Raw genomic sequence first — 57671 nt, 5'->3', positions numbered from 1 at the left:
GCTCGGCACCGGCAGCCTGATCGCTGTTCACCACCCCCTGGAGGGCCGCGATTCGATCGGTCATGTTATCGGCCTGCCGGTACTGGCTGATCCCCAGCTCCAGGTGCTCAGAGCCGCTCTCCGCCCCTGGGTCGACACTCAGCAGGTAGCCCAGGCAACTGTTCCTCAGCGACCTGCGGCCGGTCTCCTCGGGCGAGTAGCGGTAGCCGCCCTTGCCGGCCAGACTCAGGTAGCGTTCTTCCAGGGGTGCGGCCAGCTGGCGGGCGATCAGGGAGCGCAAGCCTTGCCTGACCGTGAAAACGGCCACCGGATCGATCTGTTCCAGTTGCTGGCCGATCCAGTGCTCGGAGGGCAGATTCATGGCCATGGCGAGCAGGGCCGGATCACCGCTGCTGTCTTCCAGCAGGGCACGAATGCCCTGGCTCAGGATGGGGTTGAGCTGAATGGTCTCTCCCAGCAGGTAACGCTCAAGCTGGGCCAGGATACAGCCAAGACCCAGCTCCTGACCGGCATCCCAACGATTAAAGGGGTCAGGATCGGCAGCCATCAACAGGGCCTGCTCCTCGGGGCTGCGCTCCAGCTTGACCCGTACCGGTGCGGAAAAGCCGCGTAGAAAAGAAACCACCGGCTCCTCCTCCAGACCGCTGAAGAGGAACTCCTGTTCCTGCTCCTTCAGTTGCAGCACCACCGTGCCGTTCTCATCCGCGACCTCGCCGCTCTCCGGCCGCGGGCTGAGCACCCGGCCGCCGGGCTCCAGCAGCCCTACCTTCAGGGGCATTATAAAGGGTTCCTTGTCCCCGGCTTCAGGGGTAGGCGGACAGGACTGGCTGACCCGGAGGGTGTAGCGCCCCTGATCCGGCTCATAGCAGGGAACCACCTCAAGGACAGGGGTCCCGGCCTGACTGTACCAGCGTTTGAACTGGTGGAAGTCAACCTCATTGGCATCGGCCATGGCCTGGACAAAATCATCGCAGGTTACGGCCTGACCGTCGTGACGCTCAAAGTAGAGGTCCATCCCCCGACGAAACCCCTCCCTGCCCAGGAGGGTATGCAGCATCCGGATCACCTCTGCACCCTTATTATAGACGGTCAGGGTATAAAAGTTGTTGATCTCCACAAAGGAGGCAGGTCGAACCGGATGGGCCATGGGCCCGCCATCCTCACGAAACTGGAGAGAGCGGATGATGTTGGCATCCTGGATCCGCTTTACTGCCCTGGAGCTCATGTCCGCACTGAACTCCTGGTCCCTGAATACGGTCAACCCCTCCTTGAGGCTGAGCTGAAACCAGTCCCGACAGGTGATCCGGTTGCCGGTCCAGTTGTGGAAATACTCGTGGGCAATGACCCCCTCGATACCGTCGAAGTCGGCATCGGTGGCGGTTTCCGGGGTGGCCAGCACATACTTGGAGTTAAAGACGTTGAGCCCCTTATTTTCCATGGCCCCCATGTTAAAGTCATCCACTGCCACGATCATGTAGGTGTCCAGGTCATACTCCCGCCCAAAGACCTCCTCATCCCAGGCCATGGCCTTCTTCAGGGAGGCCATGGCATGGTCACACTTCTCCTGGTTGCGGGGCTCCACATAGATTCGCAGCTCGATCTTCCTGCCCGAGATGGTGGTGAAGCTATCCTCCAGACAGACCAGATCGCCGGCTACCAGGGCAAAGAGGTAGGAGGGCTTCTTAAAGGGGTCGTGCCAGGTGGCAAAATGACGGCCGTCTGCAAGCTCGCCGGAGTCCACCAGGTTACCGTTGGAGAGCAGCACCGGACAACGGCCGGGGTCAGCGATCACGGTGGTGGTAAAGACGGCCATCACATCGGGCCGGTCCGGAAAACAGGTGATCCTGCGGAAGCCCTCGGCCTCACACTGGGTGCAGTAGTTGCCGGAAGAGAGATAGAGTCCCTCCAGGGCGGTGTTGGCGGCCGGATCGATCAGGGTTTCCACCTCCAGGGTAAAGGCCCCTGCTGGCACCCCGGGGATCGTCAAGAGGCCGTCTCCAAAGGTATATGCCGCTGACTCCAGAACTTCCCCATCCAGGGTCACTGCCATGAGTTCAAGTTCCTCACCGTTGAGCTCCAGGGGCAAGCCCTGGCTGTTGTTGGCATTACAGTTGAGCCGGGAATGGACCCGGGTCTGATGTTCTTCCAGCTCAAACCGCAGCTCCACGCTCTCGATCAGATAGGGGGGAGATGTGTAATCCTTTAAAAATATTTCTTTTTTGGTCACAGTCATAGCAGTATCCTCTAAGGTAAAGAGAGGGTGTCCCCAGGGGTGCACTCAGTCTCGGGTCATGGGTAAAAAGACATCCTCAAGGCCAAGCAGGGACAGGCAAAGAGCCCGTTCTCAAGGCTCTGCCTGAGCTGAGGTTTCAGCAGGGACGAAGATGCAGGCTAAATAGTGCTCATTTTTTAAAAAAAAGGCAATGCTTAGTATGGAACTATCTGTTATCAGTAGGCCAAGAACAGCAGCCTGGCCCGGCGAAAGCAGCCGGGCTAGAGCAGGCAAGTCTCCTGCATGGAACGCAGCGGGGCGGCCAAAGGCACCTTTTTCGCCAGGATAATCGAGTAGTTAATCAACCTCGCCGGCGACCATGGAGATCGTTTAGAGGGATTATGGTGGGTTCAGTGGACAGAGAGACCGACATCCTGATCATTGGCGGTGGCCCGGGCGGACTTGCCTGTGCCCAGGAGCTTGCCCGCGCAGGCAGGGAGGTGCTCCTGCTTGAACGCAAGGCCGAAATCGGCCCCAAGGTCTGCGCCGGAGGCATCACCTGGAGCGGCCTGCTCCAGCATGTACCTGAACAGCTGATCCAGCAGGCCTTTCCCTGCCAGCATATCCGCACCCCGGAGCAACATGCCCAGGTACGTGCTGATCAGCCCATCATCGCCACGGTCGACCGTCGGGAATTGGGCCAATGGATGGCGGCCGAGGCAGAGGCTGCAGGCGCCCGACTCCTTGCCGGGACCAGGGTACGCTCCATTGCAGCCGACCACCTGCTTGCCCGTACCGGAGAGCAGGAGACCTGCACCATCGGCTTTCGCCAACTGATCGGCGCTGACGGGGCCAACTCCCTGGTCCGACGCTCCCTCGGTCTGAGCAGCCGTTTAATGGGAGTGGGCTTGAACGCGAACCTGCCCCTGGTACGGGAGCAGATGGAGTGGCACCTTAATCCCGCCCTGTTCCGCCACGGCTATGCCTGGATCTTCCCCCATGGCCGAACCCTCTCCATCGGGGCCTATGTGGACCGGGCAGCCATGCCGCTGGCCCGGCTCAAGGCCAACCTGATCAGCTGGGCCCGGCAACAGCAGATCACCATCCCCCCCGAGCAGCTCCGCGCCGGGCTGGTCAACTACGACTACCAGGGCCACCACTTTGCTAACCGCTGGCTGGTGGGAGAGGCCGCAGGCCTGGCTTCGGGCCTCACCGGCGAGGGGATCTATCCCGCCATCGTCTCTGGCAGGGCCGTGGCCCGCTTAATTCTGGATAAAACCTATCCGGCAGACGAGCTGACCCGGATGATCCGCAAACAGCACCGCCACCACAGGGTCATTGCCTGGGCCGGCAGAACCCCGCGGCTGTGCGGCCTGCTGATGAACCTCCTGGTCCTGCTCCTGCGCATAAAAGTGCTTGATTTTCGAATGCTGGAAATGGCAGATTAGGGGATCAGCTGTCCCACTCTTTCCCGAAAGCTCAGCCAGTGAGCCGGTGACTATGCAAAAAAAAAACCTGACCCTGATCTATAACCTGCTCTTCCTGGCGGTTTGCGGCGGCATCTTCCTCTTTCTCTACCTGGCCCCGCCTGAAACCACCGCCCCCCTGCCCCATGACGATGACCATCGAGCCTTCCTGACCATGAAAAAGAAGGTGGCGGAACGACAGTGCGAGCAGTGCCACGCCCAGGACGGTGAGATGCCCCTGCCTGCAGATCATCCGCCCAAGTACCGCTGCCTGTTCTGTCATAAACAAAAGTAAGCCCGCGTGCACCGCCGGCCACCCACTGGATGACGCGATTCCGGAGCTGCCATGGAAACTAAAAACGTCTACTATATTTCCGGTTCAACAGCCATCCTGGCCGAAGATATGGGGCGAGCCCTGCTGGCTCAGTTCCGGGATATCCGTTTCCGAGAGGAAAAGATCCCCTTTATCCACACCCCGGATGAGGCCCGGGCTGCCCTGGAGCGTATCCTCGCCAACTCAAGGGAGAGTCGCCCCCTGGTCTTCTGCACCATCATGGACCAGCCGACCAGAGATATCTTTGACTGTCCCCAGGTGATCTATTTCGACATCTTTCTCCAGACCCTGGAAAAGCTGGAAGACGTACTCCAGTCACGGGCCAGACGGGAACCAGGCTACTCCCGTCACTTCACCATCTCCAGGATGAACAAAAGGGTGGACGCCATCCACTTTTCCCTGGATCATGACGACGGCACCAAGACCAAGGAGTATGACAAGGCCGAGATCATCCTGGTCGGTGTCTCCCGCACCGGCAAGACCCCGGTGAGTATCTATCTCGCCACCCACATGGAGCTCAAGGCCGCCAACTTTCCCCTCACTGCCGATCATCTCGAACAGCACCAGCTCCCCGCGGATATCGTCCGAAACCGCAGACAGGTGGTAGGGCTGACCGCCTCTCCCCGCTACCTGCACCAGATCAGGGAGAAACGATACCCAGGCTCCAGCTATGCCAGCCTGGAGAACTGCACCAGGGAGCTGCAACAGGCCCGGCAGATGTTCCTCCGCCACAACATCAAGATGATTAATGTGGAGGGACGCTCCATCGAGGAGCTCGCCGTCCAGGCCGTTCAGGCCGTAGGCATGAAAAGGAAACATCAGCGAGGCTCCCGGCTGCGGCCCCAGGCCAACACCAAGAGCAGGATATGAGCCGCTGGCTCACCAGGCTGCCCTGGCCCCTGCTGATCGGCGTTGCCCTGTTTCTGGGTCTGGCCCCCTTCAGCCCGGAACCGCATCTGCTGGAAAAAGGACGCCTTCTTGTCCAGGGCCGACTCAGCCGCAGCCTGGACATCTTTGACCTCTGCTACCACGCTCTGCCCCTGATGCTCATCGCCGCCAAGCTGGTTGCCATTTTGGTTGCAAAGAAAAAGAGATAAGAGCATGAGCTCAGGTTGCAGCTCAACCTTTTAAGCGGGAATGCCCCTATACGAATCCTCCCCATTCAGCCACACCTCTTTCGCTAACTCATAACATAAGGAATGCCCATGTTTCCCTGGATCAGCAGCCCGGAGGCCTGGATCGCCCTGGCCACCCTTACCCTCCTTGAAGTTGTCCTGGGTATCGACAATATCATCTTCATAACCATCCTGGTCAACAAACTGCCCGAGGCCCAGCGGAACATTGCCCGCCAGGTCGGCCTCGGCCTGGCCATGCTCACCAGGCTGGCCCTGCTCTTTTCCATTGCCTGGGTCATGGGCCTGACCGCACCCTGGTTTACGGTCCTGGATCAGGCCATCTCCGGTCGCGACCTGATCCTGGTTGGCGGCGGCCTCTTCCTCCTCTTCAAGGCCACCCATGAGATCCATAGCAGTCTTGAGGGCGCAACGGAAGATGCCGTCGGTCCGGTCAAGGCCACCCTGGGTGCCATGCTGGTCCAGATTGCCCTCCTGGATGTGGTCTTTTCCCTGGATTCGGTGATCACTGCCGTGGGCCTGGCCAGCCATGTCTCGATCATGGCCATCGCCATTGTCATTGCCGTGGGGGTGATGCTGCTGGCTGCCAAGAGTATCGGCGCCTTTGTCGACTCCCACCCCACCATCAAGATCCTGGCCCTCTCCTTCCTCCTGCTGGTGGGGGTGACCCTGATCGTCGAAGGCTTCGATGTCCATGTACCCAAGGGCTACATCTACTTTGCCATGGCCTTTTCCGTGGGCGTGGAGATGCTCAATATCCGGATGCGCAAGAGACAGGTCCGGCCGGTCAAGCTGCACAAGCAGATCAAACAATAAAGGACGCCACTCCCCCTTTGGTCTGCCGCTTGAATTGACCAAAGGGAACGAATCAATTATGATGCCCCAGTTTACCGGTAGCCATGCAGCCTGAACCGCGCCATTCTGTCGTCTGGAGCAGCGCTATCCTGGTCTGCGCCCTCATCAGCTGCAGCCTCCTGCCGGGATGCCAACAAGAGAATAACAACCTGGAGAATACCGTGTCTGACACAGCAAGCCTCATGGACGCCCCTGAATTCACTCAACTGCTCTTCTTCCCACGCACCGTTGCCCGCAATACCCCGCCGGAACAGGCCGTGGATGTAGATGTTACCCTGGAACCGGAACTGAAGATCGGTTGCCGGATCTTTACGGTCTCCAAGAGCGCGCCCACCATCATCTTCTTTCATGGCAACGGAGAAATTGTCAGCGATTACGATGAAATCGGACCAATGTACCAGCAACAGGGGATCAACTTTGCCGTTGCCGACTACCGCGGCTACGGCTGGAGCGACGGTGTACCGCTGGTCAGCACCCTGCTCAGCGACTGCAACCAGACCTTTGAGCAGCTCCGCAGCTGGTTGAGCAGCGAGGGCTACTCCGGTGAAATCTTTGTCATGGGCCGCTCCCTGGGCAGCGCCTGCGCCATCGAGGTGGGGGTCAACCACAGCGAGGAACTTGCCGGTATGATCATTGAATCCGGCTTTGCCCATACCCTGCCCCTGGCCCAGACCCTGGGGATGGACCTGGCCCGGCTCGATATCAGCGAAGAGCAGACCTTCAATAACGGCGGCAAGATCGAGCAGTTTGAGAAGCCCATCTTCATGCTCCATGGTCAGCTCGATCAGCTCATTCCGGTCTGGCAGGCCGAGAAACTCCACTCCCTGGCCGGAGCCAAGGCCAAGGAGCTGCAGATGGTCCCCGGAGCAGACCACAACTCCCTGATCGCCATAGGCGGGCTGCTCTACTTCCAGACCATTAGGAAGTTCATCGATAAGACCATCGGCGCGGTGCCGGACTGGCGCGAGCGACGGAAACAGTACAGAGAGCAGCAGAACCGGGCCGGCCGCTAAGATGAGCCAAAAACGAAGCGGCTACCTCTCCTGGGACGAGTACTTCATGGCCGTGGCCCTGCTCTCGGGCCTGCGCTCCAAGGACCCCTCCACCCAGGTGGGTGCCTGTGTGGCCAACCCCCAGAACAAGATCGTGGGGGTAGGCTATAACGGTTTCCCCTGGGGCTGTTCCGATGACGAGCTGCCCTGGGCCAGGGAAGGCAACTATCTGGATACCAAGTATCCCTACGTCTGCCACGCCGAACTCAATGCCGTGCTCAACTCCATTACCCGCGACCTGCGCGACTGTCGGCTCTACGTGGCCCTGTTTCCCTGTAACGAGTGTACCAAGGTGATCATCCAGTCCGGCATCCGGGAGATCATCTACATGTCCGACAAGTACAGTGCCACCGAGTCGGTCCAGGCCTCCAAACTGATGTTGGAAAAGTCAAACACCCACTATCGACGCTTTATCCCGGAACGGGATTCCATTCTGCTCGATTTTAACCGGCAATAAACGCGAGAGGCATCACGAGGTCCCATGGAAGATAGCAAGCAACAGCCGGTGGAGCAGACCACCATCTCCACCCCCTATATTGAACTCTTTAAACTGCTCAAACGGGAGAACCTGGCGGCCAGCGGCGGAGAGGCCAAATTTATCATCGGTGAAGGACTGGTGGAGGTCAACGGCGAGGTGGAAACCAGGAAACGAAAAAAGATCGTTGCCGGCGATCGGGTGAGCTGCAACGGCGAGACCCTGGAGGTAATCCAGGAGTAAGCCTGTTCGGTCCTGCCCCGGAGCAGAACGAACATCGACCGCTGACCGGGACCGGATAGGGTAGGGTAAAGGCTGCCGGAGAGCCGGCCGGCCTGCGGCTGCAGTTCGATCGGCCCTCCGGGCATGGCAGGCGGGAGAGGCGAGGCTCAGCTGGTCAGCTTGCGCTGGGCCTCCAGATAACGCTCAGCGGTTTTCTCCAGAATCTCGCTGGGCAGTGTTGGTGCGGGCGGCTGCTTATCCCAGTCCAGGGAGGAGAGATAATCCCGCAGGAACTGCTTGTCAAAGCTGGGCTGACCCTTGCCCGGGGTATACTCGTCCTGGGGCCAGAACCGGGAAGAATCCGGGGTCAGGACCTCATCGATCAGGATCAGCTCATCCCCCTGGATCCCCAGCTCAAACTTGGTGTCGGCGATGATGATCCCCCTGCCCCTGGCATACTCAGCCGCCTTCTCGTAGAGCCGCACACTGATCTCCGCCATCTTCTCGGCAAGTTCCGGCCCCACGATGGACTTCATCTGCTCCAGCGAGATATTCTCGTCGTGGAGCCCCTGCTCCGCCTTGGTGGAGGGGGTGAAGAGGGTCTGGGGAAAGGGGCCTGACTCCTGCATTCCCTGGGGCAGGACAAAGCCGCAGACCGTGGTGTCCTGCTGGTAGGCCTTCCAGAAGGAACCGGAGATATAGCCCCGGACGATGCACTCGATGGGCACCACCTCGGTTCGCTTGACCAGCATGGAGCGCCCCTCGAGTTGATCACGGTACTGGTGACATATCTCGGGAAACTGATCCACATCGGCGCTCAAGAGATGATTGGGGACAATGTCCGCCAGGTAGTCGAACCAGAACAGGGAGATCTGGGTCAGGACCTTGCCCTTTTCCGGAATAGCCTCGGCCATGACCACATCATAGGCCGAAATCCGGTCAGTGGCGACCATCAACAACTTATCCGGATGCCCGGGTATCTCGTACATATCCCGTACCTTACCACGGTGCAGCAGGTTCAACTCCGGGCAGTCGGTGGTCACGATAGAACGACTCATTTACAAACTCCTTTCTATAGATATGGGTCATAGGGTGAATAGAACAGGCTGGTCAGAGGCTGGGTCCGGCTCTCGCTCCCGGCTCACTCCTCAACCGGACAGCGGCGCATCTTTGCCTGGCACAGGCCCTGACCCGTTCCTTGACAAGAGAACATAGCAACTTATTTTACCCATTAAAAGAAAAACCGATCACGGATCAAGGAGGCATAGATGCCATTAATCAGGTTCACGGAACGCCCCCCCTGTCGTAACCCCTGGGCTGAATTTGAACGCATTCGCCGGGGAATGGATGAACTCACCAAATCCTGCACCGAAAAAGGCCGGTTCCAGCAGCGCGCCAACGTCTTTCCAGCCCTGAATATCTACGAACAGAGCGATCAACTGGTCATCACTGCGGAGCTTCCCGGGATCTCCAGTGAAGAACTGGACCTCTCTGTAGAGGGAGACACCCTCACCATCCAGGGCGCACGGGCAGCCGTTAAACAGGAGGGGCCCTGCGCCTATCATCGGCGGGAAATCGAATCCGGCAGCTTCAGCCGGGCCATCAACCTGCCGGCCAAGATCGATCCGCACCACCTCTCTGCCCGGCTGGTCGACGGTATTCTGACCATTATCCTGCGTAAGGCCGCCCCGGCTACCCCGAAAAAGATCCAGATCCTCTCTGCATAAGGAGCATTGCCATGACCAGTCAGGAGATAAAGGCATCCCCCAAGACCCAGGCAGTGGCCGAGCAGGAATCCACCAAGAACGAAACCTACTACTCCCCCATGGTGGATATCTTTGAAACCCCCAAGGCGGTCACCGTGATTGCGGATATCCCCGGAGTACGCCAGGAACAGGTGGAGCTCTCTTTAGACGACAATGTCCTGACCATCCACGCCACCATGAGCGCTGAACGTCCTGCGGGCAGGATCTTGCTGGAGGAGTATGAGCATGGTCACTATGTCCGTCGTTTCAGCGTGGCCGAGAGCATTGATCAGGACAAGATCGAGGCCTCCCTCACCAACGGGGTCCTCCAGGTGATTCTGCCCAAGCTGATTCCGGCGCAGCCCAAGAAGATAACCGTCAAGGTTGGTTGATCACTCCTGCCCCAACAGCTATCGCTCGGAACCTTCCACCGGTTCCGAGCCTTGCTGGTAGGCGGGTAGGTCGCAGGCAGGGTTCTCGTAGTCGACCAGCAGCGCGGTCAGGCGACCGACCACAATCTTGGAATCGATCTCCACCGGTATCCGGCAGCGGTCGGCGCTGAGCCAGTAGGTGGTGTCCCCATCCTTGTCATAGAGCCCCTTGAACTTCAGGGATGGTTGAATCTTGAGGGTTTCCACCTCCCCGAAGATGGATTTGCGGGGCTCCCGCGAAAGCATCCGTACCTGGACCTGATGGCGCTGCTTATCGACAAAGGCCGGGACCAGGGTTGGGTTCTGGTGATAATCGAGCACCCGACTGATGAAGAAGGCGGCAAACTCGTTATAGACCTTCCCTGCCAGCTGAAAAGATTGTTCGGGCTCCTCGTTCTTGCGATAGCTCACCAGCCGCCCCTGCTGGTCGTAGCGACTGAGCCTTCTGGTCTCGCTCCCCCAGCCCTCTTTCTGGTGGACCTGGTAGCGCAAGGGTAGTTTCAGCGGCCCCTGCACCAGGGTGGTGAAGGTGTCGTCCACCGGATAGAAGAGCGCAAACAGCCCATAGTCGGTGATCCTGGCCTCAATGGAATAGCCCCCCTGCTCCTCGGCACGCACCTCCAGATACATGTCCCCGATCTTGACCCCCCCGCTCCAGGTTATGGCGAAATGGAGCCGCTCCAGACCGGAAAAAACCGTGTCCATGGCCGCCTGACTGAGGTCCGCGGCCTGAAGTTCGCCTGGTGCCCGGCCAGCCTCCTGGACAAGGGCTGGGGAGGCAGGTGTTGTGTTCAGACCGCCGAGGGGACCGGGGATTGGTTGGGATCTCGGTTGGCTGACCAAGTCGGCTCGTGGTTTGCCGAACTGCGCGCCGAGCCATGCAGCGGCTGGACATGGGATCGGCTCAACGGCCGGTGAGGCGGCCGGAAGCAGACAGAAAACGAAGGGCAGGCAAGCGAGAAGCTGCCGGCAGAGCTGCCTTATCCTGAGGTTGCAAGTGATAGCCATGTGGCAATAAACAGGGTAAGGGCGATCAAGCCGTTCATCGAAAAGAAGGACATCTGAATCCGGGAAAGATCCCTGGGGCTGACGATGAGATGTTGATAAAAGAGGGCGACCCCTGTGAGCAGCAGCCCGAGATAGTAAAAAAGGTTAAGCCCGGCCTGGATGCCGGTCAAGGTGAAAAAGACAAAGGCCAGCAGGTGAAAGCCGACCGCGATCCGAAAGCTGGTGATCCGGCCAAACACCGCCGGCATGGAATGGAGCCCGGCTGAACGGTCAAAGTCGGCATCGAGACAGGCATAGATACAGTCAAAACCTGCCACCCAGAAGATCACCCCCAGGGAAAGCACCCAGGGGTAGCCCTCCAGACTCCCGGCCACCGCCACCCAGCCTCCCAGGGGAGAAAAGGCCAGGGCCACCCCGAGGATAAGATGACAGAGCCAGGTGAAGCGCTTGGTCAGGGAGTAGAACAGGGTCAGCCCCAGGGCCAGGGGAGCGATCAGCAGGGCCAGGGGATTGAGCATGTAGCAGGCCACAAAGAAGAGCAGGGCCGAGGCCAGGACCATGCCCCAGGTCTCTGCCAGCGAGACCAGACCTGCAGGCAGTGCCCGCCCCACGGTGCGGGGGTTGGCCGCATCAAAGCGGCGGTCGGCGATCCGATTATAGCCCATGGCAGCGGTCCGTGCGCCCACCATGGCCAGCACCACCCAGACAAAGGTCCAGGGGCCTGGAATACCGCGATCGGCGAGAAATGCACCGATCAGGGCAAAGGGCATGGCAAAGAGCGTATGCTTGAACTTGATCATCTCCAGCAGGTGTCTGACTTTCGCAAGCATCACTCTACCCCCTGCCAGCGGCTGCCCTGGTGGTCGCTGAGACCGAGCAGGTCACAGATCCGACCGGCATAGTTGATGGCCATGGCCTTAAAATCCTTTGGTTGATTGTAAAAACCCGGCATGGGCGGACAGACGGTTGCCCCGGCATCGTGCACCCGGAGCATATTCTTGAGATGGGTTCGGTTCAACGGAGTTTCCCGCACGGCCAGGATCAGGGGGCGTCGCTCCTTGAGGGTAACATCGGCTGCCCGGTGGATCAGGTTGCCGCAGAAGCCGCCGGCAATAGCGGCAAGGCTGCCCATGGTACAGGGCAGGACCACCATGGCATCGTAGCGGGCCGAGCCAGAGGCCGGTGCTGCGGCAATGTTATCCTCCTTGAACCACTTGCCAACCCCGTTCAGCTCATCAGGGCTCAACCCCAACTCGTAGTGGAGCACCTGCCGGCCTGCCGTGGAGATGATTCCGTGGGTTTCGACCTGCTGACTGGCCAGCAGCTGAAGCAGGCTCGGCACATAGAGCATGCCCGTTGCCCCGGTGATTCCGAGAATGATCCGTTTCGTTGGCGCCATCTCAGCTCTTTATCCCCATATAGATGGAAACGATCCCAAAGGTGAGCGGTTTCCGCTCCACCTGGTCAAAGCCTGCCTCACGCATCATGGAGAGCAGCTCCGCAGGTTCGTAAAAGGCGGCAATGGAGGACGCCAGGTACTCGTAGGCCTCCTTGTCGCCGGAGACCAAGCCGGCCACCGCGGGCAGGATCTTGTTGAGGTAGAGGGAGTAGACCGGCTTGACCAGGGGATTGGTGGGCCGGGAAAACTCCAGGATCAGCAACTTGCCGCCGGGTTTGATCACCCGGTGCATCTCCTGCAGGCCCTTGAGGGTCTGCGCCAGGTTACGCACCCCAAAGGCCACGGTACAGCCCCAGACCGAGTTGCTTGGAGCGGGAATCTCTTCGCCGTCCCCGCAGACCGGGAAGATGCGCTGCCGCCGCTGATCACGGGGTAGACTCTCTTTACCGGCCCGGAGCATGTCTTCGCAGAAATCGATGGAGAGCACCCGACGCTGCGGGGCCTGGCGGGCCAACTCCAGGGAGAGGGGCAGGGTTCCGGCACAGAGGTCGAGTACAGCACCCTGGGGGAACTCGCTGAGCAGCCTGGTGGTCTTCCAGCGCCAGTAGCGGTCGATCTGAAAGGACAACAGCGAGTTGAGCAGATCATAACGGTTACTGATGGAGGAAAACTTCTCCCGGACAAACTTTTTCTTCACAGCAGGGGTGCTCATGTTTTCCATGAAGGTATCACTCTATCTAGTTGAAGTTTGCTGTTATTTTATTCAAATATCTTAAGCGGCAGGGCAGCAGGAGAGGCCTCCTTACGGTTGATCAGCAGCTCAAAGAAGAGCTCCAGGCCCCGGCGTTTGCCGTCCCCCAGGTCGTGCTCGATACCGTTGAGGTACTCCGAGCACATGGTGCAGTCCATGGGGATGCGCCGGGCCACCCGATCACAGATTTCAGCCATCCTCCGGCCCCCCTGGATACGGCAGTCGATGAAGCGCTCCCGGATGGCACGCGCCACCCCGGGGGAGGCATCGATAAAATCCTGACGAATGGCGCAGACCGAAAAGACAAAGGGCAAACCGGTCCGCTGATGCCAGAGGTCGGAGAGATCCAGTTGAAAGGGATAGCGGTCTTCAATCCTCAGCCTGAGGGCGTCGTCACCGATGGCCAGCACGGCAGCTGCCGGGGCCTCCTGGTCACCGGCCCCATAGGCATCTCCCACCCGGTAGCGGGGCTTGACCCGATAAAACTCTTCCAGGATGATCCGTACCAGGCAGACCGAGGTGTCGGACTGGCCGGTGAGGAGGATCTCCTCCTTATCGAGCTCTTCTGGGGGGAGACTGGAGAAGAGCAGCACACTGCCCACCGGCCCGGTGGCACTGATGGAGAGGTCTCCCAGGATCTGGTAGCGCTCGGGCCGGGCTGCGTACTCGTAGGAAGAGACAAAGCCCATATCAATCTGATCAGCGGCGAGCATCTTGTTGAGCACCCGGGGATGCCCCTCAACGATATTCCAATCGGCCGGACAGTCGAGTTCTTTCCAGATCTCATAGATTGGAGCGGTGTTAATGTAGTTGACCATACCTATACGGGCCATGGAAGGTACTCCTTTAATTGTATATACGCACAGGACAGATGCTGCTGCCGCCACTCACCAGATAACGGGCCACCTCTGCCGGAGTGCCCGCAGCCTTGCCGCCGGCCAGGGCTGCGGGCAGGGGAACGGCCAGGATATCCGCCTCACATCCGGGCGCCAGGGTGCCCAGTCGATCCTCCAGTCCCAGGGCCTGGGCACCGCCCAGGGTGGCCATGGCAAAGATATCCAGGGGATCGAGCGCAGGGTGATCCTGATGGAGCAGCTGCATCTCCCGCCAGAGGGAGAGCTCAGGGTTACTGGCAACACTGTCGGTACCAAGGGCCGGCAGCAGGCCTGCCTCAAGGTAGGCGCCCACCGGGGCCTGACCGACCTGGAGAAAACGGTTGCTGCCCGGGCAGAGGCAGACCTTGGCGCCGCTCTCGACGAGCAGCTTGATCTCCTCGGCCTCGACATGGACCGCGTGGACACAGAGGGTCTCGCTATCCAGCAGGCCGAGGCCATGGAGATAGGCGATCGTCCCCTGGGCCGGATCCGGCTGCTGCTGGGGAAAGACCGGTTCCCAGAAGCCGCGCCGGCTCAGAAATTCCACCATCTCTCCCCTGCCCCGGCGAATCATCTCGATCTCGGCCAACGGTTCAGCCACATGGATCGGGAGGATCTCACCCTTGTGAGCGGCCCTGGTCTTCAGGGCCTTGAGCAGATCTGCATGGGTGGAGTAGACGGCATGGGCAGAACAGGAGACCTGGGCCGGCTCCTGCTCGAGCCTGGCCAGATTATGGTCCAGGCCACGGCTGCTGAAGCCCAGGTACTCCTTAAAGGGATAGAGCCTGCCGTTAAAGGCAGGGACCGTTGCCTGACCGACACCGGTGTTGCCGATATCAGCCAGCACACTGACGCCCGAGGCATACTGCTGCAGGACGGTGGCAGCAGCGGCCTCTTCCACCGCAGCTCCGGTGGCTCCCACCCGATCACGCAGGCGGATCAGGGAGCTGACCCAGGCGGTAAAGGAGGACGGCAACACCTCACCTGCAGAGAGTTCCCCCAGGTGGGAGAGCTCCAGGTGAATATGGGCATTGACCAGGGCCGGGGTCAAGACGGACTGGGGATGGGCCACCAGAGCCGCTGCCGGGTAGGCTGCCCTGAGGGACTCCTCGGCTCCAAGCGCAAGGATCTTCCCGTCCCGGATGGCAAGCCCTGCCTGCTCAAGGGGAGGGCTGCCCACGGGGAAGACCCAGGGGGCCTGATGGATGGTAACCGGCGACATCACAGGCTCGCAGAACTATTCGACCAGGGAGTAATCCATCAGCCGCTGCCTGGGGGCAAAACCGGCATCGCTGACCAGACGCCTGATCTCCCCCTCGGAGAGCCGGAAACGCACCCCGGCCGCTGCCACCACGTTTTCCTCGATCATGGTGGAGCCGAAGTCATTGGCTCCGAAAAAGAGGGACAACTGAGCCACCTTGGGCCCCTGGGTGACCCAGGAGGCCTGGATGTTGGCAAAGTTATCCAGGTAGATCCGGGAAAGGGCCAGGTTGCGGAGGTACTGGAAGGAGGAGACCTTATCGATCTTCCGGGCTGCAGCCAGGGGGGTGTTGTCCGGTTGAAAGGACCAGGGGATGAAGGCGGTGAAGCCGCTGGTGCGATCCTGGAGATCGCGCAGGCGGCGCAGGTGTTCCAAGCGCTCCTCCACGGTCTCGATATGGCCGAACATCATGGTGGCCGTGGTCCGCAGCCCCAGGCCATGGGCGCACTCCATGACCTCGAGCCACTGATCAGCCGTGCACTTCTTGGGCGCCAGCTCAGTACGGACCCGATCCGAGAGGATCTCGGCCCCGCCTCCTGGAATGGAATCAAGCCCGGCCGCCATCAGCCGCCGGATCACCTTGGAAATGGGCAGATCCGAGAGCTGGGCAAAGTGAAAGATCTCCGGAGGCGAGAAGCCGTGGACATGGATGCCGGTGGCCTTCATGGTTCGGAGCATCTCCTCGTAGTACTCCAGGGGCTTGTCCGGGTGGAGTCCGCCCTGGAGCAGGACCTGGGTCCCGCCCAGTTCCTGGGTCTCCCTGATCTTATCCCTGAGTTCTGCAAAGGAGAGCAGCTGGCCGCCCTCCTCTTCGGGCCCCTTGAAAAAGGCACAGAACTTACAGGCCGAGACACAGATGTCGGTGTAGTTGATATTGCGATCCACCACATAGGTGACCATGGGCTCGGGATGCAGCCGCCGACGGATGGTGTTGGCCAGGACGCCGAGCTGGTGCAGGTCGGCCTCCCGCTCCAGGAGCAGATACTCCTGGTCGCTAAGCCGCTCCCCTGCCTGGACGCGTTTGATCGTAGAGGCTAACATGGTTAAAAGGTTTCCAGAACGTTGTAGAGGGTGTCCCGCTCGATGGGGACCCGGCCGGCCTCCTGGATCAGGCGGATCAGGGTCTTATGCCCCAGGGCCTGGGAGGTCTCGGCACCGGCCATGTGGGTGATCACCTCCTCCTTGACCGTACCGTCCATGTCATCGGCACCAAAGGAGAGGGCGATCTGGGCCAGCTTAGGTCCGATCATCACCCAGTAGGCCTTGATATGGGGGAAGTTGTCCAGCATCAGGCGACTGACCGCTATATTCTTCAGGTCATTGATGCCGGTGGTATTGCTGTGTTCCGACATGGCCGTGTTCTTGGGATGAAAGGCCAGGGGAATAAAGGCGAGAAATCCGCCGCTCTCGTCCTGGGTACGGCGGAGGGCATCCAGGTGCTCCAGCCGTTCGTCTATGGTCTCGATATGACCGTAGAGCATGGTGGCATTGGTGCGGAGGCCATGCTCGTGGGCAGTACGGGCCACCTCCAGCCAGCCTTCGCCGGACAACTTGCGTTCACAGGTCAATTCGCGGATCCGGGGATTAAAGACCTCGGCCCCGCCCCCGGGCAGGGAACCGAGTCCCGCATCCTTGAGGACCTCCAGGGTCTCGCCCACGGACATACCGGCCAGGCCGGCCAGGTGATGAATCTCCACACAGGTAAAGGCCTGGACATGCACCCCAGGGCGCTCCTCCTTGATGGCCCGGACGATATCCACATAGTAGGAGAAGGGCAAGTCAGGATGAATCCCCCCCACCATGTGGATCTCGGTGATGGGTTCATCCAATCTTTCCCTTACCTTCTGGCGGACGTCATCGACGCTCATCTCATAGGCGAGATCGTCCCCCTTTTCCCGACCAAAGGCGCAGAATTTACAGAGGTTGGTACAGATGTTGGAGTAGTTGATGTGCTGGTTGTAGATGAAGTAGGCATCGTTGGCGTTCTTGCGCTCGCGCACGATGTTGGCGAGGTAGCCCAGGGCGAGAACATCCGGGCAGTTGTAGAGTTTCCTGCCGTCTTCCAGGCTTAATCGTTCTTGATCACGAACTTTTTCAAGAATGCTCCCTAATCCAGCGTTTTTAATATAGCCTTCCATGTGATATCCTTGATGGGGCAGCCATCATACATAAGTCAAGGTTCAAAAAAAAGAAGCCCCTTGATCACAAGGGGCTTGCTATTGTATCTCATGTGGTCCGGCTTAGTCGAGAAAGTAGCGTAATTTTTCCCTTCGGCTGGAGTGTCGAAGTCTGTTCAACGCCTTCTTTTCAATCTGTCGGATTCGTTCCCTGGAGACGTTGAACCGTTTACCGATCTCCTCCAGGGTATACTCGGCCTTCTCTCCGATACCGAAGCGAAGCCTGATGATCTTCTCTTCACGCTCTGTCAGGGTGGAGAGCACCTCGGTGACCCGGTGGGCCAGTTCTCTGTTCTGGACCGCGTCATAGGGGGACTCGGACTCCTGATTCTCCAGGAAATCTCCCAGGGTGGAGTCATCATCACCCACCGGGGTCTCCAGGGAAATGGGCTCTCGTGAAGCCTCCAGGATCGCCAGGATCTTATCCATGGGCAGATCCGTCATCTTGGAGATCTCAACCGGAGTCGGCTCGCGTCCCAACTCCTTGAGCAGGGAGTAGAAGGCCTTGAAAAACTGACTCCGCAACTCCAGAAAATGCACCGGCAGCCGGATGGTACGGGTCTTGTCCAGTATGGCCCGGGTTATGGCCTGACGGATCCACCAGGAGGCATAGGTGGAAAACTTGTTGCCCTTCTTATAGTCAAACCGAAACACCGCCCGCATCAGGCCCAGATTTCCCTCCTGGATCAGATCCGCCAGGGTGAGCCCCTGGTGCATGTAGCGTTTGGCAATGGAGACCACCAAGCGCAGGTTGGCGCGGATCATGTGATCCTTGGCCACCTCAATGGAGCGGTTGTAGGCCTCAATCTTGGTATTGAGCGCAAAGAGATCGCGCTTTTCCGGGTAATTGCGGCTGGCGATATTGACACAGCGGCGCATATAGTTGAGCTGCTGTTTTTTTGGCTTCAAGGTGGGGTCGCGTCGTTGCCAGAGATCGATCCGTTCAACCAGCATCTGGATCTCTTTGGTGTCAGACTCATCGATGCGGACAGCGGCGATGATGGCGTCAAAGCCTTCGCGGATGGTTTTGGAATACTTGGCTTCCTCTTCCGGGGTCAGTAAATCGAACTGCCCCATCTCCCGCAGATAGGTGGTGGTGGTTTCTTCAGACTCATGCTCCTCGCTGTCGGGCAGGGAGTCTGTTGCGGCCTCATCTTCGCTGTCCTTTTTCCCGGTCCACTCTTCACCGGACAGTGTTTTTTTCTTGCCCGACTCTTCCTGGGTAACAATCTCAATATTGTTGGCCCCTAAAAAATCGAACAGTTCCTCTATCGCCCCCGGGTCTTTAATCTGTTCAGGAAGTAATTCATTGAGATGCTGAAAGGTGATACACCCCTCATCCTTACCAGCTTCAAGAAGGTCATTTTTGATCCCTGCAAGCACCTGCGTCTTCCCTCCACGGCGGTCTGTTCAAAATAGTTTACGTAAAAAGCACAAAGAACATTTCAAATTAATATACTCTTTGACAAAAGTCAAGGTCCCTTATGCTGGAAACGCATTTTTACACATTTAGATGAACCCTGGTCAATTTCAGGGTATGATCGAAACAGGCCATCAGCTCAATTACGGTTCACCCTTTCCGGATACAGTCCATGCGTACAACAGCACCAATAATTACCCCACAGCAAAAATCAAGTGGTATTCTGCTTCCCGTCTTCAGTCTGCCCAGCCCCCACGGCATCGGCGACATCGGCCAAACCGCCTGTGACTTTATCGATTTCCTCCACCGCAGCGGTCAGCAGAACTGGCAGATTCTTCCCCTGGGCCCAACGGAACCGGCCTTTGCCAACTCTCCCTACATGAGCCCTTCCGCCTTTGCCGGCAACCCGCTGCTGATCAGCATCGACGGCCTGCTCAAGCAGGGCCTGCTCAGCGAGGGCGAGCTCCAATACCAGGATTTTTCACCCTACCAGGTAGACTACCAGCGGGCTGCCGAATATAAGACCGAACTGCTCAGCATTGCCTGGCAGAAGTTCACCGCCAACAACCCCAACGGCACCCTGGAAAATTTCTCCCGAAAACAGCCCTGGGTCGCTGACTATGCCCTGTTCCAGGCCCTGAAGGAACGATACAACCACGCACCCTGGACCAGCTGGCCGGAAGAGATCTGTCAATTCAGAAAGACGGCCCTTGCCCGCGCCCGCCTGGAACTGGCCAACGAGATCGCCTACTTCACCTTTGAACAGTTTCTTTTTTACAGCCAGTGGGAGAAGCTCCACCGCTATGCCCGTAAGAAAAAAATCCATATCATCGGCGACCTGCCCATCTATGTTGCCGGGGACAGCGCCGATGTCTGGGCCAACCAGGAGCTTTTCCAGCTTGATCCTGAAACCTGCCTCCCCACCAGGGTGGCTGGAGTACCGCCCGACTATTTCAGCGCCACCGGCCAGCTCTGGGGCAACCCCATCTATCGCTGGAAGGACACAGAGAACGGCGTCGAAGAGGCACTCCTCAACTGGTGGGAGGCGCGGCTGCGCCACAACCTTGCCCTGACCGACGCGGTTCGAATCGATCATTTCCGCGGCTTTGAATCCTACTGGTCCGTACCAGCCGAGGAGTCCACGGCCATCAACGGCAGGTGGGTCAAAGGTCCGGGCCTGCCCTTCTTCACCGAGATGACACGACGGCTGGGCCCCATGAACATCATCGCCGAGGACCTGGGCATCATCACCCCGGAGGTCAACGAACTCAGGGAGGCCCTGGGCTACCCGGGAATGAAGATCCTCCTCTTTGCCTTTGACGGTTCCCCGCAGAACACCTACCTGCCCCATAACCTGGAGAGTAACTGCGTGATCTACACCGGCACCCACGACAACGACACCTCTGTGGGCTGGCTGCTCAGCCCGAAGGTAACGGCAGCGGACAAGGAGCGGGCCAAGCGCTACGCCAACCACCCGGACAGTCACGCCGGCACCTTTCATCGGGACATGATCCACCTGGCCTACTCTTCGGTGGCCAACCTGGCGATCATCCCCATGCAGGATATCCTGGGTTTTGGCAACGACTGCCGCACCAACACCCCTGGGACCGTGGCCGGCAACTGGCAGTGGCGCTGTGCCGCACGCTTCATCACCCCTGCCCTCGCCGACTGGCTGCAGGAGCTGACCGCCTTCTTTGCCCGCACCCCGGGGAAATTCCAGGAGCTGGAACAGCCATGAAGGTCCTTATCCTCAACGGCAGCCCCAGAAAGGGCGGCAACACCGAGCTCCTCCTGGAAGAGCTCGGCAGGGGCCTCAGGGAGGCGGGCTGTGACTTTCGACTCATCGATCTGCCCAGCCTCCAGATCCATCCCTGCATCAACTGCGGTCACTGCGAGCAGCACGGCCAATGCATCTTCAAGGACGACATGGAGGAACTCTATCACCTCATTCCCCAATGCCGGCGGATAATTATCGGCTCACCGGTCTACTTCTACGGGGTCACGGCCCAGGCCAAGGCCTTTATCGACCGCTGTCAGGTCCTGTGGAGCCGCAAATACCTGCTGGGCACCCCCAAGGGCACCGAGGAGCACAGGGGGTACCTGGTCAGTGTAGCCGGGACCAGCGGCAAAAAGGTTTTTGACGGGGTTCGCCTGACAGCCCGCTACGCCCTGGATGCCATGGGCTGCAGCTACTGCGACGAACTGCTGGTGCGCGACGTGGACCAACTTGGCGCTATCCTCAAGCACCCCGAGGAACTTGAGCGGGCCAGGGAGCTGGGCCGAACCATCTGTCAGCCCGCTCCCAACTCCTAAAAACATAAAAAAGCCTGCGACCCCTTAAAATCAGCTTGACAAAGCCAGCCCGATCATTTACCTTCACGCCACTTTCCTGATGGCCCCATCGTCTAGTGGCCTAGGACTCCGGCCTCTCACGCCGGCAACAGGGGTTCGAGTCCCCTTGGGGTCACCATCAGCATATTCAAGGCACCTAACGATTCTTCGTCAGGTGCCTTTTTTTTTGCCCGCAAGCCCGCCTTCCCCCCAGGTCCTGAACCTCCCTATCAACAGTCGCTCCTGCCGACAGTATTGCCTCTGCACCTCCAAAACAGAAACAAGATCAGGGAACCATCGTTCCGCCCTGTTCAGGAAACCACTCCAAAGATCATTCTCCCCCTAACCTATTATTCCTCGAATAGGGGAAACTCTTATTGCCATAGCTAATCCTAGATGGTAAAAGTACCCCCAGTCAAAATTATCTACTTGATTTAAAAGAAAAAAATCGCAGCGCGGCACAGGGTGATACCGGACAACCCAGAAAAAAAGTGATGGCCCCACAAGGGCCTGGAGCGATCCCTGCACTCTTCTGAGCACTGGTTATGCCTTCATCAACAAGTTACGAGCAGGGTAGCGGACTGAGGCAAGGGCATGAGCTAAACCGAGCTTAATCCCCATCCCCTTGCGCTGCTCACCAGCGAGCAGCTTCTGACCCAAAAAAAACACCGTTTAGCGTCCCAACACTACAGTTCAGCACAACTTAACCGTTTATTATCAATTTATTAACTTTGGCCAACCAGACCAGGCCAAAAAGGAGATATTAGAACCAGGGATATTATTGCCCACCTCAGCAGCTAACGATGTCTTTCACCTGGCGGACATCTTGTCCGCCAGGTGGAAGTATTTATTCCAACACACTATAATCAGGAGGAAAAATTGACCAAATCGAGATCACTGTTACTGGCCTTTTTCATGCTCACACTTTTGGCAGTCAACACCCACAACTGCCTTGCAGCGACCATCACCTTACACCCAAATGATGGCTCAGGTGACCCGGATGATCTACATGACTTAGCCCACGCCAACTACTACACCTGGGGAGTCGACTGGAACATACCTGAAGGGGAAGTAATCACCGGAGCCTCTGTATTTTTTGACAATATCCGAAATTGGAAAACTGAGATCAACAGTCTCTATCTGGTGCTCTTAGACAGCGCCAGCTCCGGGGTATACCAAGGAAGGGATAGCCATAATTCATCAAATTATTTTGCATCCCTATCGATGGACCGGCAAACACTCAATCGTTGGCAAAATCTTCCTGCCACTTCACAAGATATCAGCTACTCCTTCTCTGCAACTGAAGTTGCTCTCCTTAACAGCTATCTGGCAGACGGTAATGTCGGTTTGGGCTTTGACCCTGATTGTCATTTTTATAATAATGGTGTCAGTTTCACCATCAAAACAGCACCGGTCCCTGAACCAACCACCACGCTTCTATTTGGCCTGGGCACGGTCGGCCTTGCCGCTCTAAGTCGCAGACGGAGGCGTTAATCCCGCACTTTCAGGTATCGACAAGACCGCCATGATCGAGGCGGTCTTGTCGATTTCTACCACATCCAGAGAGAGGTGGGGGCTTGAGTTAAAACATGGCAAAACCGGAGGCGAGAGCATCGGCAAGGGTATGCTGTACTTTGCCGGAACGATGATCCCCGAAGTTGCTGAACCCACCATGCATGGTGAAAAAAGAGCATCCGCATTCAGCTGTTTGCGCAACCTGATTTCTTCATTTCGGACGAGTTATTTCTTGTGGTCCTTCAGAATCTAACCAATTTGCCTTGGCATGCTTTTCTCATCCAAGCTTCTGTCTTACCATTCCAAAAGAACAAGTTTGCGAGGGCTGCTGCTTGGTATTACGCTATTCCATCAGCCACCTCGATTGATGGCGACTTCAAATTTCTCCAACTGCACCGAGCTCTGTTGGCCTTCACCCACCAGGTGAAAGGAGAAGGCCTTTCGGGCTTCCGGGTTAACAAAGGCAAAGCGAAGCTGATAGGCCTCACCATCCTGGAGCAGGGGAAACGGAGGATAGGCAATGGTGGTCACCTCTTTTTCAAACTGGCGCAGAACCAGTTGCAGGCGGACCCCGCCATCACCGGCGCTCAGTGCTTTCAAACGAATATCAACCTCTACCCTGGAATCTTTGGGAAAATCGAGATACTGCGCCCCTACCAGGTTATCCGACCATTCATTTCTGATCTTCTCGGGAAGCGGTCGAACCTCTCCATGGGCAAACTGGAGGACCCGGTTGCCGGTGCCAGAGGTGAGCTTGTGGTCCAATATCGCGGCCAGTGCAAAGAGGCGTGAGGCCTGATCAGTGCTATCCTGGCTGGCCCCTTCCCTGCCTGGCCGGAGAATGGTGGCAGCCTGGCTCAGCTGGCAGTTCCCGTTGAGACTGCACTCGTAGAGCTGATTATCCGCCGTCTGCCAACGCAGCTTGCCGGCGGTATAGGCCACCATCTCCCTGGATGGGCCATATTCGCGAAAAAAACTCCTGCCGATGATGGAGGAGGGCATTGGCAGCCCCATATAGTCGAGGATTGAGGCCTCTGTATCCATCAGGCCGAAGGTTCCCTGCTGCAGACGGGGCAGGCTTCCCTGACCGGGAGCCAGTACGGCTGCATATCCCCAGCTGCTGAACCGGTCCGCCCCCTCAGCACCGTGGGATTCATCGGAGGTGATGATCACCAGGGTCTCCTCCAGGACACCGTCCTCCCGCAGCTCATTGATGAAACGGGACACCGCCTGATCCAGCAGGGCGACAGCGGCAATTTTCCGCGACCCGTACCGCTCCACCAAGGCCTCGGTGGCATCAAAGGGCTGATGGGTGGCAACGGTCAGCAGGGAGAGCAACCACGGCTTTTGCCCTTGCTGCAGCATGCCGATATAGCGGCGCGCTCCCCGAAAAAAATCATCGTCACTTGTCCCCCAGATAAAATCGCGGCCCGGCCGTTCACTGAACCACTCCAGGCCATGAACCTCGCTAAAACCCATGGCCGGCATGACCTTATCCTTGTTCATAAACTGGAGGGGTGCGCCCTGCAGATAATGGGTATCCCAGCCGTTTTGGGCCAGCTGGGCAGGCAGACACGCGCCGGCCCTTGCCGGGTTGAGTTGCAGCTCCAGGGCCTTGGGCGTTTCAAAGGAGAGCTTACTGATATCACCGCAATGGATCGCATAGAGCCCGCGAATCGTCTGGTGGCTGTGGCTGACAAAATCAGGGATCAGCATGGCCTCCCTGGTCGCCTCAGCGAGCTGCTCCATCTGGAAGACACTGGCTTCCACGCCAAGTTGGCTGCGGATCTCCGGATGGTAGATGCCGGAGATCCCCTCCAGGGTGATGATGAGCACATTCCTGGCCCTGGGTCCAGCCAACAGGCTCTTTCCCTCCAGGTCCAAGCTCCCCAGTCCCGGCGGCAGGTCGGTGAAGTGAAGGCCTGGAGCCGATGGCGGGCGCTGCCCGTGGAGAACATCGGCCACGAACCAGTGGAGCGGATTATAGAGGGCCGCAACGCTCTGCCGGGCCTGGAAGGAACTGAAACGGACCTGGAAGACGAGCAGCAACACGCCCACCAGCAGGGTGGCTGCCGCACCCTTCCAGCCCGACCGCGGCAAGGGCAGGAGTAGAGCCACCCCGGCAGCAACCAGGAAGGCCATGACCAGGACCGGTTCTGCCAGGTGCAGCCCAGCTCCGCTGTTTTCGAGAAAAACCGGGTCAAGCAGGTAGTGGAGATCCTGCCAGGAGGGCAGCCGTCCTACTGCGGCGAGCAGCTCCCGGGAGATCACCTGAAAGAGGGCCCATGCCACCAGCAGCAGGCCACGCAGCCATCTCGGTGCCTGCCGGGCCAGGGCAAAGATGATCAGCCCCAGAGCCAGATCAGAGCACAACCCCAGGGGCTCGTTCAGGGCGCAGCTGGCCAAGCGCCACCCTGCCGGCAGAAAACAGGGGATGGCAAGCAGAACGGTCAGCCAACGTCGATCCAAGTAATTCCTCACGACCTCAGCTCGCAATATCGGGAACCAGGTAACGGTTTTCCGGATGCCTCACGCCGCCGGAACCGTTGCATCGTCCGAACTCTCATCCCGGGGGCCGGTGATGGGTTCAACCAGCTGTCCCTGGTCCCGGAACTGGCCACAGGCACTGATGGAGGAGATGGCCATTGCCGCCAGATAGGGGGTGGACTGGACCAGCAGGACAATAATCCAGACCAGCTGATCAGAGCTAGCCATCCCCTGCTGCCGGAACAGACCGTAGGCTGCGAGCAGGAGGGCGACGGCGATCAGCCCCTCTTCTCTGGCCGCCTGAAGGGCATAACGATATTTACCGGTGCCAACCCGCTTGGGCGTTCTAAAAAAGGGCAGATCTCTGGAAAAAAGGCCCAAAAGCATAGCCTTGGCAATGGTGTGGGTCAAGGCGAGCCCGGTCAGCGCAGAGGCAATGGTCTGGACAGTGGAGGCCTTTACCCTTTGATGATAGAGGTAGAGCATCTTTGCCAGCTTGAAGACAAAAAAACTCAAGGGAACCATGGAGAGGATCATCATCGGGGCATCGATGCTGCGGGGAAAAGAAATCATGGCCAGAGACCAGACCAAGGCGGTCGCGGTGAAGAGCAGGTTGATACTGTCGGCAATCCAGGGAAGCCAGCCGGCGATGAAATGATAGCGCTGGCCATAGGTCAGCTGACTCTTCTTCTTGCTCAGCAGGGCTCCCAGATGGTGTCGCATGATCTGCATCGAGCCATAGGCCCAGCGAAAACGCTGTTTCTTGAAATCGATAAAGGTGTCAGGCATCAGGCCCCGGCCATAACTTTTGGCAATATAGAGCGCTTCATATCCTTTTTTAAAGATTCTCAGACCAAGCTCGGCGTCTTCGGTGATACACCATTCCGACCAGGCCCCGACCTCCTCAAGTACGCTCCGGCGTACCATGGTCATGGTTCCATGCTGAATAATTGCGTTCCGTTCATTGCGGACGACCATGCCGATGTTGAAAAAGCCGCGATACTCAGCATAGCACATGGCCTTGAACAGGCTTTCGCGGTCATCCCGGTAATCCTGGGGTGCCTGGACGATGGCCACCTCCGGCTTGAGAAACTGGGGGGCAAGATCGTGCAACCAGTCTGCTTCCACCACATAGTCACTATCGATGACCGCGATGACCGAGGCATCTGCTGCAGTACGGGCAAGGGCATAATTCAAGGCACCGGACTTGAATCCTGCTAACTCATCCTCATGAAAGAACCTGAAGCGGGAACCAAGGGCCCTGCAGTGGGCCTCCACCGGCTGCCAGACGGCCGGATCCTTGGTGTTATTATCCATGACAATGACCTCAAAACAGGGATAATCCAACCCTGCCAAGCCATTGAGGGTCTCAATCATCATCCCAGGCGGCTCGTTATAGGCGGGAACATGGATCGAGACCTTGGGGAGGAGATCGCCAGGTACCTGCTCCTGGGAACAGGGCCGCCGTCCCATGGAGCCCCAGATCGCCTCGGCCCACTCATGGGCCTCGGCCAGGAGAACGACAACCACCCCGATAAGCCCGGTAATCATCAGGATGCCGACCAGGACCGTGGCCAGGGTCAGGTATTGCCTGGAATAGCTATAGACTATCCAGACCGTGCCCGTGGCCGAAAGAAAGGCGATGGCGGCCAGAAAACCACGACCGCGAATGGACAACTTCCTGCTGTCAATCACCATGAGCATAAAGCAGATTGCCGCGATAATGACCGAAACCGTTGCCAAGGTCTGCCACTCAGGAATAGAGACAATGGCCGAGGTCAGCGGGAATTTGGCCTGACGCTCCACATCATACACGCCCCAATAGGCGCCCACCGCCCCTTCGGTGTTTTTTTGTTTCCAGGGCTGGTCAAAGGCCTCCATCACATAATAGACATAATCCAAGGCCTCTGCCTGGGCCAGAAAACGACGGAGAAAGGTCGCCTGATTAGAGACCGAGGCAACGGCTTCCTTGCGGGTACGGCCGTTACTGGGCCAGCCTACCTCTCCGATCACCACCAGCTTATCCGGAAATTTCCGGGTGAGATCGGTGTAGCGGGCCAAGACATAATCCACGGCACGATCAAGATGGATGCCTTCCCAGTAGGGAAGCATGTGGGTGGCAATGAAATCAACCTGGTTGGCAAGTTCCGGATGCTGAATCCAGACGTGCCAGGGTTCAGCCGTACTGACCGGTATGTCCAAACCCTTCCGGGCCCGCTCGAGATAGCGGTTCAGTTCCTTGACCGTGAGATCGCCCCGCAAGATAACCTCATTGCCGATGATGACCCGAACAACATTTCTGTAATTCTCCCTGGCCAGTCGGATGACACGCTTGAGTTGCTGTTCGTTCTCTTCGTGATCAGGACCGATCCAGGCCCCAAGGGTGACATTAAGGTCGTATTTCCGCGCCAGCTCGGGGATCTTTGCATGGACCCCGGCAACGGAGTAGGTTCGAACCGCATTGGTTTTCCCGGCCAGCAGTTTCAGATCCGCTTCGACTTCAGTGGCTGTCGGCAGGTTATTCCTGACCGGATCATTCCCCGCCCGCATGGGTGAGAACGAAACCCCCTGGATACGGCTGGGCCAGGGCGGTTCCATTTCCGGCTGGTTCAAGAGTGCCCAGAAGCTGACAAAGATAACTGCTACGGCAATGCAGACCAGGATATTTACTCTTGCCATGGTTAGCGAAGGGGCCGAAAACGGCTGGAGCTATTCTTCGGCTCGCGACAAGAGGTTAGGCTGGAGATATTCACAAATAGGGGTCAAATAGGGGAAAAGTTTTCGTATTCAGCTGTATCTTCGAGTGGATGGCGCTTAGGCCAAAAGTCATCCCAGTCAGGAAGAGAGAGGGGATGAGCACCAGGGTGATGACTATGCAAAAACGATGCCTTAGCCAAGGGAGAGGGCCACGGGAATCATGATTGGAGCCTGGCTGGAGGTCTCAAAGACCACGGAAGTCCCCCAAAGGTGGCCCAGGGATGGGACGAAACCGCCCCATCCCTGCCGGATGAAGGGCAGCATACGGTGCCTCCCCCTTACCATCTGCTTATTGGCATAATCGATGAACAGCTGTGAATCGTTTACCAATAACCCCGTAACAGGCAACAATCCCCAGAGAGCCGGGCTTTTTGAGGGAGCACTGGCAGGAGCATCAGGCATGGTTGTCGTATTCAAGTGTCGCCATTATACGACTTTTGCCTCCACTGGGATCGATATCAGCGCCTATGGTAAGGTCTGTCTGCCATCCCTGCGGTTAATCCTGGTACAGGCTCGGCCCGTTGCATATTTGCGACATGACCTCATGGCACAGACTCGCCGCCAGGCGTTCTGATCAACAACGATTCAACGGTATATCCACTAAGCCGTTGAACTTCCGTTCAGCTGAACCGGACCGCAACTTCAACGCGCCCCCAATGTTGCTTTATGGCGACAGCGCCCTGAAAACAGGTTCAAACCTGGCTGGCGATCTCTGTTGCGGTCAAGCCCAGGCTCTCTCCCCCAGGGCTAATCTTGAAATCAGGTTGTTCCTTGCCTGAAAACCAGCGTTACTATCCTCCATCTGGGTATCCTTCAGTTGGGGAAAGGCTGCCGACTTCTCCGCCAAGGCCAACACCTGCCTGGTCCAGGTTATCAATATTACGAAGGGACAGTTCAAGGGAAAGTGCATCAAAAGACAGGTGGATTTTAAGTGCCTTTCACTGGGATGATAACATAAGAGAATTGTTTAACAATTAAGCAAACGACCACGGGTTCCGATCTTTTTTGCCAGCTTAACAGAGGAACCATATCTATATGTGAAACGGACCCTAATTACGGGGAAAAATAAACAGATTCTCCCTGAACGCCTTTTTCCTTTTTCATTTTCCGCAGAGCCAAGGCCCAACCTTGACCTTGACGGGAGAGAACCATGTTCTTGACCTCACCCGAGTGTTATCTGCTTAGCCCCTCTTTACCCTGAACAGGAATCAGCATCCAATCATCCTTGGGGATGACGGTTGCCAGGGAGGTACACAAGGCCTGCCGGTCCTTATCAGGGGACTGCTCCAGCAAGCTGACGATCTGTTCAAGCTGAAGGGTTTGATCCCGGGAAAAAGAGAACGAGGCCTTGAGGATCTTCTTCCCCCTTGCGAGCAGCGAGGCTGCATCCGGTTCCAGGGGAAATGGTTCCTGACAAAAAGAGCTAACGAGTTGGAGATAGGAGCGATGCACAGAGGTCTCCACAGACAAGCCCCCTCCCCCTTTTGCTGCAATGCTCCCTGCTGCCCGGTTTTCTCTCTTCGGCCCTTGTGCAGCCGCTTCTCGAGGCTCCTGTTGAAGCTCCATCTCGCCTTCAGCTCCCATAACCGCAGCATCCTCTGCCGGAACAGGCGAAACAGCAGGGACAACAGCCCGTCGCTTCTGCAGACGGGTCTTACCATCTAGCTGCTCTTTTTCCTCCAGTCCAGTTTGCGCCCCAAACGTAGTTAACTCCTCCCTGACGATCCCCGAATCCATCCTCTGCTCCGTGGAGATGGAGAGAAAAACCACAATGCTTGCGGCAGCGGCAAGACCCGAGCCAAGAGCTGTCAGGTAAGCTGGCTTTGCCAGAAGATGGAACACCCCACCCTTCCTTTCTTCATGAGCCATTATCTCTTGGCAGAGGTTCTGCCATTCTCTATAACAGCTTTCACAGTGGGCAAGGTGAGCGATAAGGTCGGTATACTCATCCCCGGGGAGATTTCCTGGTTCCAGGAAACGGGCGAGCTCTTCGCTGCTTGGGCAGCTTCCTCCAGCTTTCCGCTCTGCGGCATGCAGGGCCAACAGGCCGAGCCTGCGATGATCCTGCCGCCTCTTTCCCAGCTGATCCTTGGCCTTCTTTGCTGCTGTTTCCCTTTTTCCCATGGTCATCAAGACGGATACCGCCTTCCTGTTGTGTTTAGCCCACCTTGAAAAGTTGCTTTTTCTTCCAATCTCCCGGAGTCTACGCTTACCTCGTTATGGTGTAAATTTTATCATCGGAATATCATTTAATATACCTGCGATACAATTTCTCCCATGCATTGATCTTGATCGAAAAATCTAATTTTTCAAGGTATCCTTAAGGCTAGCTAAGGAGGATCCGGATCTCCTCTTCGCATCCTGCATCGATAAAATGGCGGCGGATTCTGGCCAGCAGTCGCCTCATCCTGCCATGGGCCTGAAAGCGATTGAGCCCCAGCATCCTCCCGGCTTTGCTCACAGCAAGCCCCTCACGGTAACAGAGGGTGAGCAGGAGTTTTTCTTCATCCTCCAAGACAATGGTCTTCCCCAAAAGCCTTGCCAGAGCGTGCTCCTGCTCACCCTGGACAGTCTCTCCGAAGAGCTCTTTTCCAATGGCAGAAAACAAAAGCTGCCGCTCCCGCGCTTCCAGCTGACCGTATCCCGCCCGGACCTGGTCCTCACTGCCGGCCTCCTCTTCCCTCAACTCCACATCCTGCTGGCTCTTGCCGCAGTGGAGAATTTCAGCCAGTATGGTCTCAGCAGCCTGCTCAAGCTGTTCTAGCCGGACTCCGGGCAGACGGTCTCTTGCAATATGGACAGCCTCCAGAAAGGAGAATCGCTCCAGACAGAGCAGACGAAAGAGGAGCAGCCAGAAACAACCAGCCGCCCTTAGCCATTTGGGGGGAACGATACGACCGAATTTCTTCCGGGAGAAGTCTTCCAACAGCCGGTAGGTGACCGAGGAAAAAAAGGTGGAAAAACTGGACCTCCCCCTGAACTGCCCCAGACGCGCCCAGTTCTCCGCTGCCAGGGTGTTCAAGACATAGAGCGCCGCCTCCTCGGCAAGCGATTCATTGCTGAATCGCCTCTGCGCCAGCCGGTTGATCATCCCCCAATGGTCCATTGCCTTTGCCTGCAACAGGATGGGATCATGTTCTGGATAGCAAGCCATCACAGGTCACCCTACCTTCACGCGGTTACCAATGATGGTATAGAGGGGCTATAGCGATCATTCATAACTGCGCAAAACTGGAGCCCCTTTGATGGCTTACAGTTTGGAGGTAGGTGATAATGCATAATTAGAACCCTGTGATTGGTTACCCTGGATGTGCTGAGCTCATACCCTTGAATGGTTGCTGATGATTCCAGATAGCTGTTGTTACCACTTCCACCCGATCCTCCTTGCAGATGGTAGCCAGAAGACCATCTGGAGCACAAAGTCACATTTTCCACGACACAATAGCCAGGGGGGTACCGTCAAACGAGTCAACCACTACAGGCTACCTTGAGATCTCAGTTATCTGCTACCCTGTCAGAGTACCCTATATAACCCAAGAGAGGACGACCATGAACAAAAAATCGACCATAGCAGCCATCATCCTATTCACCTCGCTCTCCGCCTGTACAGAGACCCCGCAGACAGATGGTGAACAACCAGTCCAGGAGGAACAGGCCAAGAGTATCCGGCAAACTCCACTCCCCCCTGCCGAACCACTGCCAGCGCACCCGGAGAAGAGGAAGAGCAAAGATGGAAAGCAGGAGGAGCTGATATCTGGAGCCATCCTGGAAATGTCAGCGATCCCGTCCGTGGTGGCGCGGAATGCAGGCCAGATGATGAGCCAGGACAGGGTTCACCTCTCTGCTCCCGGACAATGGAACCGGGAGTCATACAATGCCACGGACGAGAAGGGATATTCAAGCTGCCTCCATGCCCCCCTCTCCACCTTTTCCATTGATGTGGACACGGCCTCCTATGCCAACCTGCGCAGGTTCGTGACCCAGGGTACCCTCCCGCCGATCGGTGCTGTCCGCATCGAGGAAATGATCAATTACTTCAGCTATGACTATGTGCAGCCCCAGGGCAAACAGGCAGTTGCCATTGCAACGGAAGTCGGGCCGAGTCCCTATCATCGGGATTACAGCCTGGTGCAGATCAAGGTCAAAGCCAAGGATATGGAGCCGACAGGTCTGCCGCCTTCAAATCTGGTCTTTTTGGTGGATGTCTCCGGCTCGATGAACCAGCCGAACAAACTGGGGCTGCTCAAACAGTCAATGAAACTGCTCATAGAGAACCTCGACCAGGACGACCGGGTTGCCATCGTAGCCTATGCCGGTTCCGACCGGGTGGTATTGAAGCCAACCAGCGGAGAGAGAAAGGAAACGATCATTGCCGCTGTCAACAGCCTCCAATCGGGAGGTTCCACCCACGGCTCCCAAGGCATCCTCACAGCCTACCAACTGGCCCGACAGGTGTTCATGCCCAGCGGCAACAACCGGGTTATCCTTGCCTCGGACGGTGATTTTAATGTGGGAGTGACCAGCAGGGGAGAACTCAAGAAGTTGATAGCAACCCAACGCGATACCGCTATTTACCTCACTGTTCTCGGCTTCGGCATGGGCAACTATCACGACGACACCATGGAACTCCTGGCTGATAGCGGAAACGGCAACTATGCCTACATCGACTCCCTGCTGGAGGCAAAGAAGGTATTGGTCAAGGAGATGGGCGGCACCCTCTTCACGGTTGCCAAGGATGCGAAGATCCAGGTGGAGTTTAATCCCGCACTGGTCGGGGCTTATCGTCTGATCGGTTATGAAAACCGGGCCTTAGCTGATGAAGATTTCAAAAACGATACCAAGGATGCCGGTGAAATCGGAGTTGGTCATACAGTGACGGCCCTCTACGAGATCATTCCGGCCGGCCACAAGGCAGTTCCCCGGATCGATACACTCAAATACCAGCAGCTACAGCTGCTTTCTCCTGAAAAAAGTAAAGATCTGCTTACGGTCAAGCTGCGCTACAAAGAACAGGGCAGCACCGTCTCCACAGAGATCAGCCAGAGCCTGACCATGAACAGCAAGCCACTAGCCGAGATGTCCGACGATTTCCGCTTTGCCGCTGCCGTGGCAGGATTCGGCATGCTGCTGCAAGACTCCGAACACCTTGGTACCTTTTCCTGGGATCAATGTATGGAGTTGATCCGCGATGCACGGGGTGCTGATCGTGAGGGGTACAGGGCGGAATTGTTGAGGCTGGTCGAAATGAGCAAGCTCCTCAAGGATAACGGCTAGGAGCGCCTGGCTAACAACCAGCCAGCAACCATACCGTGCCTGACCTTACAGGCACGATGGTGGGCTGACCGGTGGGAGATCAGGGTGTTGCCAGGGCACCTTGAACAGGGAGATGTTTCGTTCACAATCTGTCGATGGGGAAATTTGGACCGACCCTGATCTTCCAAGGCAGCCGCAGCGGGAACCCCTCCCCACTCAGTCGTTCCATTTTCCGCTGTGGCTGCCGCTCTTCTGCTGTGCTTACCGTACTTCTACTGTCGCCCTGCGCATTGCCGTCATTCGCGAGCTTCTCCTGTCATTCCCGCGCAGGCGGGAATCCAGTTTTGGCGGAACCATGAACCACGCTTTATGTTGATGACAGAACCGGGTGGATAAGGTCCCCATTAGTCCCGGGGAATTCCCCGCCTGCCCGAAAAGGAGGCCGCGCGGTCCAGGCCGGCCAGTTTTAGACCTTAATCTGCCATACCTGCTCGTCCAGCTGATCCAGCTTGATTTCTTTTTCCAGAAATTGCCTGATCACTCTGATATTGGTCAGGGTATGGCCCGTCGGCCTGCAGGTCAGCAGCTGCCCCGCACCTGCCAGGGCCAGGGGGATCAGGAGTTGGTCTGCCAGGTGTGGACCAACCGCGACCCCGGCATCCAGATATTGCTGAACCTCTGCCACGACCCCTGCTGCCACGGTCTCGGCCCGGACTCTTTTCTCGCCAAAGCCGGTAAAGATCTCGGTGAGTTGGTCGGATTGGGCATAGACAGCGACCACATTGCCGGGACCATACCTTGGGTAGTGGAGCAGTTCGCTGTCCTGCTCGCTCACAGGCAGCTGCTCCTGAATGACCTTCAGCTCCCTCCGGCCTATCTGGCCGGGCAGTCCTGCGCAGATGGCCCTTGCCCTGAGGCGCAGGTTTGAACAGCGTCCTAGCTGGAGGGGCGCCAGCCGGACCGACGGCTCGATGGTGATCCGGATCCTGCCGCCACCGGCAGGGTAGAATCCAGGCCGCTCAAGCTCTGCCGCCGCCTTTAGGCCCAGCTTCTCCAGCAGGGGCAGGAAGGCACCCTTCAGGTAGTCGAAGGTGGGGGCAAAGGGATTATGGGTCCCGCCTTCCAGGATAATCGTTGAAGCGCCACTTGCCCTGATCAGGGCCGGCATGACGGCCTGGAACACCAGGGTGCAACTCCCTGCAGTGCCGATGGAAAAATGGTAATTTCCGCCACGAACCGACTTAGGCCTGAAACTCAGGCTGCCGGATCGCAGCGCAGCCCCACTCACCTCTGCCTGGCCGATCTCCTGGGCAGCAAGAACCGCTGTAAGATGCTGCCCCAGCAGGCCCGGTTTCCTTCGCTGACCGCGGATACGGGTAATCTGAAAGGCACGGCCTGTAACCAGGGAGAGCCCGAGGGCTGTCCGCAGGACCTGGCCGCCACCCTCCCCTGCCGATCCATCGATCCTGATCATTGTTGATCCTCCATATCTGGGTGGAGTGGAATAAGCAGCTGGCTGCAGCCACCTGGGCTACCTACTGAAGGCAAGTGTCTACAAAGACATCATGATCTGCTTGCCGACAGGCCGGCCTAGTCTTGTAGCCCGGACGTTGCCTGCAAAGAACAGCAACCCGGTTTTATGTATAAAACGAGTAAACCGGTCTTGATTGATGTCAACTCCTCCCCTTACGTTCACTGTCCCAAACAGACTACATCAAACAAGCTGTTCAGGGAATAATCTGCTACTGTGACCCCAGGCGAGAGCTGAAGGAGCTGAAAGAAAACCTGTTTTATCCAGACTGCATCCAAGGAACCCTGAGATGAAGAGTACCTGCAGCTCGACAAGGCTCCCTGCAACGCAACTTCTTAACCTTTGATCCATCCCGAGGTACCCACTGTCATGAAGAGCCGGAAAAAAAAACAAGCACCAGGGATAACGACAAGCAATTTGCTTCGCAAGGCCAGAGCAAAGTTCAAATCGAAAAAATATCAACAGGCCAAACAGATGGCCCTAAAGGCCCACCAAGGGGCGCAGAACAAGGCTGAGATCGCCCTTCTCATCGCTAGCTGTGATGAACAGATGGGCAGTATTGGCTCTGCCATCAAGTGGTGTCAACAGGCGATCGCGAACGAACCTGATCACCTCGAATCCTTATACAGGTTGGCTGAACTTCTTTTTAACAACAGGGACTATGACGAGGCGGAAAAAATGTATGCCCGGCTGAACCGCATCAAGGCCGAAGACCTGACGCCGATTTCACGCTTGGCATACATCTATTACCAGCAAGGAGACCTGGCCAAGGAATACGCGTTTCTCTTGCAGCTGAAGCACGCAGGCGTCCTGGAAAGCAGAAATCGGCCCCGTATTGTCCACTGTTTTTCATCGCTCCCCGGCAAGGTTGACTACCCTGGGGTGGAGAAGGATATATCTGATTTTCTCGATTACGACAACGTCGACCATACAAAATTATCCTGGAAGATAAGTTACCTCCTTGCAGCAAGATACACCATGAGCGAGGAGGAGAGGGAGTTGGAACTCACCGACCTGATTCAAGATCAGCTCTTGGTGAAGGCCCTGCCCAGGGTCTTCTTCATATCGCCTGAAATCGAGACTCTTCTCACCACGGTTCGCTCCTCCCTGCTCCTTGATATCGCCTACTCCCAAAACCTGCCGAACCTCCTTGTTCCCTTTGTTGAATCTCTGGCCCTCCAGAATCAGTTGAATGAGTATGTCTATTATGTCTCTGATAAAGAAAAAGAGATCTTAAAACTCTTCTCGCAACTCTTGCAAAGCCATACTGACCAGGATGACTGGAGCCCCAGGGAAAGCGAGTTGATTTTACTCATGCTGGCGATGTATGGCCAGCTCTATGATTTGCTGCCAAGAGAGCGTTTGCTCAGTGTTCCGCTGGAGAGCTGGCCGGAATCCCTCCAGGCTATTGCCTGGGCCACCCTCTTTGAGGTGAAACAGGAGCTGGAATCCGCCAGGCTCATCCCGACCCTTACCGAGGTCGACGACGAGACTTCACAGGCGGTACAGGCTCAGTATGAGAGCAACCCCTACCCCCGGTGGGATAATCTGGACAGATGGCCCGGTGAGACCTTTGGCCAATCCATGGCTGCGGTGTTGCCAGGCTACACCCCACCAGCCTGCCTGCTTGAAGAAAAGATCAATATCCTTGTTGCAGGCTGTGGAACCGGCAGACAACCCCTCGCCCTGGCATTGCAGCTGCCGCACTCCTCCATAACCGCAGTAGATATCAGCCGCCGAAGCCTCGCCTATGCAGCAGAAAAGGCGGCGCATTATCAGGTCAACAATGTACAATTCTTTCAGGCCGATATCTTGAAGCTGGGAGAATTGGAGCAACATTTTCACTTGATTGTCTCAACCGGTGTACTCCACCATCTGGCGGCCCCCCTGGTCGGCTGGCAGATCCTGCGCAACCTCTTGCTCCCTGAGGGCATTTTACAGATCGACCTCTATAGTCGGGTTGCCAGAGTGGAAATCACAAGACATCGAGAGATTCTGGCACAGCTGGAGATGACGCCGACACCGGAAAATATCCGACGCTATCGGCAGGCGCTTGCAAAGCAAGAACCAGACTCGTTCATCCTTCAGATCATGGATTTTTACAACTTGAGCATGTGCAGAGACCTGCTGTTCCATGTCCAGGAGCATCAATTTACCTGGCCGCAAATTCAGAAGTGTTGCGATCAACTGGAGATGGAGTTTGTGGGCGTACACGCAAGACCCCAGTTATACCAGCAGTACAGGGCATTATTCCCAGACGATCCCCAATGCCGGGACCTCCAGAATTGGCACCGTTTGGAACTGGAATTCCCCCAATCATTTTGGGGCATGTACAGTTTTTGGTGCAAACAGCGAGAGCTTTCCCCTGCCTGAAGGGGGCAGAAATGATCTCAGTAAACCAGGCAGTTGCATAAAAGCAAACATATCCCGAAAACCAAAATCGTAACATTTCAACCTTTTACACTGAAGGATAAAATTCGTAACGATTTTAACAGTAGCTATTCAGGACCACTTCATTGTAGACTCAGAGTTGCATCTAAAACCAAATTGTTATTTATTAAAATATTATATATTTTCATACCGAGCCGAGACAAAGGATCTTAGGAACCATATTGAGCCTTTCCCCTTTGCCCACCCAGATGAAGCAGGAAGTGATTTCCTGTCATCAAGGGATTGAAGGGAGAGATTACATAGGTATGAGCCTAAGCTTCAAGAAAACCTGAAGAAACGTGGATAACTGATCAACAGGGAGGAAGAGATGAAGAGAAAGATTATCGGAACCGTGGTGGCACTATCCTTCTGGCTGATGATGCCGCTCTCTGCCTCAGCCCTGACCTGGGTGGAGGATAACCGGGAACTCATAGGGGCAGATGGCGTGGAGGTAAACGGCTTCCTCTACGACGTGAGGTTCGTTGGCGGCAGCTGTATCGAGGTCTTCAACAGCTGCCGGGATTTCACCTTTCACACACCTTTTGAGGCCCAGCTGGCCTCCCAGGCCCTCTTGGACCAGGTGCTCATCAACGATCAGGGAGCACGTCAACCCTATGACGTTCTTCCCGGGCTGACCCATACAGGTCAACCATTTAATGATCTATTCATGCCGCTCCGGATCCTGACGCCATGGATGCCTGTCTTCGACCCTTACGCGGTCGGCGTTGCCCTGAACAGCTCATTCGAAAGAGAGGACAGGGTGAGCGATGGCAGGGATCTACCACATTTAAATCCCTTCACGGACCCATGGACCTGGCAAAGGCCGACCGTATGGGCGGTCTGGTCGCCTGCGCAACCGGTGCCGGAACCGACCACCTCACTCCTCTTTGCCATTGGTATCGTCGGCCTGATGGGGGCAAGATCCAGACGACAGAAGAGGTAACCATCTCAAGATACTACGCCTAAGAGGCAGGGGCCACCCGCCCCTGCCTCTTCAGGCTCCAGTGCCAACTCCAGCTCAAGCTCCAGCGCCAGCGCCAGCGCCAGCGACAGCGACAGGGGCGGCCAAGCAGGGTGGCAAAGCAGAGCGGCAAAGGGATGCCGGTCTTATAAGTATATCACAGGGAGGGCTTCAGCCCCTCCCCTGGCACCGCTTCCACGCCGCTTCCTCGCCCCTGTTCCAGGATAATCCCTTTACTTCCAGCAGCCCCTTTGGGTAAAATTAAGAACAACCAGGCTTAGCCTTGAGTTATTGCTCATAGTTACTGGCTAGAGTTATTGGCTAGAGTTATTGCCTGTTGTTATCGCCTGTAGTTATGCCTATACGGCCGAGTCCGATGAAAGGATCTTTCAGGGACAGCGTGGAGATCGCTGATGGGCGCCTCCCTGCCCCTGGTCTTCAGCTCTTATCGAGGCCCTGTGAAAAAAAGCTACCTTCTCGTCATCTTGTTCATCGCTGTCAGCCTCTTTGCCGGCTACCGTTACCTGGGCAGGGAGACACCCATCAGGGTGATGGTGCAGCGCCTGGATACGGGCACGGTGGAGGCCACGGTGGCCAATACCAGAGCCGGTTCGGTCAAGGCCAGACATCGGGCCAAGCTTGCCCCTGCCATCGGCGGTCAGATCGCCACCCTCCATGTCCGCAAGGCCGACACCGTCAAGGCCGGCCAGGTCCTGCTGACCCTCTGGAACCGGGACCTGCAGGCAGAGTTGGAGCTGGCTGAAAGCGAGGCCCTGGTCGCAGAGGCCACCCTCCGTGAGCGTTGCCTCCTGGCTGAACTGGCCGGACGCCAGGCCCAGCGTCAGACCGACCTCATCAAGCGTCGGGCCACCTCGGCCTCCAGACATGACGAGGCCGTGGCCGGCGCCCAGGCCAAGAAGGCGGCCTGTGAGGCGGCCAGAGCCCGGCAGGCGGTCAGCCGGGCCAGGGTGGAGGCTGCCCGCGCCATGGTGGAGCGGACCATCCTGGTTGCCCCCTTTGACGGCATCGTGGCCGAGGTCAACGGCGAGGTCGGTGAGTACATCACCCCCTCGCCTCCCGGTATCGCCACCTTGCCGGCCGTGGACCTGGTCAACATGGGATCGCTCTATGTGGCGGCACCCATTGACGAGATCGACGCGGCCCGGATCCAGCCGGGCATGGCCGCCAGGATCACCCTGGATGCCTTTCCCAAACAGCGTTTCCCGGCCCAGGTCCGCTCCATCGCCCCCTACGTACTTGAACAGGCCAAACAGGCGCGCACCGTCGAGATCGAGGCCGAGTTTCTGGCCCACGCCGCCCCTGACAACCTTCTGGCCGGCTACAGCGCCGATGTGGAGATTATCCTCGAGTCCCGCCCCGCGGTACTACGGCTGCCCAGCGAGGCGCTGCTCGGGGACAGTTCGGTCTATCTCCTTGACCCGGAAGAGAGCAGGATACGGCGGCGGCCGATCCAGACAGGGCTGAGCAACTGGAAGTATACCGAGGTGCGCTCCGGCCTGAGCCGGGGGGACCAGGTGGTGACCTCCATCGATCGCCAGGGTCTGGCAGAAGGGGTCCTGGTTCGGGTGGAGAAGACGGGAGAGGAGAGCGGAAGACCATGATTGAACTGCGCGAGGTCAGCCGCATCTTCTCTGTGGGCGGCCAGGAGGTGCGGGCCATGGATCGGATCTCCTTGGCCATAGAACCGGGTGAATATCTCTCGATCATGGGCCCTTCGGGCTCCGGCAAATCCACCCTGCTCAACATCCTCGGCCTGCTCGACACCCCCAACAGCGGCAGCTATCTGCTGGAGGGGCAGGATGTCACCAGCCTCAGCGACAGACAGCTGGCCGCCACCCGCAGCCGCAAGATCGGCTTTATCTTCCAGTTCTTCCATCTCATCCCCCGGCTGACTGCCCGGCAGAACATAGAGCTGCCCCTGCTGCTGGCCGGTGTGCCCCGCAGGCAACGGCTCGAGCGCAGCAGCCGCCTGATCGAGGCCTTTGGCCTTGCTGATCGCCCCCATCACCGGCCCGACGAGCTCTCCGGAGGCCAGCGCCAACGGGTGGCCATTGCCCGGGCCGTGATCAACGAACCGGCAGTGCTGCTGGCCGATGAGCCCACCGGCAACCTGGACCGCAGCTCAGGGGCCGGGATCGTCGAGTTGATGGAGGACTTGAACCACAGGGGCCTGACCCTGGTGGTGGTCACCCATGACCCTGAGATCGGTGAACGTGCTGGAAGACAGATCCGGGTGGTGGACGGCAGAATCGTCCACGACTCCCCTGGGGGATGAGCCATGCGTCCCCTCGATGTGATAGCCTTTTCCCTGACAAGCCTGGGCTCCAACCGGGTCCGCACCCTGCTGATGCTGCTGGCCATGTCCATCGGGGTCGCCGCAGTGGTGCTGCTCACCGGCATCGGCAACGGTGCCCGGCTCTACATCGTCGACCAGTTCGCCTCCCTGGGCACCAACCTGGTGATCGTCATTCCCGGCCGGGCCGAGACCGCCGCCAACACCCCGGCGACCCTGGTGGGCGAGACCCCGCGCGACCTTACCCTGGACGACGCCCAGGCCCTTTCCCGGGGAGAACCGGTTCGGAGGATGGCCCCGATCAATATCGGTGAATTAAGCATCAGCTGGCGCGGCAGGGAGCGGCAGGTCCCCCTGCTCGGCTCCACGGCCTCCCTGCTTGAGATCCACCATCTCCGCCTTGAACGGGGCAGCTTCCTGCCAGAGGAAGATATGGAGATCGCCCGGCCGGTCTGCGTGCTCGGCGCCAAGGTCTATCGGGAGCTCTTTGGGCGGGAGAATGCCCTGGGCGAGCTGGTACGGCTTGGCGGCTTCCGCTGCCGGGTGATCGGGGTGCTCGGCTCCGAAGGCCGCTCCCTTGGGATGGATACCGAGGAGCTGGTGGTCGTACCGGTGGCCTTTGCCCAGATGCTGCTCAACACCGAAGGGCTGTTCCGCATCCTGGTCGAGGCCAGGGATCCGGCGGCCATCGCACGGCTGAAGACCCACATCGGCGTCACCATCTCCAAACGCCACCACGGCGAGGAGGATGTGACCATCATCACCCAGGATTCCGTGCTGGCCACCTTTGACAAGATCTTCAAGGTGTTGACCCTGACCGTTGCCGGGATCGCGGCCATCAGTCTGGTGGTGGCCGGCATCCTGATCATGAACGTGATGCTGATGGCCGTGGCCCAGCGCACCGGAGAGATTGGCCTGTGCAAGGCCCTGGGGGCCAGTCAGCTGCAGATCATGGTGCTCTTGGTGAGCGAGGCCCTGCTGCTCTCTGCCATCGGAGGACTGCTCGGGCTGGGGCTCGGCTTTGGCGGCGCCTGGGCCGCGGTTCAGTTCTACCCTGATCTCCAGGCTGCCCCGCCGCCCTGGGCCATTGCAGCGGCCTTCTCCACGGCCCTGACCACCGGCTTTGTCTTCTCCCTGCTGCCTGCCCGCCGGGCAGCGCGGCTCGATCCTATCCAGGCCCTGGCCCGTCACTGAGGTGCGTCATGGACTTTATCGACCAGGCGCGCTTCGTCCTCCTCTCGGTCCGGGCCAAACCGCTCCACTCGGTGCTCACCGGTCTGGGAATCGCGGTGGGCATAGCTGCGGTGATCCTGCTCACCTCCATGGGGGAAGGCTTACAGCGCTTTGTCCTGGCTGAATTCACCCAGTTCGGCACCAACCTGATCGCCATCAATCCGGGCAAGGTGACCACCTTCGGCTCCTCCCTGGGGGTGATCGGCTCCGAACGACTGCTCACCCTGGAGGACAACGATGCCCTGGCGCAGCTGCCCAGGGTGGAGGCTGCGGTGCCGCTGGTCCAGGGCAATGCCGAGGTAAAGGCCAACGGCCGTACCCGGAGGATCACCATCTACGGGGTAGGCCCGGAGATGGATCGCGCCTTCCGGATGCAGGTACAGTCCGGTCGCTTCCTGCCCCCGGACGATGCCCGCACGGCCAGGCCCTTTGTGGTTCTCGGTCATAAGGTGCGGGAGGAACTGTTCCCGGGCCGCAATCCCCTGGGAGAGCGTATCCTGGTGGGCAACCAACCAGGTCGGGTGATCGGGGTAATGGAGTCCAAGGGACAGATCCTTGGCTTTGACATGGACGACACCATCTATATCCCGGCCGTCAGGGCCCTGGACCTGTTCAACCGTGAGGGCTTGATGGAAATCGATATCCTCTACCGGGAGGGGGCGAATGCCGACGAGATGGTGGCAGCCATCAGAAGGATGCTCCTCCAGCGGCACGGCCAGGAGGACTTCACCATCACCACCCAGCAGCAGATGCTCGATGTCCTGGGCTCGGTGCTGGGCATGCTGACCACCGCGGTCGGCGCCCTGGGCGGGATCTCCCTGCTGGTCGGCAGTGTGGGGATCTTTACGGTGATGACCATAGCAGTGCGCGAACGAACCGGTGAGATTGGCCTGCTCCGTGCCCTGGGGGCGACCCGGGGCCAGATTCTCCTCCTCTTTCTCATGGAGGGAACCCTGCTCGCCGCACTGGGCGGTGCCGCGGGACTGGCCGCGGGTCTTAGTTGCGGCCTGCTCATTCACACCTTTGTGCCGCTTCTGCCGGTACATACCCCCTACCACTTTGTCCTCCTGGCCGAGCTGCTGGCCATGGGGATCGGCGTGATCGCCTCCATCCTGCCTGCCCGACAGGCTGCGATGCTCGACCCCCTGGAGGCCCTGCGCTCGGAATAGCCCCATCGGCTACCTCCCCTCTGCCGGATGAACCATCCATACCAGCACCCAGAGAGTGGAGCATAACCCCCTTAAGTCCGAATCCGCTTTGACCCCAAGCCTGTCTGCCGGGGGGGAACATCATGGAGAGACAGAGAACACTCTCGGGAAATGAGCGCTGTCCGCTCCCTCCCCTCCACCAGCAGGCAGTTCTCCTTCTCCCCTAACGGCTTCTGCCTGCTCCATGCCCCGGGCCTATGGCTGCCGGGCCGGGCGCTAGCCGGCGCCGCCGCCCAGGACCGCGTAGAGGTTGACCCGATTGGCAAGCTTGGCCAGATTAAGTGAAATCAGCACCCGCCTTGCCCCATAGAGGGTCCGCTGGGCATCAAGGACGCCGAGATAACTGTCAAGGCCACCGAGATAGCGTTTATTGGCAAGACCATAGGTCTCGGCAAGGGCATCGACCAGAGACTGCTGCGCGGCCAACTGCCGGTCTATGGTTCCCTGCACCGCCAGGGCATCAGCCACCTCCCTGAAGGCGACCTGAATGGTCTTCTCATACTCGGTCAAAACAATCTGTTGCTCTGCTTCACTGAGCCGGAATGCGGCCCAGATACGACCGTCGAAAATCGGCAGCACCAGCTGCGGTGCAAAGTTCCAGACATCGGTACCGGAGGTGAAGAGACCGGAGAGGGCGTCGCTGGCGGTTCCCACCGAGGTGGTTAAGGAGATCCGAGGAAAGAAGGCCGCCCGGGCTGCACCGATCCGGGCATAAGCGCCCTTGAGACGGTATTCAGCCGCCACGATGTCGGGTCGGTTCAACAGTGTCGCAGAGGAGAGACCGGCGCTCATTGGTCTGGGCGGGGTGAGGCTGCTCAGATCCGCAGGCAGGAGTTCGGCAGACAGCTGACAACCGCAAAGCAGATTGAGGCGGTTGTGGTCCTGGGCCAGCTGTTGGCTGAAGCTGGCCACATCTCTTCTGGCGGCATCCACCCGGGTCTGGGCGCGGCGCAGATCCAGTTCTGTTGCAACCCCGACATCATAACGCCTTTGAATGATATCATATTCGCCCTGCTGATCCTCAAGGGTGGATTGGGCCAGGCTGAGGTTTTCCCGATCCTTGGCAAGGGTGAGATAGGCCCTGCTGACCTCTGAAATCAACAGAATCCGGGCACTGCGCCGTCCCTGTTCTGTGGCCAGATATTCATTCAAAGCCTGCTCACTCAAGCTGCGCGTACGGCCGAAGAAGTCGATCTCCCAGGAGGCAAGCCCCAGGTTCAGGCTATACTGTTCTGTTGTCCTGGCATCCCCCGGACCGATAAGATCGACGGATCGCTGCTGCTTAGCTCCCGCCCCGGCGGCGTTGAGGGCCGGATAGAGCTCTGCCCGCTGGATGCCGTAGAGGGCACGCACCCTTTCCACCTTCAAGGCAACCAAACGTAGATCCAGGTTGTTGGCCAGGGCGGTTTCAATAATCGTGCGTAACTGTTCATCAGAAAAGAACTCCTGCCAGCTCAGTTCCGCAGCCCCTGCCGCACCTGGGACCGTCTGAGTACCCTCATAGGCCGGCCCCTGCGGCCATTCAGACGGTATCGGAGCCAGGGGGCGGTTGTAGTCGGGAGCCAGGCTGCAGCCGTGGAGCAGCAGGGCCGCGGCCAGGAGAAGAAACCATAATCGCCTATTCATTCCCCTGCCCTCCTGAAACATTTTCTTCAACATGTTCAAAGCTTACCTTTTTTCTGTGTTTTCCCAGAAGCTTATAGATCAGGACGTAAAAGAGCGGTGCAAACAGAATCACCAAAAATGTGGAGGTGACCATTCCCCCCAGCACGCCGGTGCCAATGGCCCGCTGGGCACCCGAGCCGGCACCGCTGGCCAGAGCCAGGGGCAGCACCCCGAAGCCAAAGGCCAGCGAGGTCATGATGATGGGACGCAGGCGTAACCTGGCCGCCTCCAGGGTCGCCTCGACCAGGCCCACGCCCTCATCGACCCTGGCCCTGGCAAACTGGACGATCAGGATCGCATTCTTGGTGGTCAGGCCCAGGGTGGTCAACAGTCCGATCTGAAAGTAAACATCGTTGGACATTCCCCGCATGGACGAGGCAATGACCCCACCGATGACCCCCAGGGGCAGGCAGAGCAGGATGGCAAAGGGAATGGGCCAGGACTCATAGAGGGCTGCCAGGCAGAGGAAGATCACAAAGATGGAGAAGGCATAGAGCAGGGGGGCCTGGGAACCGGCCATCCGCTCCTGGTAGGAGAGTCCGGTCCAATCAAAGCCGATCCCCTGGGGCAGCTTGGCGACAATCTCCTCCATGGCCTCCATGGCCTCGCCGGAGCTCATGCCAGGCGCAGGCTCACCCCAGATGTTGATGGAGGGAAAGGCGTTGTAGCGCTCCAGCTTGGGAGAGCCCAGGCTCCAACTGCCGGAGGCAAAGGAGGCAAAGGGGACCATCTTGCCCGCCTGGTTGCGGACATAGAGCTTTTTCAAGTCTTTCGGCAACATACGATAGGGGGCATCTGCCTGGATAAAGACCCGCTTGACCCGTCCTGCCTGGATGAAGTCGTTGACATAGGCGCTGCCAAAGGCCGCCGCGATGGTGTTATGGATGGAGCTGATGGGAACCCCCAGGGCGCCTGCCTTTTCCCAATCCACCTCTATCCGGTATTCGGGCACATCCTGCATGCCGTTGGGCCGAACCCTGACCAGGCGCGGATCCTGGGCCGCCATGCCCAGGAGCTGGTTCCGTGCGGACATCAATTTTGGGTGGCCCAGCCCGCCTCGATCCTGCAGCTGAAAGTCAAAGCCTGTGGCATTGCCCAGTTCGATCACCGCCGGCGGAGAAAAGGCAAAGACCATGGCACTTTTTATCTGTGAAAACGAGCCCATGGCTCTTGAGGCCACAGCCTTGACCTTGAGATCCGGGCGCTGGCGCACCTTCCAGTCCTTGAGCTTTGCAAAACCCAGGGCCATGTTTTGTCCCTGGCCGGAAAAGCTGAATCCAGAAACCGAGAGAAAGGAATCCACCGCCTCCTGCTCATTCTCCAGGAAGTGATCACGCACCCTGTTCATGACCTCCTCGGTCTGCTCCAGGGTCGCCCCTGACGGCAGCATGGCCTGGACCAGGAGGATCCCCTGGTCCTCATCCGGAAGATAGGAGGTGGGCATACGCTGGAAGAGGTATCCCATGGAACCCACGATCAGGAGAAAGAGCAGCAGGTAACGCAGTTTTTTGGCCAGGACCCGGCCGACCAGCCTGACATAGAGATCTCTGGCCCCAAAGAAGAAGCGGTCAAACCAGCGAAAGAAAGGACGAAGGAAAAAGACCGCATTGTCCGAGGGTTCGTGCCCCTTTGCCACCGGCTTGAGCAGTGAGGCGCAGAGGACCGGGGTCAGAACCAGGGCCACCACCACCGAGAGCAGCATCGAGGCAATAACGGTCACCGAAAACTGACGATAAATGACGCCGGTCGAGCCGGGGAAAAAGGCCATGGGGCCGAAGACCGCCGAAAGCACCAGACCGATACCGATCAGGGCGCTGGTGATCTCTTCCATGGACTTGGCCGTGGCCTCCCTGGGCGGGAGCCCCTCCTCGGCCATGATCCGCTCCACGTTCTCCACCACCACGATGGCGTCATCCACCAGAAGGCCGATGGCCAGGACCATGGCGAACATGGTCAACATGTTGATGGAAAAACCGAACAGCCCCAGGACCGCAAAGGTCCCCAGCAGCACCACCGGCACGGCAATGGTCGGGATCAGGGTGGCGCGGAAGGTCCCCATGAAGAGGTACATGATCACAAACACCAGGAGCACGGCCTCAAACAGGGTCTTGACCACCTCGTCGATGGCCACCTTGGTAAAGGGCGTGGTGTCATAGGGGTAGATCACCTTCATCCCAGGGGGGAAATAGGGGCTCATCTCCGCAAGCTTCTCTTTGACGGCATCGGCCGTGTCCAGGGCATTGGCCCCGGCGGCCTGACGGATAGCCATGGCTGCAGAGGGTTTGCCGTTATACCGGGCGATGACATCATAACGCTCGGTGCCCAGCTCGGTCCGACCGATATCACTGACACGCACCACAGAACCATCCGCATTGGTGCGGACAGGGATGGCGGCAAACTCCTCCGGGGTCTGGAGCAGATGCTGAACCGTGATGGCGGCGTTGAGGCGCTGTCCTTTCACGGCCGGTGCCCCGCCGAACTGACCGGCAGAGACCTCCACGTTGTAGGCACGGAGCGCCAGGATGACATCCTCCATGGTTAGGTTGAAGCTGGTCAACTTGTCGGGGTTGACCCAGACCCGCATGGCATACTGGGAGCCGAAGTTGTTGACCTCACCGACCCCGGGCACCCGGGAGAGGATCTTCTCCAGATTGGACTGGGCATAATCCCGGAGGTCATTGCCATCCATGCTGCCGTCTTCGGAGATCAGGCCGACGATCAGGAGATAGTTCTTGGTTGACTTACTGACCTTGACCCCCTGGCGCTGAACCACATCGGGGAGACTGGCCATGGCCAGCTGAAGCTTGTTCTGTACCTTTGACCAGGCGACATCCGGATCGGTCCCCGGGGCAAAGGTCAGATCGATGCGGGAGGCACCGGAGGAAGAGCTGGTACCGGAGAGGTAGAGCATGTCGTCCAGACCGGTCATCTTCTGCTCGATGATCTGGGTTACGGTATTTTCAACGGTCTCACCCGAGGCACCTGGGAAAAACGACTCGATGGCGATGGAGGGCGGAGCGATGGGTGGATACTGGGAAATGGGCAGGTTATAGATCGCCAGCCCTCCTGCCGCCATCATGACGATGGCGATGACCCAGGCAAAGACCGGACGGTCCAGAAAGAATTTTGACAACATCACGCGCCTCCCTTAATTCGCTGCAGAAGCTGCTTGAGATGACTGAGCTGCATGGGCCGAGGCAAGTCCCTGTTCTGACCCTTTTCCTGCAGAGGGGACAGCTTTCACCACGGTACCGGGCCGCAGCATCTGCCTGCCCTCGATGATCAAACGGTCTCCAGCCACCAGGCCCGAGGTGACAAACCATTGATCCTTGATGGCTCGGTCAATGGTCAGCCTGCGGACGAGGACCTTGCCTTCAGGGTCCACGATCATTGCAAAGGGATTCCCCTTGGGATCACGGGAGACCCCCTGCTGTGGTACCAGGATGGCCTGCCGGCTGATCCCTTCCTTGATCAGGGCCTGGACAAACATGCCTGGCAGGAGCAGCCCGTCCGGGTTGGGAAAGACAAGCCGCAGGATGACCGATCCCGTGGTCGGGTCAACGGTAACATCCTGGAACTGCAGACTGCCCTCCTGGGAATAGGGGAGCCCGTCCTCCAGGACAAGGTTGACCCTGTTCAGCTCTGTCCCTCCCTGATCGAGGCGACCGTCTGCCAGGCTGCGTTTCAAACGCAGCAATTCGGAGGTGGATTGGGGCACATCAACGTAGATCGGGTCCAGCTGTTGAATGGTGGCCAGGGCAAGGGGTTGATAGGCGGTTACGATGGCCCCCTCGGTCACCCGGGACCTGCCGATACGTCCGGAAATCGGGGCAGTGACCTGGGTGTATTGGAGGTTAATCCGGGCGGTCTTTACCTGGGCCTTCCAGGAGGCAATCTCTGCCTGGGTCTGTTTCAGGACTGCAGCCGCATCATCATAATCCTGCCGACTTACCGCCTTATCAGCCAGCAGTTTCTGGTAACGGTCAACCCTGGAACGGATGGCAGAGAGATTGGCCTCTGCCCGAAGCAGAGAGGCCTGGGCTGTATCGAGCATTGCCTGGAAGGGAGCGGGATCAAGCTGATAGAGCAGCTGTCCGGATTCGACATCGGAACCTTCCTCAAACAGCCGCCTGAGGATGAGCCCGCTCACCTGGGGACGAATCTCCGCTACCCGAAAGGCCGAGGTACGTCCCGGCAACTCGGTGGTCAGGGTCAAGGGCCTGGGCTGCACCGACAGCACCACAACCTCGCGTGGCTGTGATGGCGGCGCTGCCTGCGCCGGACGCTCAGCGCTGGCCAACACCAGTGAAGCTGCCGCCAGCAGCAAGGCCATAGCTCGGCCAAGGGGTTTGGATACCATTGTATCAACGTGCATTACTAATTCTCCAACTAATTAAAATAATATATGATTTTTCTTTTTTCTCTTAGGACTCGCCTGGATCAAGCAGCCCCTTGAAGAGGATATTAAGAATCACATCCGGATCCTCTGGATAGGGGTGCTGATCAGGGGCCTCCAGCCAGAGATGAAGAAAGGCATTGCTCAGGCTGTCAATACTGACGGCTAGATGGTAGGGCTCGGCGATCCTCTGAAATCGTTGATTGTTCATGCCGCTTTCAAAGATCAGGGCAATATCCTGCAGATGCCGCTCATGTTTTTCTCGAATCTCAAGATCCAGGCCTGCCTTGATATTGCAACTGGCGCCGCGGGTTTCGGCAAAGTAGAGGCGGACGATGGAGACATTGTCCATGAAGATCGCGGCCTTGGCCTTGACGTAGTTGCGCAGTTTTTCGATCTCATCGCCTCTCCCCTCCAGGACCTCATTAATGGCCTGATGAAACTTTCCCGAGAGCTCAGCGATGATTGATCTGTAGAGATCTTCCTTATTTTTAAAGAACTTGTAGAGCGTACCGATGGCAAACTCTGCTTTTTTGGCAATCTCATTCATGGAGACATTGTGATATCCCTTCTCTGAAAAGAGTTCGATGGCCGCGGCCAGCATCTCCTGGCGTTGCCAACGTTTTTCCCGTTCCCGGCGTGAGAGCTTCTCTCCCTCCATAATTCAACCTCCCTGTGATCATATTTGACGCGAACTTACAAAAAATGACGCATGATTCATATAATGAACCGCACATCATATCGTCAAGTGAAATCACCTCCACCCCTCACTATTTTCCTCTCAATTTTCTTGCCCGGTAGAGAGCTGGCTGGCTGTGCAGGAGATCACGTGGCCTCTCCCAGCTGGAAAACCCGGGCAGAGCCGTCTCCGGCCGGCGCCTCCGGAGACCAGGACCGGGCCGACACCATCATAAATTTTTTTCCTTTATTTACAAATAGATACCACGATTTTAACGATTTCAACGGTAGCCTTTCAGGGATACTTTAGGGTATAAATCGGCTCCCAAGGGAGCAGAGGATCTGGCTCACCCGCCCAGGAATAGGGTGGCCGGAGTCAGGGAAAGAGAGAGGAGGAAAGGAATGAGGGGAAGCTATCACCACCCTGGGTTTCAGCTCCCCGCTCCGAGCCCTTGAGCTTGGGGAAGCCTTAGGACATCCAGCTGATGATGGTACGCCCTTGGGAACAAGTTTGCTCAATTTAGCAGTGGGGCCAGATACTAGAGCTACAGGTATTGGAAGCACGGCGACAGGGAGCGACTCTCAGGCCACCGGTAGGGAGAGCACAGCGACAGGGGGCTCTTCTTGGGCCTCCGCTGAGGGGAGCGTGGCCTTGGGCTACCGCTCCTTGGCTGATCAAGCGGATACCGTCTCCATTGGTCGCTCCGGAGCGGAACAGCGGCTCACCAATCTGGCAGCAGGCAGCAGGCAGCAGCGACACCGACACCGACGGGGTGAATCTTGGTCAGCTCAACAGCGCCATCTCAAGCACCAGGGCTGCAACCGCCTGGCTCTCCTCCGCCCCGGGAGGAAGCTCCACTGCCAGCGGCAGCGGCTCCATTGCCAGCGGCCCGGGTGCCTCGTCCCGGACCAATGATACGGCCATCGGCGCTCACTCCACGGTCAGCGCAGACGGCGGCACGGCAATAGGCCAGAACGCCCGGATTGAGGCAGGGGCAAGCAGCAGCGTGGCCCTGGGCAAGGACTCGGTCGCCTCTGAGCCGAACACCGTCTCTGTCGGCTCACCGGGAAACGAACGGCGGCTCACCAACCTCGCCCCTGGTCTCAAGCCCACTGATGCGGTCAACAGGGGGCAGCTTGACAGGACCAACGCCCGGGTAGCCACCAATAGCCAAAACATCCGTCGCAACCGCAGCGAGATCAGCCACAACCGAACAAACATTCAGCAGAACCGTGAAGGTATCAACAGCCTGAGCAGTTCCCTCGATGAGCTGAGGAACGAGTCCCGGGCCGGCATTGCCGCAGCCGCCGCCCTGATCGAACTGATGCCCTCTGCCCCCGGCAAGATCACCCTCAACCTTGGCTCAGCCAGTTTTAAGGGTGAGGTCGCCCTGGGCCTTACCGCTGTGCACCGCCTGGAAGCCGTGGAGAGCCTGATGCTCAACACCGGACTCTCTGTTTCCAACGACGCGGTTCTGGTGCGGGCCGGGGTGAGTTGGGAGTTCTAGCTCCGGATCTCCTCCGGCCCGGATCACCTCCAAGTAATATTCGAAAACCAGGCAAGATAATTGGTGTTTCCACTTGGTTTGCCCAAAGTAAACGCTGCGACAAAGGACTCCCCCTATAAAGGACACCATTCACGCGCTTTGGCTGTCATGCCCGCAAAGGCTGGCATGACAGCCAAAGAAAATGAGCGAGAGGGGAAAGCCCCTCACTGCTCATCCATGAAAATGATCCTTTATTCATGGGAAATCCGGAGGCAGGGAAACCTTGACCCAGCCGTATCACCAGGGTCTATACACTCTTCTTCCCGGCAGGATAGACCAGGGCTGCCAGCAGATAGAGCGCGACCGCTGCGATCACCACTGCTCGAAATCCCAGATGGATGGCCAGGATGGTCGCCAGGACCGCACTGATCACAGAACCGCAGCCGTTGATTCCCCAGGCCCAGGGGATCAGTTCCGGTGCGCGACTGGCAAGCGCCGAGAGCCCCAGGGGAAAGGGGATGCCCATGCAGAAGGCCAGGGGGGCAATCAGGCAGAGCGAAACGCATATCTTCCAGGGGCTGGAAAGCCAGAGCAGCTGCTGAAAGATGGAGGGCAACAGGAAGAGGTAGCACAGGGAGATGACGGCAATGGCGCTCACCGGCAGGATCAGGGCAACACTTTGCAGGCCATTTTTTTGGCTGAGCCGGGAACTCAGGTTGCTCCCCAGGCCGGCAAAAAAGAGAAAGCCTGCTATCACCACCCCTGCGGCATAGAGCGGATGGTGGAGAAAGAGAATGAACTTCTGGATAAAGGCGACCTCGATGAAGAGAAAGGCAAGGCCAAGGGAAAAGAAGTAGCTCACCACCCACCACGATTCATGGCGAATACCCGTGGCTGCTGGCCTGGTTTCCCGGCGAGCCCAGAACCAGAGGGGCGCCAGGATCAGGAGCAGGCTGGCGACTGTTGCCTGGACACAGGTGGCGATCAGGACCAGGTAGCCCTGTTCCAGCAGGGCTAGACCGCCGCCGGCCCCAAGCGAGAGCAGTTCGGCCAGGCTGCTCCATTTGAAAAAATGGGAAAAATAGGGCCTGTCATCGGTGGCAGGCTGGATGTTGAATTTATAGCGGTCTGCAAATGCCCCTGCCCCTGCCCTATCCAGCAGGGCACTGCTTGCCTCGAAAAAGTATGGCCGCTCGAGCTGGTTGTGCTGATTGGCCGCCCGGGCAACCATGCCCGGATAGTAGCCCGGGTCAAAGGAACGGGCCGCACAGAATCGCTCCACCTGCTTAATCTCCTGATCGCTCAACACCCCGTTCTTGACCAGGAGGGTGCTTGTCTGCCAACTGCGAATAAGGATCAGCTGCTGCCCCGGGTTATGCACCCCCAGGCGCTCCAGGGCAGCCACAGCGGTGGCAAAGAGTTTGAGCCCGTCCCGGGGTGGAACCTTGACCCAGCGGCTGATCGCCACCATCCCACCCGAAGAGAGATGGCGGAGATATTCGACCAGTGCCTCAACGGTGAAGGTATAACTCTCCGAGAGGGCGTAGAGACCGGCCGAGGAGCTACTGAACGCGTCGAGCAGGGCGACCTGAATCAGATCGTATCGCCCCCTGCTTTTCGAGACAAAGCCCCGCGCCTCGTCGATATGGAGCCGAACCCCCTGGGCGGCATAGGGGTCTCCGGCAAAGTCGGCATAGCTGTTCATCACCAGCTCGGCCATCTGGGGGTTGATCTCGACCGCATCGATGCTCTTCGCCCCAAGCAGGCGGGCCTGGAGGACATCTGCGCCGCCGCCGGCACCAAGGATCAGGACCCGCGGCTCCTTGAGGAGATGATAGGGCAGAGCCGAGGTGAAATGGTCCATATAGGCAAGGGAGTCCGGCTGGCCGTCATCCCTGGTAATCACGCTCAGGCCGTCGGCGTCGGTGAAGACCCCAAGTTGCTCCGCCGGTTCAAGGGCGCTGTTCAGGCTCAGGCCGGGCGCGTGACGGAAGGGAACGAGCGGACTCCTGACCACGCTGAGCATCCCCAGGGGACTGCTCAGCTCCTCGACCACCTCCCTGCCCAGGACCGTGAGAGTCTGGCTGAGGCCCTTATAGGGTGAGATCTGCAGGGGGATCTTCTGCAGTTGCAGGATGGGGACCAAGGCAAGGGCGAGGACGACCAAGAACGCTGCCAGCCAGCGGGGAGCGAGACGGGATTCAAGAACAGCGACAGCAGTGGCCAGCAAGCCAAGGGCGCCGATGAGATAGAGCGCGGTCAATGGCGCCGCCAGAAAGAGGAGAAGAATGATGCCAAGGGCCCCTGCCCCGGCACCAAGCAGATCAAAACCGTATATCCTGGGAATTTGCGCCGTGAACCGGGAAAAGGTAAGACCGATGCAGTTTGCCGCCCCAAAAAAGGGCAGAGCCAGCAGCAGGTAGAGCAGCAGGAGAGAGAGAAGCTGTCGACCGTCCCAGACCATCTCCAGGGGATTGAAGGGAATCTGCTGGCCGACCAGGAAGCAGAGGATGGAGGAAAGAGAGAAGAGCAGGCCATTGGCCAGGAAGGCCGCAGCAAAACGGGACTGCAGCCACTCACGGCCCAGGCTGAGGAACATGCCGCTGGCACCGTAGCCCAAGAGGGCGAGGCTGATGATCATGTAGGCGAAGTGATGCCACTGGATAATGGCAAAGAGGCGGATCAGCAGGATTTCGTAGGAGAGTGCTGCCCCGGAAAGCAGGGCCACGGCAAAGATAGGCGGCCTCATCAGTGGATCCCGGTGAGAGGCACAAAGCGAACCGGTAGCACCTGACGGGTGGAGAGGCTGCCGTCCCTCCGCTTCTCCACCAGCAGCAGGTACTGGGTCATAAAGGTGCTGCCCACGGGTATCACCATCCTGCCGCCCGGTTTCAGCTGCCTGATAAGCGGCGGAGGGATCTGGCCGGCGGCAGCGGTCACGATAATCGCATCAAAGGGTGCATGCTCCTCCCAGCCGTAATAGCCGTCACCCAGCCTGGTCTCCACATTGGTATAGCCAAGCTGTTTCAGCCGTTCTGCAGCAGAGCTCTGCAGCTTCTCGATGATCTCCATGGAGTAGACCCGGTTGACCAACTCTGCCAGGACCGCAGCCTGGTACCCAGAGCCGGTACCTACCTCTAAAACCAGGTCCGAAGGATCCAGGTTCAGCAGGTCCGTCATGATGGCGACGATATAGGGCTGGGAGATGGTCTGCCCCTGACCGATGGGCAGCGGCCGATTTTCATAGGCCTGTCGCCGATAGGCCTCGGGAACAAAGAGATGGCGAGGCACCTTGGACATGGCGACCATGACCTCTTCGTCCAGACTGCTTTTCTTCAGGTACCTGCTGGTGGTGCGGACATTCTCGATGATCTCCCGGAGCAGGCTCCGGCGCAGCTCCTCATACGGCTCTGCCGCAGCGAGTCTGCCCAGCGGTATCAGCAGCAGGATAAGAACAAATACGCCAACCAGCGTTCTTCTCTGGACCATGGCCACTCCTCTGTAACAGGGGAAGGGTATCAGGGCCTCTCAGGGATCTGTCAGAGGGAAGCGCGATCATAGAGGGTCAGCTCCCATTGCCTGCTGGTTACCTCATGACGAATGATATAGATCGCCCCATCATCACCCTTGAGCTTGAAGTAGCGGTGATCCGGAGCCAGCCAGCGATCCAGGATCTCGACCACCTCCACCTGTTGATGCGTAAACACCAGGCGGCGCGGTGTTTCCTCTCCCCGATACCCTGAATAGCACTCTACCCGGATGACCAGGAGGTTCTTCTTGGCGATCATTCCTCACTCCACCAGGGTCTATGACGCTCCCCCTTCCCCCTTTGCGGCTGTCATCATTCTCTCTGTTCCATTAAAATTATCATCAGCTCAACTCTTGTCAAAAACAATGGCAGCCTCTGGAACAAAAAGCTTGTATGGGGGCCAAGGGATAGCTCCATTTTTCCCGGTTGTCTCCTCAATAAAGATGGTTAATTTTTAAGGGCAGTAACGGCAGTAACGGCAGTAAAGGCAGTAAAGGCAGTAAAGGCAGTAAAGGGTTGCGGATGAAGGCCCACTGGTCCCTGAACGGCCATGCCCAGGCCTCTACAAGGTGATTTCGACCTTACCTGCCCACCATCTCAGACAGGTCGCCCATGCCGGCTCAACTTTTTGCAGATGTTCTGGTCATTCTTCACCTTGGCTTTATCCTCTTTGTGGTGTTTGGCGGTTTCCTGGTCTTGAAATGGAACTGGCTCTGCTCCCTGCACCTCCCCGCAGTGGCCTGGGGAACCCTTATTGAGCTCCTGGGCTGGCAGTGCCCACTCACCCCTGTGGAACAGTATCTCAGAAACCTGAGCAAAACGGCCTATCAGGAAGGATTTGTGGAGCATTACCTTTTGCCCCTGGTCTACCCTTCGGCACTGACCCGATCGATGCAGCTCATCTTGGGGGTCTCGGTTGTCGCCATTAACGGCCTTATCTACGGATACCTGATCGCCAGACAGAGGAAGGCCAGGGGAAATAGAGCCGACAGGGAGAAAAAACACCCGTCCTGAACCGCCAGGCGAGCGGGACAGTGGTTGGTTCTTGCAACTGGGTTGTATGGCCGTAACCGTTCTGTTTTCTATATTAAAGAGGAGACACTATGAACGCTGGAGAGATCTGTAACCGTGAGGTGGTTGTCGTTAATCGAGAACAGACCATACTGGAGGCTGCAAAGCTCATGCAGCAGTACCATGTGGGCGACCTGGTGGTGGTAGAGGAAGGATCCGGGGAAAGGGTACCGGTGGGGATCCTGACCGACCGGGACATCGTGCTTAAAATCCTGGCCCGGGATTTTGACCCGGCAGAGGTTAAGATTGTTGAAACCATGAGTTTTGACCTGCTCACCGCCCTGGAGGGAGATGAACTCTCTGCCACCGTGAAGCGAATGCGCGGCAGGGGTGTACGCCGTATTCCGGTGGTGAATCCGCAGGGAGGCCTGGAAGGGATTATTGCCGTGGATGACCTGGTGGACCTGCTTGCCGAACAGCTGACAGACCTGGTTGCGCTGATTTCAAGGGAACAGCGCCTGGAAGAGCAGCATCGATCCTGACCCTTTCGCAGATCTATCCAGGCTGGCGTTGCCCCTTGATCCATGAAGAAATCAGAAACCATAGAACAACTCCGCCGAATCTCGAGACCTTACTGAGGACACGGGGCAGGCCGTTTATACGTCTGCACCTCTGCAGGATTTGCTTATCCCTGAAGCTTGCCATATCAACAGTTATTACAAAAGGATTCTTCACTACTCCTTTAGAATCTTTTTTCGTGATATCATCAAGCATCAGGATGCCTTCTCTCTCAGCGAGGTGGCAAAATACCCTTCAGCGGAGGTTAGCGCAGGGTATATCTCTACATGGCAGAGATCGGCCTGGTTGAACGCCTCGACCAACACCATTTTCGACTTAAACCAAGACCGATTCGTAGTTTTGGTATCACCCTGGAATGGCTTTTAGCGGAAATCTTTATAAGAGATTTTGGGGTCGAGGCGATCTGGAGGGTAAAGTTCGGCTCAACAGATTATTTTGGGGTGTGAGTAGACCAACTGCATATCGCCTTGTAAAGCGGGTTATGAATAGAGCCAACATCAAGGGGAAACAGGCTACAGGGAAAGGGCTTCGTCACTGATTTGGTGTCGCTATGGTGTCAGGCCCCAATCCTCTACCTATCCATATTCTGGCTCAGCTCATGGGGCATGGCAGCCCGATAACCACTGAAATATATCTGCAAGTTGTCGGGGAAGAAAAAAGAAAGCTGGTCCTCGATGCCTGGGAAGATTAATACCACGCCCTTTGATTGTTTGCGTGAGATCTGTACGGCGCTACCCTCGATCCTCTTTTTTCTGGTATCAAAAAGCGAGATCCGGACCAGCTGCCGGCGACGATTTTGATACCAGATCTACACACCTGGTCGGCCCGGGCCGAGAGGAAATGATACTGCCCCCACCCCTCAAAAAACTAAATTTGAAACAAAACAGGAAGAGCTGAATTCAAGTGATAAGTGCATAACCCACTGATTCCCTAAGAAAAATTAACAAAACGGATTGACTCCGCCCCTGGTTAACATAATAATACTCATTATAACAAAAAGCATTTAGGGAAAGGAGGTAACATGGCTGTACAATCTGAAAGAATAACTATTCTTGGAACACCTGATTTTAAAGCATTCTTAACAAGAGAGGCTAAGAGGGAAGGTGTCAGTATGTCTGAACTTGTTCGGCAGAGATGCACCAAGCAACAAGTGGGTTCCTTGAAAATTAAATACAGTAATTCGCAGCATCTTGACAGTTAACTTGCTGTTTTTGCATAAATTTGGTACAATTCTGTCGATTTGAGATCAAGCGGTAACCTTACTCGATGGAGACAACCATGATTCAGCCCGGCTTTTTCGATCTGCAGGATAGATTGCTCAAAATTGACAAGAATGGTGACCCCCTCGCTAGGCTGAATGAGGTTATTGATTGGGAATTGTTCCGACCGGCTATCGAAAAAGTCCGCAATAAGAAACGAAAGTCAAACGTTGGCCCCAGAGGATACGATGCGATATTGCTGTTCAAGATCCTTATCCTGCAGTCACTGTA

General features: G+C 57.8%; 50 protein-coding genes, 1 tRNA gene and 2 pseudogenes (1 of these 53 running past the window's edge). 29 read left to right on the top strand and 24 right to left on the bottom strand.

The features are described from left to right. Positions 1–2233, bottom strand: partial view of an aminopeptidase N gene (gene pepN, locus G494_RS0112625; protein ID WP_028584835.1) — the 5' portion only. Its footprint begins 425 nt before the window's first position; 2233 of the gene's 2658 nt are visible here — the first part of the coding sequence; it begins with the start codon at positions 2231–2233; the stop codon falls past the left edge of the window. Between the two features lie 380 nt (positions 2234–2613). Here pepN and G494_RS0112620 point away from each other — a divergent pair, with 380 nt between their 5' ends. From G494_RS0112620 to G494_RS0112585, 8 genes are all read left to right on the top strand, one after another. Further along, positions 2614–3660, top strand: a complete 1047-nt coding sequence (locus G494_RS0112620) for an NAD(P)/FAD-dependent oxidoreductase (RefSeq protein WP_028584834.1) — start codon at positions 2614–2616, stop codon at positions 3658–3660. Positions 3661–3712: 52 nt separating this feature from the next. Next, a complete protein-coding gene (locus tag G494_RS0112615; RefSeq protein ID WP_028584833.1) occupies positions 3713–3973 on the top strand; it encodes a hypothetical protein in 261 nt (86 codons plus the stop codon). 51 nt (positions 3974–4024) lie between these two features. Beyond that, positions 4025–4882 (top strand): pyruvate, phosphate dikinase/phosphoenolpyruvate synthase regulator, encoded by an 858-nt coding sequence (gene ppsR / locus G494_RS23310; protein ID WP_051305664.1) that lies wholly within the window; start codon positions 4025–4027, stop codon positions 4880–4882. Next, the gene (locus G494_RS23305; RefSeq protein ID WP_035246401.1) at positions 4879–5109 is read left to right on the top strand and encodes a hypothetical protein; all 231 of its coding nucleotides are present in this window, start codon (positions 4879–4881) and stop codon (positions 5107–5109) included. The genes ppsR and G494_RS23305 overlap by 4 nt, the downstream gene beginning before the upstream one ends. A 108-nt stretch (positions 5110–5217) precedes the next feature. Continuing rightward, on the top strand, positions 5218–5961 hold the full coding sequence (locus G494_RS0112600; RefSeq protein ID WP_028584832.1) for a TerC family protein: 744 nt from the start codon (positions 5218–5220) through the stop codon (positions 5959–5961). A gap of 200 nt (positions 5962–6161) precedes the next feature. Beyond that, the gene (locus G494_RS0112595) at positions 6162–7013 is read left to right on the top strand and encodes an alpha/beta hydrolase (RefSeq protein ID WP_232362548.1); all 852 of its coding nucleotides are present in this window, start codon (positions 6162–6164) and stop codon (positions 7011–7013) included. A gap of 1 nt (position 7014) precedes the next feature. Then, positions 7015–7509 (top strand): deoxycytidylate deaminase, encoded by a 495-nt coding sequence (locus G494_RS0112590; protein WP_028584830.1) that lies wholly within the window; start codon positions 7015–7017, stop codon positions 7507–7509. Between the two features lie 24 nt (positions 7510–7533). After that, a complete protein-coding gene (locus G494_RS0112585; protein WP_051305663.1) occupies positions 7534–7770 on the top strand; it encodes an RNA-binding S4 domain-containing protein in 237 nt (78 codons plus the stop codon). A 146-nt stretch (positions 7771–7916) separates the two neighbouring features. Here the strand turns inward: G494_RS0112585 and G494_RS0112580 are convergent, their stop codons facing one another. After that, positions 7917–8807 (bottom strand): phosphoribosylaminoimidazolesuccinocarboxamide synthase, encoded by an 891-nt coding sequence (locus tag G494_RS0112580; protein ID WP_028584828.1) that lies wholly within the window; start codon positions 8805–8807, stop codon positions 7917–7919. 210 nt (positions 8808–9017) lie between these two features. Between G494_RS0112580 and G494_RS0112575 the strand changes: the two genes are divergently transcribed. Further along, positions 9018–9476 carry an Hsp20/alpha crystallin family protein gene (locus G494_RS0112575; RefSeq protein ID WP_028584827.1) on the top strand — a complete coding sequence of 153 codons (459 nt, stop codon included), beginning with the start codon at positions 9018–9020 and terminating at the stop codon, positions 9474–9476. Between the two features lie 11 nt (positions 9477–9487). Beyond that, positions 9488–9886, top strand: coding sequence for an Hsp20/alpha crystallin family protein (locus G494_RS0112570; RefSeq protein WP_028584826.1), 399 nt, complete (start codon positions 9488–9490; stop codon positions 9884–9886). 18 nt (positions 9887–9904) lie between these two features. Here the strand turns inward: G494_RS0112570 and G494_RS23300 are convergent, their stop codons facing one another. The 9 genes from G494_RS23300 to G494_RS0112525 form a co-directional block, all read right to left on the bottom strand. Then, positions 9905–10630, bottom strand: coding sequence for a DUF3108 domain-containing protein (locus tag G494_RS23300; RefSeq protein WP_161629989.1), 726 nt, complete (start codon positions 10628–10630; stop codon positions 9905–9907). 275 nt (positions 10631–10905) lie between these two features. Next, positions 10906–11763: a UbiA-like polyprenyltransferase gene (locus tag G494_RS0112560; RefSeq protein WP_028584825.1), complete on the bottom strand. Its 858-nt coding sequence runs from the start codon at positions 11761–11763 to the stop codon at positions 10906–10908. Further along, positions 11763–12332: a UbiX family flavin prenyltransferase gene (locus G494_RS0112555; protein ID WP_028584824.1), complete on the bottom strand. Its 570-nt coding sequence runs from the start codon at positions 12330–12332 to the stop codon at positions 11763–11765. The genes G494_RS0112560 and G494_RS0112555 overlap by 1 nt, the downstream gene beginning before the upstream one ends. 1 nt (position 12333) lies before the next feature. Beyond that, on the bottom strand, positions 12334–13044 hold the full coding sequence (locus tag G494_RS0112550) for a class I SAM-dependent methyltransferase (RefSeq protein WP_232362547.1): 711 nt from the start codon (positions 13042–13044) through the stop codon (positions 12334–12336). 47 nt (positions 13045–13091) lie between these two features. Beyond that, on the bottom strand, positions 13092–13916 hold the full coding sequence (locus tag G494_RS0112545; RefSeq protein ID WP_028584822.1) for a menaquinone biosynthesis protein: 825 nt from the start codon (positions 13914–13916) through the stop codon (positions 13092–13094). A gap of 13 nt (positions 13917–13929) precedes the next feature. Beyond that, positions 13930–15180, bottom strand: coding sequence for an amidohydrolase family protein (locus tag G494_RS23295; protein WP_051305661.1), 1251 nt, complete (start codon positions 15178–15180; stop codon positions 13930–13932). A 15-nt stretch (positions 15181–15195) separates the two neighbouring features. Beyond that, complete coding sequence (mqnC, locus tag G494_RS0112535; protein ID WP_028584821.1) at positions 15196–16260, bottom strand: cyclic dehypoxanthinyl futalosine synthase; 1065 nt, start codon at positions 16258–16260, stop codon at positions 15196–15198. Between the two features lie 2 nt (positions 16261–16262). Further along, on the bottom strand, positions 16263–17357 hold the full coding sequence (gene mqnE / locus G494_RS0112530) for an aminofutalosine synthase MqnE (protein ID WP_028584820.1): 1095 nt from the start codon (positions 17355–17357) through the stop codon (positions 16263–16265). A 102-nt stretch (positions 17358–17459) separates the two neighbouring features. Further along, positions 17460–18779, bottom strand: a complete 1320-nt coding sequence (locus G494_RS0112525) for a sigma-70 family RNA polymerase sigma factor (protein ID WP_028584819.1) — start codon at positions 18777–18779, stop codon at positions 17460–17462. A gap of 209 nt (positions 18780–18988) precedes the next feature. Between G494_RS0112525 and malQ the strand changes: the two genes are divergently transcribed. The 5 genes from malQ to G494_RS0112500 all read left to right on the top strand — a co-directional run bounded on the left by malQ (position 18989) and on the right by G494_RS0112500 (position 22915). Further along, the gene (gene malQ / locus G494_RS0112520) at positions 18989–20554 is read left to right on the top strand and encodes a 4-alpha-glucanotransferase (RefSeq protein WP_051305660.1); all 1566 of its coding nucleotides are present in this window, start codon (positions 18989–18991) and stop codon (positions 20552–20554) included. After that, positions 20551–21129 (top strand): flavodoxin family protein, encoded by a 579-nt coding sequence (locus tag G494_RS0112515; RefSeq protein WP_028584817.1) that lies wholly within the window; start codon positions 20551–20553, stop codon positions 21127–21129. The genes malQ and G494_RS0112515 overlap by 4 nt, the downstream gene beginning before the upstream one ends. Positions 21130–21210: 81 nt before the next feature. Then, positions 21211–21286 (top strand) — tRNA-Glu (locus G494_RS0112510). Between the two features lie 740 nt (positions 21287–22026). Next, positions 22027–22641 (top strand): PEP-CTERM sorting domain-containing protein, encoded by a 615-nt coding sequence (locus G494_RS0112505; RefSeq protein ID WP_028584816.1) that lies wholly within the window; start codon positions 22027–22029, stop codon positions 22639–22641. Positions 22642–22672: 31 nt separating this feature from the next. After that, the gene (locus G494_RS0112500; protein WP_028584815.1) at positions 22673–22915 is read left to right on the top strand and encodes a hypothetical protein; all 243 of its coding nucleotides are present in this window, start codon (positions 22673–22675) and stop codon (positions 22913–22915) included. 98 nt (positions 22916–23013) lie between these two features. Here G494_RS0112500 and G494_RS23290 read toward each other — a convergent pair whose 3' ends face one another. The 3 genes from G494_RS23290 to G494_RS26860 all read right to left on the bottom strand — a co-directional run bounded on the left by G494_RS23290 (position 23014) and on the right by G494_RS26860 (position 29370). Beyond that, positions 23014–25131, bottom strand: a complete 2118-nt coding sequence (locus G494_RS23290; protein WP_051305659.1) for an LTA synthase family protein — start codon at positions 25129–25131, stop codon at positions 23014–23016. A gap of 60 nt (positions 25132–25191) precedes the next feature. Then, a complete protein-coding gene (locus G494_RS23285) occupies positions 25192–27828 on the bottom strand; it encodes a glycosyltransferase family 2 protein (RefSeq protein ID WP_035246398.1) in 2637 nt (878 codons plus the stop codon). A 1251-nt stretch (positions 27829–29079) separates the two neighbouring features. Further along, positions 29080–29370 (bottom strand): hypothetical protein, encoded by a 291-nt coding sequence (locus G494_RS26860; RefSeq protein ID WP_153305869.1) that lies wholly within the window; start codon positions 29368–29370, stop codon positions 29080–29082. A 369-nt stretch (positions 29371–29739) separates the two neighbouring features. Here G494_RS26860 and G494_RS26855 point away from each other — a divergent pair, with 369 nt between their 5' ends. After that, entirely contained in the window at positions 29740–30078 is a 339-nt protein-coding gene (locus tag G494_RS26855; protein ID WP_153305868.1) for a hypothetical protein, read from the top strand. Positions 30079–30232: 154 nt separating this feature from the next. Here G494_RS26855 and G494_RS0112465 read toward each other — a convergent pair whose 3' ends face one another. Continuing rightward, complete coding sequence (locus G494_RS0112465) at positions 30233–31060, bottom strand: hypothetical protein (RefSeq protein ID WP_028584812.1); 828 nt, start codon at positions 31058–31060, stop codon at positions 30233–30235. Between the two features lie 395 nt (positions 31061–31455). Between G494_RS0112465 and G494_RS23280 the strand changes: the two genes are divergently transcribed. Continuing rightward, positions 31456–33180 (top strand): vWA domain-containing protein, encoded by a 1725-nt coding sequence (locus G494_RS23280; RefSeq protein ID WP_051305658.1) that lies wholly within the window; start codon positions 31456–31458, stop codon positions 33178–33180. Between the two features lie 445 nt (positions 33181–33625). Here G494_RS23280 and rtcA read toward each other — a convergent pair whose 3' ends face one another. Continuing rightward, positions 33626–34633, bottom strand: coding sequence for an RNA 3'-terminal phosphate cyclase (gene rtcA, locus G494_RS0112455; RefSeq protein WP_028584811.1), 1008 nt, complete (start codon positions 34631–34633; stop codon positions 33626–33628). A 531-nt stretch (positions 34634–35164) separates the two neighbouring features. Here rtcA and G494_RS25530 point away from each other — a divergent pair. From G494_RS25530 to G494_RS0112425, 6 genes are all read left to right on the top strand, one after another. Beyond that, positions 35165–37063, top strand: coding sequence for a methyltransferase domain-containing protein (locus G494_RS25530; RefSeq protein ID WP_161629988.1), 1899 nt, complete (start codon positions 35165–35167; stop codon positions 37061–37063). Positions 37064–37448: 385 nt separating this feature from the next. Then, the gene (locus tag G494_RS0112445) at positions 37449–38063 is read left to right on the top strand and encodes a PEP-CTERM sorting domain-containing protein (protein WP_028584809.1); all 615 of its coding nucleotides are present in this window, start codon (positions 37449–37451) and stop codon (positions 38061–38063) included. A gap of 476 nt (positions 38064–38539) precedes the next feature. Then, positions 38540–39703: an efflux RND transporter periplasmic adaptor subunit gene (locus G494_RS0112440; protein ID WP_035246411.1), complete on the top strand. Its 1164-nt coding sequence runs from the start codon at positions 38540–38542 to the stop codon at positions 39701–39703. Then, positions 39700–40377, top strand: a complete 678-nt coding sequence (locus tag G494_RS0112435) for an ABC transporter ATP-binding protein (RefSeq protein ID WP_028584807.1) — start codon at positions 39700–39702, stop codon at positions 40375–40377. Before G494_RS0112440 ends, G494_RS0112435 begins: the two co-directional genes overlap by 4 nt. A gap of 3 nt (positions 40378–40380) precedes the next feature. Further along, positions 40381–41589, top strand: a complete 1209-nt coding sequence (locus G494_RS0112430) for an ABC transporter permease (RefSeq protein WP_028584806.1) — start codon at positions 40381–40383, stop codon at positions 41587–41589. Between the two features lie 8 nt (positions 41590–41597). Next, on the top strand, positions 41598–42797 hold the full coding sequence (locus G494_RS0112425) for an ABC transporter permease (RefSeq protein WP_028584805.1): 1200 nt from the start codon (positions 41598–41600) through the stop codon (positions 42795–42797). Between the two features lie 255 nt (positions 42798–43052). Here G494_RS0112425 and G494_RS0112420 read toward each other — a convergent pair whose 3' ends face one another. From G494_RS0112420 to G494_RS0112405, 4 genes are read right to left on the bottom strand one after another with little or no spacing between them, the layout of a single operon-like run. Continuing rightward, a complete protein-coding gene (locus G494_RS0112420) occupies positions 43053–44462 on the bottom strand; it encodes an efflux transporter outer membrane subunit (RefSeq protein ID WP_028584804.1) in 1410 nt (469 codons plus the stop codon). Then, positions 44455–47637: an efflux RND transporter permease subunit gene (locus tag G494_RS0112415; protein WP_035246396.1), complete on the bottom strand. Its 3183-nt coding sequence runs from the start codon at positions 47635–47637 to the stop codon at positions 44455–44457. Before G494_RS0112415 ends, G494_RS0112420 begins: the two co-directional genes overlap by 8 nt. A gap of 12 nt (positions 47638–47649) precedes the next feature. Further along, entirely contained in the window at positions 47650–48876 is a 1227-nt protein-coding gene (locus G494_RS23270; protein ID WP_051305656.1) for an efflux RND transporter periplasmic adaptor subunit, read from the bottom strand. 49 nt (positions 48877–48925) lie between these two features. Next, positions 48926–49558 carry a TetR/AcrR family transcriptional regulator gene (locus G494_RS0112405; protein WP_028584802.1) on the bottom strand — a complete coding sequence of 211 codons (633 nt, stop codon included), beginning with the start codon at positions 49556–49558 and terminating at the stop codon, positions 48926–48928. Between the two features lie 543 nt (positions 49559–50101). Between G494_RS0112405 and G494_RS28100 the strand changes: the two are divergent. Further along, positions 50102–50242 (top strand): annotated as a pseudogene (locus G494_RS28100) (hypothetical protein); the annotation flags it as partial. A gap of 28 nt (positions 50243–50270) precedes the next feature. Beyond that, entirely contained in the window at positions 50271–51083 is an 813-nt protein-coding gene (locus G494_RS26850) for a YadA C-terminal domain-containing protein (protein ID WP_028584801.1), read from the top strand. A 286-nt stretch (positions 51084–51369) separates the two neighbouring features. On the opposite strand, the gene G494_RS0112390 is transcribed toward G494_RS26850, so the two are convergent. From G494_RS0112390 to G494_RS0112380, 3 genes are read right to left on the bottom strand one after another with little or no spacing between them, the layout of a single operon-like run. Further along, on the bottom strand, positions 51370–53811 hold the full coding sequence (locus G494_RS0112390; RefSeq protein WP_208597675.1) for a polyamine aminopropyltransferase: 2442 nt from the start codon (positions 53809–53811) through the stop codon (positions 51370–51372). Continuing rightward, positions 53811–54551 carry a protein-L-isoaspartate(D-aspartate) O-methyltransferase gene (locus tag G494_RS0112385; protein ID WP_084456771.1) on the bottom strand — a complete coding sequence of 247 codons (741 nt, stop codon included), beginning with the start codon at positions 54549–54551 and terminating at the stop codon, positions 53811–53813. The genes G494_RS0112390 and G494_RS0112385 overlap by 1 nt, the downstream gene beginning before the upstream one ends. A 50-nt stretch (positions 54552–54601) precedes the next feature. Next, positions 54602–54850: a hypothetical protein gene (locus G494_RS0112380; RefSeq protein ID WP_028584798.1), complete on the bottom strand. Its 249-nt coding sequence runs from the start codon at positions 54848–54850 to the stop codon at positions 54602–54604. 353 nt (positions 54851–55203) lie between these two features. Between G494_RS0112380 and G494_RS0112375 the strand changes: the two genes are divergently transcribed. Further along, the gene (locus G494_RS0112375) at positions 55204–55605 is read left to right on the top strand and encodes a DUF2784 domain-containing protein (protein ID WP_028584797.1); all 402 of its coding nucleotides are present in this window, start codon (positions 55204–55206) and stop codon (positions 55603–55605) included. Between the two features lie 89 nt (positions 55606–55694). Then, positions 55695–56144 (top strand): CBS domain-containing protein, encoded by a 450-nt coding sequence (locus G494_RS0112370; RefSeq protein WP_028584796.1) that lies wholly within the window; start codon positions 55695–55697, stop codon positions 56142–56144. 13 nt (positions 56145–56157) lie between these two features. On the opposite strand, the gene G494_RS27415 is transcribed toward G494_RS0112370, so the two are convergent. Further along, positions 56158–56376 carry a hypothetical protein gene (locus tag G494_RS27415; RefSeq protein WP_208597674.1) on the bottom strand — a complete coding sequence of 73 codons (219 nt, stop codon included), beginning with the start codon at positions 56374–56376 and terminating at the stop codon, positions 56158–56160. A 71-nt stretch (positions 56377–56447) separates the two neighbouring features. Between G494_RS27415 and G494_RS26845 the strand changes: the two genes are divergently transcribed. Further along, a complete protein-coding gene (locus G494_RS26845) occupies positions 56448–56627 on the top strand; it encodes a hypothetical protein (RefSeq protein ID WP_028584795.1) in 180 nt (59 codons plus the stop codon). A gap of 832 nt (positions 56628–57459) precedes the next feature. Beyond that, a pseudogene (locus tag G494_RS27410) lies at positions 57460–57671 on the top strand (IS5/IS1182 family transposase); the annotation flags it as partial.

It is taken from the genome of Desulfogranum mediterraneum DSM 13871 (assembly GCF_000429965.1).
In the GTDB taxonomy this organism is placed as follows: domain Bacteria; phylum Desulfobacterota; class Desulfobulbia; order Desulfobulbales; family Desulfobulbaceae; genus Desulfogranum; species Desulfogranum mediterraneum.
Note: the sequence above shows the minus strand (reverse complement) of the source record. Positions and strands in the feature narration are given on the sequence as shown.

What these genes read in the sequence shown, in the direction of transcription:
- G494_RS0112515 (WP_028584817.1), top strand. Translation starts at nt 20,551, where the DNA reads ATGAAGGTCCTTATCCTCAACGGCAGCCCCAGAAAGGGCGGCAACACC.
- G494_RS25530 (WP_161629988.1), top strand. Translation starts at nt 35,165, where the DNA reads ATGGCCCTAAAGGCCCACCAAGGGGCGCAGAACAAGGCTGAGATCGCC.
- G494_RS0112500 (WP_028584815.1), top strand. Translation starts at nt 22,673, where the DNA reads ATGATCGAGGCGGTCTTGTCGATTTCTACCACATCCAGAGAGAGGTGG.
- G494_RS23280 (WP_051305658.1), top strand. Translation starts at nt 31,456, where the DNA reads ATGAACAAAAAATCGACCATAGCAGCCATCATCCTATTCACCTCGCTC.
- G494_RS0112580 (WP_028584828.1), bottom strand. Translation starts at nt 8,807, where the DNA reads ATGAGTCGTTCTATCGTGACCACCGACTGCCCGGAGTTGAACCTGCTG.
- G494_RS0112420 (WP_028584804.1), bottom strand. Translation starts at nt 44,462, where the DNA reads ATGAATAGGCGATTATGGTTTCTTCTCCTGGCCGCGGCCCTGCTGCTC.
- G494_RS0112435 (WP_028584807.1), top strand. Translation starts at nt 39,700, where the DNA reads ATGATTGAACTGCGCGAGGTCAGCCGCATCTTCTCTGTGGGCGGCCAG.
- G494_RS0112620 (WP_028584834.1), top strand. Translation starts at nt 2,614, where the DNA reads ATGGTGGGTTCAGTGGACAGAGAGACCGACATCCTGATCATTGGCGGT.
- G494_RS23300 (WP_161629989.1), bottom strand. Translation starts at nt 10,630, where the DNA reads ATGGACACGGTTTTTTCCGGTCTGGAGCGGCTCCATTTCGCCATAACC.
- G494_RS0112570 (WP_028584826.1), top strand. Translation starts at nt 9,488, where the DNA reads ATGACCAGTCAGGAGATAAAGGCATCCCCCAAGACCCAGGCAGTGGCC.
- G494_RS0112590 (WP_028584830.1), top strand. Translation starts at nt 7,015, where the DNA reads ATGAGCCAAAAACGAAGCGGCTACCTCTCCTGGGACGAGTACTTCATG.
- G494_RS0112380 (WP_028584798.1), bottom strand. Translation starts at nt 54,850, where the DNA reads ATGATCGCCAAGAAGAACCTCCTGGTCATCCGGGTAGAGTGCTATTCA.
- G494_RS23305 (WP_035246401.1), top strand. Translation starts at nt 4,879, where the DNA reads ATGAGCCGCTGGCTCACCAGGCTGCCCTGGCCCCTGCTGATCGGCGTT.
- G494_RS0112585 (WP_051305663.1), top strand. Translation starts at nt 7,534, where the DNA reads ATGGAAGATAGCAAGCAACAGCCGGTGGAGCAGACCACCATCTCCACC.
- G494_RS0112465 (WP_028584812.1), bottom strand. Translation starts at nt 31,060, where the DNA reads ATGGCTTGCTATCCAGAACATGATCCCATCCTGTTGCAGGCAAAGGCA.
- G494_RS26845 (WP_028584795.1), top strand. Translation starts at nt 56,448, where the DNA reads ATGGCAGAGATCGGCCTGGTTGAACGCCTCGACCAACACCATTTTCGA.
- G494_RS23270 (WP_051305656.1), bottom strand. Translation starts at nt 48,876, where the DNA reads ATGCACGTTGATACAATGGTATCCAAACCCCTTGGCCGAGCTATGGCC.
- G494_RS26855 (WP_153305868.1), top strand. Translation starts at nt 29,740, where the DNA reads ATGGAACACCCCACCCTTCCTTTCTTCATGAGCCATTATCTCTTGGCA.
- G494_RS0112445 (WP_028584809.1), top strand. Translation starts at nt 37,449, where the DNA reads ATGAAGAGAAAGATTATCGGAACCGTGGTGGCACTATCCTTCTGGCTG.
- G494_RS0112555 (WP_028584824.1), bottom strand. Translation starts at nt 12,332, where the DNA reads ATGGCGCCAACGAAACGGATCATTCTCGGAATCACCGGGGCAACGGGC.
- G494_RS0112550 (WP_232362547.1), bottom strand. Translation starts at nt 13,044, where the DNA reads ATGAGCACCCCTGCTGTGAAGAAAAAGTTTGTCCGGGAGAAGTTTTCC.
- G494_RS0112545 (WP_028584822.1), bottom strand. Translation starts at nt 13,916, where the DNA reads ATGGCCCGTATAGGTATGGTCAACTACATTAACACCGCTCCAATCTAT.
- G494_RS23295 (WP_051305661.1), bottom strand. Translation starts at nt 15,180, where the DNA reads ATGTCGCCGGTTACCATCCATCAGGCCCCCTGGGTCTTCCCCGTGGGC.
- G494_RS0112390 (WP_208597675.1), bottom strand. Translation starts at nt 53,811, where the DNA reads ATGAGGCCGCCTATCTTTGCCGTGGCCCTGCTTTCCGGGGCAGCACTC.
- malQ (WP_051305660.1), top strand. Translation starts at nt 18,989, where the DNA reads ATGCGTACAACAGCACCAATAATTACCCCACAGCAAAAATCAAGTGGT.
- G494_RS0112575 (WP_028584827.1), top strand. Translation starts at nt 9,018, where the DNA reads ATGCCATTAATCAGGTTCACGGAACGCCCCCCCTGTCGTAACCCCTGG.
- G494_RS0112385 (WP_084456771.1), bottom strand. Translation starts at nt 54,551, where the DNA reads ATGGTCCAGAGAAGAACGCTGGTTGGCGTATTTGTTCTTATCCTGCTG.
- G494_RS23285 (WP_035246398.1), bottom strand. Translation starts at nt 27,828, where the DNA reads ATGGCAAGAGTAAATATCCTGGTCTGCATTGCCGTAGCAGTTATCTTT.
- G494_RS0112370 (WP_028584796.1), top strand. Translation starts at nt 55,695, where the DNA reads ATGAACGCTGGAGAGATCTGTAACCGTGAGGTGGTTGTCGTTAATCGA.
- G494_RS0112430 (WP_028584806.1), top strand. Translation starts at nt 40,381, where the DNA reads ATGCGTCCCCTCGATGTGATAGCCTTTTCCCTGACAAGCCTGGGCTCC.
- G494_RS0112415 (WP_035246396.1), bottom strand. Translation starts at nt 47,637, where the DNA reads ATGTTGTCAAAATTCTTTCTGGACCGTCCGGTCTTTGCCTGGGTCATC.
- G494_RS0112425 (WP_028584805.1), top strand. Translation starts at nt 41,598, where the DNA reads ATGGACTTTATCGACCAGGCGCGCTTCGTCCTCCTCTCGGTCCGGGCC.
- mqnC (WP_028584821.1), bottom strand. Translation starts at nt 16,260, where the DNA reads ATGTTAGCCTCTACGATCAAACGCGTCCAGGCAGGGGAGCGGCTTAGC.
- mqnE (WP_028584820.1), bottom strand. Translation starts at nt 17,357, where the DNA reads ATGGAAGGCTATATTAAAAACGCTGGATTAGGGAGCATTCTTGAAAAA.
- ppsR (WP_051305664.1), top strand. Translation starts at nt 4,025, where the DNA reads ATGGAAACTAAAAACGTCTACTATATTTCCGGTTCAACAGCCATCCTG.
- G494_RS0112405 (WP_028584802.1), bottom strand. Translation starts at nt 49,558, where the DNA reads ATGGAGGGAGAGAAGCTCTCACGCCGGGAACGGGAAAAACGTTGGCAA.
- G494_RS0112615 (WP_028584833.1), top strand. Translation starts at nt 3,713, where the DNA reads ATGCAAAAAAAAAACCTGACCCTGATCTATAACCTGCTCTTCCTGGCG.
- G494_RS0112375 (WP_028584797.1), top strand. Translation starts at nt 55,204, where the DNA reads ATGCCGGCTCAACTTTTTGCAGATGTTCTGGTCATTCTTCACCTTGGC.
- G494_RS0112600 (WP_028584832.1), top strand. Translation starts at nt 5,218, where the DNA reads ATGTTTCCCTGGATCAGCAGCCCGGAGGCCTGGATCGCCCTGGCCACC.
- G494_RS27415 (WP_208597674.1), bottom strand. Translation starts at nt 56,376, where the DNA reads ATGCTTGATGATATCACGAAAAAAGATTCTAAAGGAGTAGTGAAGAAT.
- G494_RS0112560 (WP_028584825.1), bottom strand. Translation starts at nt 11,763, where the DNA reads ATGCTTGCGAAAGTCAGACACCTGCTGGAGATGATCAAGTTCAAGCAT.
- rtcA (WP_028584811.1), bottom strand. Translation starts at nt 34,633, where the DNA reads ATGATCAGGATCGATGGATCGGCAGGGGAGGGTGGCGGCCAGGTCCTG.